Source organism: Rhodococcus sp. T2V, assembly GCF_029269925.1.
GTDB classification, from domain to species: domain Bacteria; phylum Actinomycetota; class Actinomycetes; order Mycobacteriales; family Mycobacteriaceae; genus Rhodococcus_F; species Rhodococcus_F koreensis.
The window spans coordinates 1-57,671 of the sequence record NZ_JARJBD010000018.1 but is presented as its reverse complement, the minus strand read 5'-3'; the positions used below and the strand labels follow the sequence as shown (position 1 = coordinate 57,671).

Here is a 57,671-nt window from a genome sequence, read left to right as displayed (position 1 = left end):
GGCTACCGCTGTCACATTCGTCTGGTTGGGGATGGTGCTGGCCATCTCCTTTCTCGAGGCGCCGTTGAAGTTCCGGGCCCCCGATGTCACGTTGCGGATCGGGCTGGGGATCGGCCGCCTCGTGTTCCGGGCTCTGAACATCGTCGAGTCGATGCTGGCAGTGATGCTGGTCATTGCGGTCGTTCTCGGTGAACCGCCCACCCGGATTGTGGTCGCGGCGGTCGTTGTTGTCGCAATCCTGAGCGTACAACTCGCGGCGGTACGACCTCGGCTTACGCGGCGCTCCGACCGCGTCCTTTCCGGCGAGGAAGCGCCACGGTCGCACGCGCACTACGCCTACATCGCGCTCGAGGTCGCAAAGGTCGGCGCGCTCGTGGTGACGGGAGTGTTACTGCTGACCGGATGACGCGGCCGGGGCAGTCGCAGTGTGTGGCCGAGCGAACCCACCACGACGGTCAGCTCAACCGGGGATTTGGTCTGTAGCCACGGAGAATTCGATCCAGGGTGGCCACGCCGTCCCCGATGTCGCGTTCCTCGATTCCGGCGTAGCCGAGTAGTAGGGCCGGTGGGAGTTCGGCTTCGACGCAGTGCGTGGAGAGGGGCCAGAGGTGCAGGCGCTGGCGCGCGGCACGCTCGGCGACCACCTGGTCGTCGTGCCCTTCCGGGAGCCAGCCGACCAGGTGCAGTCCCCCGTCGGGGTCCTCGATCCGCAGGCGACCCCCCAGCCGGCGCGTGGCCTCGGCCACCAGCAGTTGTTGCCGTTTGCCGCAGAGGACGCGCATTCTGCGCAGGTGTCTGGTGAAGTGGCCGGCCTCTATGAAGTCGGCCAGCACCGCCTGGTCGAGCAGGTGGGCGTGCATGTCGGTGCTCAGATGCGCGGCGGCGAAGCCGTCGACGAGCTCGGTCGGGGCGATCAGGTAACCCAGCCGGAGGCCGGGGAACATGATCTTGCTGAAGGTGCCGACGTAGATCACCCGGCGGTGTTTGTCGATGGCCTGCAGGGCGACGAGCGGTCGACCGCGGTAGCGGAATTCGCTGTCGTAGTCGTCTTCGACGATCCAAGCGCCGGCCTGGGCGGCCCAGTCGAGCAGTGCGAGTCGGCGCTCGAGGGCGAGGGTGACCCCGAGGGGGAATTGGTACGAGGGGGTCAGGACGGCCAGCTTCGCGCTCGGTTCGCGTGCGATGCCGGCGGCCACGTCGATGCCTTTGCGGTCGACGGGCACGGGCACCAAACGTGCACCGGCGGAGATCAGGGCGGCCTTCGCTCCGAGGTAGCAGGGGTCTTCGATCCAGGCCGGGTCGCCGGGGTCGAGCAGGATCCGGCCGCAGAACTCCAGGGCTTGTTGCGATCCGGAGACGATGACCACTTGGTCTGCGGTGCAGCGGATTCCGCGTGCCGGTCCGATGTAGGAGGCGATCGCCTCGCGCAGTGGGCGGTATCCGCGGGGGTCGCTGTAGCGCATCAGGTCGCGGGTCGACTGCCGCAACCGCGCTCCGTACATCCGCGCCCAGAGCTCGGCCGGGAAGCTGTCGAGGGCGGGCAGGCCGATCTGGAATGCGGTCGCCTCGGCGGGAACACCGGTGACCTCCGGAAGCGGCATTCTGCGGGTGCCGGCGATCGCCCGACCCCGGTGCGAAAGCCTGCCGGCGCCGTCGTCGGCCCCGGAACCGGTCCACGGGGCGTGATTGATGGTGAGCATCTGCTCGGGCAGGACGTCGGCGACGTAGGTGCCCGATCCGGGACGGCGATCGAGGTATCCCTCGGCGTCGAGCTGCTCGAACGCGGCCAGGACGGTGTTGCGGGAAACACCCACCTCGGCGGCGAGGCGGCGGCTGGCCGGCAGCGGCGATCCCGCCTTCAGTTGGCCGCTGAGGATGCCCGCCCGCAGCTGCTCGTACAGGCGGCGGTACGCGGGCGCGGGTGAATCCGGCCCGTCCGGGGTGTTACTGGCGGGTGACAAATCGGTACCTCTCATTCCCTCGGAATTGGATCTGTTGGACCGGACGGATCAGGTCAACTATAGGAACCACACACACGATCAATGTGAACACAGTCACAGAGTGACGTCAGTGCGAGTGCTGGAGTCGACGCCCATCTACCCGGGGCGCCCCGAGGACGCACTATATCCAGATAAGAGAGGTTTTGACCCCGTCATGGCTATCTACCTGAGCATGCAGCGCGTGCGGTTCTCCAGCCCGGACGCGTACGAGAAGTTCAAAGTGGTCTTCGCCGACACCCGGCACCACCTGATGAAGCTGCCGGGCTTTTTGCACCTGACCTGGTGGGAGCACCCGGACGACCGGATGTGGTTCAACGAGTGCAGTTTCTGGGCGAGCAAGGAAGCCCTTTACGACTGGCACACCGACACCTATCACAAGCACGCGAAGGCGTGGGCGGCGAACGGCGCGATCATGGAGGACATCATCACCAACTTCGAGTTGGTGGGAACCCGCCTGTTGCGTATCTGTCCGTGCTGCAACGAACTTCAGGACAAGGTTTACGACCTCGGGCAGGAGCAGGCGGTGCTGCGGGAGCAGTGCCCGAACTGCGGGTTCCACTTCCCGTACATGACCGAGCAGGAGTCGAGCTTCGGGGTCTTCAAGGACCTGGCCCCCGATTTTGTCTCCACCAACGGCAAGGAGCCGGCCGCCGCCCAGGCGAACGCCTGACCGACGCCGATCAGCTCTCAAGCAGACCGCCTGCTCCGAACGCTGACGGCGACATCTTCGCCTCTTCGATGTCTCTATCCCACCGAGCCCACCGGGGCACCACTGAAAGGGAATATGAAATGACTACACAAGAGACCACCACGGGCCGCGTCTACGGCGGCTCGGCCGACCCGGCCAAGCACGAGTGGGAGCCCTTCGAGTGGGAGGAGCCCGCACTCGGCAGGACCGACGTGCAGGGCGAGATCGCCGTCTTCCGCCCGGACGGGACGAGCGGTGACCTGCTCGCCGGTTTCTGGCGGTATCACGCCGGAGCACCGGGAGCAGGTTCCGACGGTTCCGGCTCGATCGTCTGGTCGTCTCCGCTGGGTGACGAGTGCGCGGTCGTCCTGGAGGGCTCCGCGACGATCACCGTCAAGGCGACGGGCAAGCAGTACGAGGTCGGGCCCGGGTCGATCATCTACGAGCCCAAGGGCCTCGAGCAGATCTGGGACATCCAGGGCCCCTACTTCAAGAAGTTCTGGGTCATCTTCGACGGCCCCAATCCGACGGACGCCGCCAGTGATGACCTGATCATCGCGAACGTCAACGACAACCCGGACACCTGGACCCCGTACGACTTCACCGAACCCCTCGAAGGGGATCTGACCAAGGGTGAGCTGGTCATCCTCCGCCCGGAGGGCAGCAGCGGCACCGTGCTCTCGGGGCTGTGGCGCTCGGGCAAGGGCATCGCCGGCAGCGAACCCGACGGGACGCTGGTCACGCCCTACACCGGAACCCTCGGTGACGAGACGATCCTGCTGCTCGAGGGCGAGGTGCACGTCCGCAACGACGAGACGGGCGAGGAATGGGACTTCACGGCGGGCGACCTGATCGCGCTGCCGTCCGGCGTGCATGTCACCTGGACCTCGAAGGGGCCGTTCGTGAAGAAGTTCTGGGTCATCACCAAAGCGGACCTGCCCGCGTAACCGCTGTAGCTGCGCGGATCTCAGACACACCACCCTTTTTGCAGAGAGTAGGGACATGACTTCCACCATCAACCCCACCGCGGGACTTTCCCCCACGGTGGCCGACTTCCTCAGCCGGCCGATCGAGCACCTGATCGGCGGATCCAACGTGTCTTCGGCCACGGGCGAGACGTTCGCCACGCTCAATCCGTCCACCGGCGCCGCGCTGACGCAGGTCACCCGGGGATCAGCGGAGGATGTGGACCGGGCCGTCGCCGCGGCACGGCAGGCTCTCGACGGGCCGTGGGGTCGGTTGACGGCGTCCGCGCGGAGCAAGATCCTCTGGCGGGTCGCCGATCTCATCGAGGACAAGCTCGAGGAGTTCGCGATCCTCGAGGCCATCGACAGTGGTAAGCCCGTCACCTACGCCCAGTTGGTCGACGTCCCGCTGGCCATCGATTGGTTCCGCTACTTCGCGGGCTGGCCCACCAAGTTGGAGGGCACCACGATCCCGGTGTCGGCGGTCGCGACGCCGGGCGACTACTTCGCCTACACCGTCCGCGAGCCCGTCGGTGTGGTCGGGGCGATCATCGCGTGGAACTTCCCGCTGCTGCTCGCCGCCTGGAAGCTGGCTCCGGCTCTGGCCGCCGGGAACACTGTCGTCCTCAAACCGGCGGAGCAGACCCCGCTGAGCGCGGCCCTGCTCGGTGATGTGCTGCGGGAGGCCGGTGTTCCCGAGGGGGTGGTGAACATCGTGCACGGTTACGGCGACCAGGTCGGGGCGGCACTGACCTCCCATCCCGGGGTCGACAAGATCTCGTTCACCGGATCCACCGAGGTCGGCCGGCAGATCATCGCCGCCTCTCGTGGGAACCTGAAGAAGGTCACTCTCGAGCTCGGCGGCAAGTCCCCGAACGTGATCTTCGCCGACGCGGACATCGACGCCGCGATCGCCGGGGCCGCGAATGCGATCTTCTTCAACCAGGGCGAAGCGTGTGAAGCCGGGTCGCGGCTGTTCGTGCAGTCGTCGGTGTACGACCGGGTGGTCACCGGTATCGCCGACGCCGCGACGCAGATCAAGGTCGGTGACAGCTTGGCCGCGGACACTCAACTCGGACCGTTGGTCTCGCAGCAGCAGCTCGACCGGGTGCTCGGATATCTCGACAGCGGCCGCGCCGAGGGGGCCACCGCTGTCGCCGGCGGTACCCGCAAGGGCGACACCGGCTACTTCGTCGAACCGACCGTGCTCGTCGACACCAAGCCCACCATGCGGGTGGTCAAGGAAGAGATCTTCGGACCCGTCGTCACCGTCGCACCGTTCGACGACGTCGACGAGTTGGTGCGTAGCGCCAACGACACCGAGTACGGTCTCGCCGCCGCGGTGTGGACCTCGGATGTGGCCAAGGCGCACAACCTGGCCGCGAAGTTCCGGGCCGGCACCGTGTGGATCAACGCCTACCACATCCTCGACCCGGCACTGCCGTTCGGCGGCTACAAGCAGTCCGGCTGGGGCCGCGAACACGGCTCATCCGCCCTCGACGGCTACACCGAAACCAAGACCGTGATCCTCAAGAAGGGATAGCAGTCCACCGCAGAGGCCGGGGCGAACCACGCCGCCCCGGCCTCTGCGCGCCCTGCACGACAACGACATGCACCGATCAGACACGAGCAGCCCTACCGTCCACGCGGTGCCGCAGCTGCCCCCTCGACCCCAGCCGCCAGGGGTGTCGATCTCTCGGGACGACGACCATATGCTAGTCAACCTCGCGGTCACCTGGCTCCCCTACGGGGGACCTCCGCCAGAGGAAATCTGGATTCGCTTCGGCCTGCACCCCGACCAGTACTGGAGCCGCCTCTGCTACCTTCTCGCGCTGGGTTCATGGCGTCGGCATCTCGGTACAGGAACGGGCGAACAGATCCGAACACTCGCCCTCGCGCATCTTCACCGCACGAGCCAGAGGACCCGCCCTACGCCGACGACGTGACAGCGCCGATCGGATACGCGCACGCTCGATCGGTGGGCGAGTGAGCGAACTTGAGTGAGCAGTCGATCCTGACTCTGATCTCGCACTGATGGAGTCCATGACGGTCGCTCGGCACGCGACACGGGTGCGACCAATCCTCCAGTCATCCAACGAAAGGGTGAAACCACTGTGGCGGCTACCGCATTCGCAGTTCTGCGTCCCCGAGACGAGGATGCCCTGCGCGGCGAGTTACGCACCGTCGCCGCACGCGGTGCTGCGCCCGTCGTCTTCGCCGGCGAGGTCCACGACGACATACTGCAGTTGAGCGAATTCATGGGAACCCGTACCGCCGGGTTGAAGGGATTGTCGATCCCGCCGCATTCGGGTCTCGGAGGACGCGCAGTCGCACACCGAGCCCCGATATCGGTGCACGACTACCGACGCTCATCCACCATCACCCACCACTACGATCGGCCCGTTCTCACCGAAGGCTTGCGTTCGGTCCTCGCGGTACCGGTGGTGGTCGGCGGTAAGGCGCGGGCCGTTCTCTACGCTGCGAGCCGTGAATGCGCGCCGATCGGTGATCGAACCGCCACCCTCGTCGTCGCAGCGTCCCGTCGGCTCAGCGCCGAGATCTCCATCCGCGACGAGGTCGATCGGAGACTTCAGATGCTTGCCACGATCGAATCGGCCGGCGCGGACGGCGCAACCACCGAGGAACTTCGAGACATCCACGCCGACCTGCGAGCGGTGGCACAACACGTCGCCGACACGGCCGTGCGGTCACGACTGCACGAGTTGTCCGATCGGATCGCTGCACTGCGCCAGCCGAGCAATGCCACTCGCCCCGGCCGCGAGATGCAGTTGACGCCACGTGAGATCGACGTGCTAGCGCACGTCGCGTTGGGCTGTACTAACAGCGAAATCGCCCAGAGGCTTTCCGTGGGACCCGAAACCGTGAAGAGCTATCTGCGCGCTGCGATGAACAAGCTCGGCGCGCGTTCGCGTCAGGAAGCTGTTGTCACTGCACGCAAGCTCAGGCTACTGCCATGACGCAACCGTTGTCGTCATCCGGCCGCGACCTACCCAGTGCGGGCAGAGAGTAGGTAGTGCGGGCAGGTGACCGCCTGTCGAGGCACGGGTATCGCCCGGCGATCGGTGTCGAGGTAGAGGCGATATACGAGCTGCCCGCGTCGATGGACGCCGGTGTCCGGGTCGACGGCGCCGAGAAAGTATCCGTGCGCGTGCTTTCCGAACACGGGTACCGCGTCGCCGCCTATACCGGCCGGACAGATGCCGCCGAGCGGGAGCAGCTGGAAGCGGATCTGCTGGACAATCGGGTCAAGGCGCTCGTCGCCACCTCCGCGCTCGGGATGGGCTTCGACAAACCCGATCTCGGATTCGTCGTCCATATGGGTGCGCCCGCGTCCCCGATCTCCTACTACCAGCACATCGGGCGCGCCGGCCGCGCTATGCCGCGAGCGGACGCCATCCTGTTGCCCGGTAGCGAAGACCGGGACATCTGGGACTACTTCGGGTCTCTCGCCTTTCCCCGCGAGGAGGTCGTCAGGCAAGTGCTCGACGCCCTCAGCGAGGATCGGGCGCAGAGGCTCAAGACGCTGTTGACCAAAGTCGATCTGCGACGCAATCGGCTGATGATGGTCCTCGGTGTCCTCGAAGTCGACGGTGTCGTCGCGCGGGTCCGCGACGGCTGGATTTTTACCGGTCTCCCCTGGAGCTACGACGCGCAGCGGTACGAGGGTCTCGAAGCCGCGCGAGAGGCCGAGCAGCAGGCCATGATCGACTACCAGCACACTCACGGCTGCCGCATGGAATTCCTGCGACGACAACTCGACGACCCTGACCTCGAGGACGGTCCGAACCGGTGCGGACGCTGCGACAACTGCGCCGAGGCGTGACTACCGAGTGCCGCCAGCCACAGCTGCGACCACAGGAATCGTCGACCGCCGGCCCCGGGGTCCAGCGCACCATCGACCGCAGACGGCTATGGTCTGGTCGAGGATCGGATATCTCCCTGTTGGGGCGAGCACCTCTGCTGCTGTTGGATGCGGCGAGGAGTGCCCCGCCCGGGGGTGGGGTGCATCAGCGGTGAAAACAAATGGAGGGTCGTGTGATCGAGGTCTATTTCAAGGACATGATCGAGTGTGTGGCTGATGCGCTCGACCGTATCAACGAGACGCCGGTCGGTGCGGATCCGGCGCCGACCGCCTGGCTGTCCTACGACGTCGACGGGGCGAAGGTCTCTCCGGCGGAGGGCGCCAGGATCGCTGGCCAACAAATCTGGGATTCGGTCAACGGGCACAACCCGACTTCCCGCCGACCGGTGCAAGCGCAGCTCGATGAGCTGGAGGATCTCCGGGAGCAACTGAACGCCGCGATCGACCATGCAGTGAAGGAACTTTCGGGTTGACGAAGTCAGCTGGGCAGGGTCACGGGCTTAATGGCGCAATCGGGTCGCCTCGGCCATCGGCTAAAGGAGGGATCGGCTACGCCGATGTTGGTGACTGACTTTGCCTCGAAGTGACCGGCTCGGGCACCTCCACCGGTTCGGTACACATCTGCACCCAGCGCATCGCGGCCCGGGCGTACGCGATTTCCCAGATTATCCGGCGGGGCGTGACCCCCCACTGGCCTCGGTGCAAGAGGCTGAGCACTGCGATCAGGGCGTGGAGGAAGAGCGTGGGCATGCGTGTCTCCTGCAGGTGACGTCGATGAGGGTGATGCGGTCGGGCCCAGGTAAGCGTCTGGGTGCCGCCAGTCGGTGGCGTGCTTGATCGAGCCACGACAAGGGGTCGGGTCTCGATTGGCTTCGATGGCGTGCGGTTGTGCCGGTCGCGTCCGGTGCGAGCTCGAAACTCGAACTCCACCGTGCTGATCCCGATGCCGGCGAGCTATCGCACATGGGAGCGATGCTTCATCGACGTGCGACTGTGCGGTCAGTGCCACGACCGTCGTTCGGTGGCAGAGAGCCCGCCCCAGATCCCGTGTGGCTCTGCTTTTTCGAATGCGTAGGTTCGGCATGCGTCGGCGACTGGGCAGCGCGCGCACAGCTGTTTGGCTTCGCGTTCGCGCTTTGACCGCTGGTGCGGAGATTCTCCGTCTTGTGGGAAGAACAATTCGGTTCCCATCCTGCGGCATCGGGAGTGTCGCTGCCATTCGAGTTCGTGGCCGAACAGGTCGTCGTTCATGCTGGCTGGGGGCGTACCTTCTGATGCGGCGACGATGTTCGCGGCCGCCGTGCTGAACTGCGACGGCCGCGGACACCCTTCATCGTTGTCGTGTTCTGCGGCTATTCGGACAGAAAGTCCGCGATCAGGCTGTTGAACCCGGCCGAGTGCTCGATCTGGACCCAGTGACCGCAGCGTCCGAAGACGTGCAGCTGTGAGCGGTCGATGAGTTCGAGCAGCCGCAGCGAGTTGGACAACGGTATGACCTGATCGTCGCGGCCGTGCACGATGAGAGTGTCGTTCGTCAGGCCGGCGATCAGTGTCTCGTCGACGGCCATCTCGTCGACACCTTGCTGGCGCGGTGCCGGGAACATCGCACTGAATGCCTCTTGAACACCGGGGCGGGTCGCGGCCGCGAGTCGAAGCTCGGCGAGCTCGTCGTTGACCAGCGAGCGGTCGTAGGCGAAGACATCCAACAGTTTGCGCATGGCCGGTAGGGAGGGCTCGAAACCCCAGACTGCGTCGAGACCGTCGGTGATCTCGAAGGGCACCCCGACGCTACCCATCAGCACGAGCCGGTCGACCCGCTCAGGGTGTTTGGTCGCGATGTTCAGGGCGAGTGATCCGCCGAAGCTGTTGCCCACGATGGAGACCCTGTCGAGGCCGAGGGCATCGAGCAGGCCCACGAGATGATGGGTCCAGGTGGTCGAATTGTATTCGACGCCGCCGGGGCGTTCGGTGTACCCGAACCCGAGGATGTCCGGTGCGATGACGCGGAACTTCTCGGCGAGGTGGGGGATGGTTGTGCGCCAGTTCGCCCACGCGGTGACCCCGGGGCCCGATCCGTGGATCAGGACGACGGGGGCACCTTCTCCCACATCGTGGTAGTTGGTAGCGACACCGTTGACGTCGATGGTCTTCGCGATTTCGGGCGATTGGTCGGTTGTGGTGGTCATTGGTTTACTCCGTGACGGTGCAATCGTGGTGGACTTCCGGTCGCGGGCGTTCGGCGTGGGGTGGCCGGTGCCTTAGGTGACGACGGTGAGGAAGTTCTGGTCCAGTTCCCGATGGGTGAAGTTGATGCCGCGGGCGGCCTGATCCATGGTCCAGGTGATGGTGCGGAAGTCCTTGCCGGTGCGGTATCCGCCGGAGAAGACTTCGTTGCGGTTGCCGGCGGGATCGAAGAAGTAGATCGTCTCGCCGCGGGTGATTCCGTGGCGGGCGGGACCGAAGTCGATCGGCACGTCCTCCATGGAGAAGACGTCTCCGGCATGGAGCAACGCCGACCAGTCCGCGATGTGATAGGCGAAGTGGTGCAGTTTGCCGTTCTCGCCTTGGACGAAGGCGATGTCGTGTGGCTGCTCGCCACAGAACATCCACGAGCCGACGAGTTCGTCGTTGTCCTCGCCACCGACGAGGCGTTCGGCGGCCTGGAAGTCGAGCGCCTCGGTGAAGAAGCGTTCCAGCAGTGTGGGGTCTTCGGTGGTGATGAGGGTGTGGTCGAGGCGCGGCACTCCGATGCCGCGGGTTCCGCCGCGCGGCCAGGGGTCCGGGTTCCACACCCCTGTTGCGGTGCCGACGTACTCGATGTCGCTGTAGAGCTCGAGGGTGTGTTCGGACGGCAGAGTCACGCGCAGGCCGTCGCCGACGGATTGATTGTCGCCCTTGCTCATCCGTTCGCAGGTGGCGCCGAACGCACGAACCCGGGTTTCGATCTCGGCGAGGGAGTCTTCGTCGGCGACCTTGTAGCCGAGTTTGATCAGTCCGACGCCGCCTTCGTTGAGGACGACGGAGTGGTGGTCTGCTTCGTCCCAGGACTTGAGGTAGACGGTGCCGTCCTCTTCGTGGACGGCGTCCATGCCGAGGGTGTTGATGTAGTGGTTCTTGGCCTCGGCGAGGTCGGTGACGTTGATGTGGACATAGCCCAGTCGCAGCACGGACATGGTGGGTACCTTCCTGTGGTGTGATGTGTATTCGCGGCCACGGTTCACGTGGAGCGTTGTCGGGACCGGCCGAACCCTGCGAGGACATCGACGAGACGGTCCCGTTCTCCGAGTTCGATGGTCACGTCTGATTGAGGAAAGGCCCGGCAGGGGAGGCACTTTTGCTGACCGGGCTCGCGGTCGGGGCCGTCCACGACCGATTCGCTCACTGGCGTGCGATAGACGACGTGACCGTCGACGAGTGTGGCTCGGCAGGCTCCGCACCCGCCTCGCCTGCATTTGTACCGGGACCGGTAGCCCTGCCGGCGCAGCGCATCGACGATCGATTCGTTCGTGCCGACACTGATGCGGATCCCGTCGGGAAGCACGGTGACCTGATACTCGCGCGGTGATGGAAGTGAATCGTGGGCGAGCGACGGGTCGGTCATTGTTCCTCCGCGCTTTTGCTGCGTGCACCGGGGGTGCAGTGCCCCGTGACCAGTACCTTCGCCTGTGGGACAGGTCGTCGGGCGGTCATGGAAGCGATGTCCATCGCTAGGACTGATGTGGGTTGGGGGGCGGACTTTCTCGGACGAGACCCAGCCCGGTCACCCGTTGAGAAAGTCCGCCGCCCGGCGACGCTCCGCTGTCGCCGGGCGTGTCTGTCGTTACTCGGCTGGTGTTACTTGCGACCGAAGTACGAGACGTCGTCGTTGCCGATGAGGTCCGGGACGGTCCAGCCGTCGAGGTCATATTCGCTCATGAACTGCTCTGCCAGACCCCGCATGCCCGACACCACTCCGGTGGCCTGCGCACCGAACAGCAACTCGGCCTTGACGTTTTCGTGGTTGCCGGAGTAGTTGCGCTCGTACAGTTCGTGGCGCCCACCGAACTCGGATCCGATCGAATCCCACAGCGCCTTCATCACCTTCACGCGGTCGACCGCGGTGATGCCGTCCGAGCCGCGCACGTACTTGTCGAGGTACGGGCGGATCTCTGTCGACTTGAAGTCCGACGCCGAGGACGGGAGATAGATCAGGCCGGACGCGACGTCCTGCTCGATGATCTCCTTGATCCGCGGGTAGCCCTGCATCATGAACATCCGGTAGGTCAGGCCGTACTCGAGCTTGGGGATGACGGTGTCGCCGATCCACTGCTCCGGGTCGCGCGCCATCGATTCGGTCAGCGACCAGAACAGGTTCCGCCAGCCGATGACCTCGCCGACGCGGGTCTGCACGCCGCGGAATCCGCCGGCGCCGGTGCAGTCGAGGGCCTTCATCAGCAGGCCGGCGATGAAGTCGAGTTTGACCGCGAGGCGGGTGCAGCCCTGGAGCATCGCGCGGGGGAGGAACCCGGACTGCGGGAAGAAGGTGTTGATCTTGTCGACGGCCCCGTACATGAAGACGTTCTCCCAGGGCACCAAGACCTTGTCGAAGACGAGGATGGCGTCGTTCTCGTCGAACCGGCTCGACAGCGGGTAGTCGAACGGTGTCCCGGTGATCGCCGCGTTCTGCGCGTAGGACGCACGGGAGATCAGCTTCACCCCGGGTGCCCCCATCGGGACCGTGCAGATCAGGGCGAATTCCTTCTTCTTGATCGGCAGCCCGTAGTGGGCGATGAAGTTGTAGTTGGTGATCGCCGAGCCGGTGGCGACGACCTTCGCGCCGGAGACGATCAGGCCCGAGTCGGTTTCCTTCTCCACCTTCATGAACACATCCCCGACCTCGTCGGGCGGGAGTTGGCGGTCGACGGGCGGGTTGATGATCGCGTGGTTCCAGTACAGGACCTTCTCCTGCGATTCGCGGTACCAGCGTTCGGCGTTGGCCTCGAACGGGGAGTACAGCTCCTTGTTGGCGTGCAGGGTGCCGAGGAACGAGGCCTTGTAGTCGGGGCTGCGGCCCATCCAGCCGTAGGTCATCCGCGCCCAGGTGGCGATCGCGTCGCGGTCGGCGAGCACGTCTTCGGTGGTTTTGGCGGTCCGGAAGAACGGCATCGTCACGCCGCCGTTGCCGGTGTCGGTTCTGGTGGTGAGGGTGTCGACGTGCTCGCCGGTGTGCAGACTGTCGTAGAGGCGGGCGATCATGCGAACGGAGTTGCGGAACGCGGGGTGGTTGGTGTGGTCCTTGACCCGCTCGCCGTGTAGCCAGATCTCACGGTCGTCGCTGATGGATTCGATGAATTCGTCACCGGTCATCGGTTTGGTGGCGTAGATCTGGGGCTGGTTGGCGGCGGCGTCGGCGGCCGGATTGACCTGCGTCGGTTCGGTTCCGGCCGTGTCGGTGGCGGGGTCGGTGACGGTCATCGGTAGTCCCTTCAAGGTGCGGTTGGTGATGGTGGTTCAGGGAATGGACAGGGGCGCCCTGGCGTGTAGTGGCGTGAAGGAGGTCGTCGCGTCGAACCATCCGCTGTGCGGATCGTCCATGCTGCCGCTCCATGCGGCGGCGGACGGTTCTGCGCCGATGTGATGGAACTTGCTGCGGTAGAACAACAGCGGTGCACTCTCGGTGACGTCGACGGTGACGTCGACGATCTCGCCGATGAAGATGAGGTGATCGCCGCCGTCGTATTCGGCCCACGGCGTGCACGACAGCGTCGCCGCCGATCCGCACAACAGGGGCGCGGTGGGGCCATCGGCCCATACCGGGCCGGGAACCTGCGGGCGACCGGCGAAGTGCATGGCCGTATCGGTCTGCTCGGCGCCGAGGATGTTCACGGCGAAGGGGGCGTCGCTCAGGTATTGGCATGCCTTCGACTTGCGGGTGAGTGTCACCTGGCACAGTGCGGGCTCGAGGGAGACGGCGGTGAACGCCGTCACCGTGGCGCCGTGGGGTGTCCCGTCGGTGTTCCGGCACGTGATGACTGTGACCCCACTTGCGAACTGTCCGAAAATGTCCCGTAGTTTGCGCGCGTCCATCGGTGGCCACCTTCGCTCTCGTTCGACCTGTTCGACCTGCCTGGTGAGTACGGGTCTCACGCTATGGCGGGTGTCACACGCCGTCGATCCACTCAGCGAAAGAGTGATCCGCTCGGCGCAACGAACATCGGGCAGGGACTGGGCGACACCGGCGGCATGATCCGCCCTGGTAGTCCCCACCGGTGGCCCCGGCGGCCGGTGGTTTAGTCGGGGGCGTGCGGTGGGGGTGACGTCGTCTCGCTCGAGGCTAGGACCGCACGCAGGAATGGTGCCGGAACCGCGGGCCAGCCGGCCTCCCAGTCCCGGCTCTCGTGCTGGTCCGCCAGTGTGGCGACGAGCTGGGTCAGATCCGGCCCCTCGTCGCACAGCGGCCGGATCAGCCCGAGGCGGGAACACTGTGCGACGAGGGGGACCAGGGCGGCCAGGGCATCGTGTTCTCCCCGCACGCGGCGGGTGGTGACGACGTGCAGCAGGCTCGCGCGGAGTGTGGCCCGTGGGCGGTGCAACGCGGTGGCCCTGGCCACGAGCTGCTCGGCCCGCCTGTGCGCGAGCGCGGCGTCGCCGGGATCTCCGCTTGCCAGGAGCCGGCGAATGGCGGAGTCTTCGTTGAGCTCCGCGGTCACCTCGGTGACACCGTTGACGGGATGCGATGGCGGCGCCGCGTCGTCGGGGAGGGCACTGGCCATCGTCATCGCGGGCGGATACTGGCCTGGGGTGATCCGCCACCGGGTGCGTTCGTTCTCGATCCGTGCCGCCAGCCTCGGCAGCGACAGCGCCGTGGCGATCTGGGTCCCCTCGTCCAAGCGGTGCGCTGCCGCCGCGAGATCGCCGCGCAGGGCCTTGATCCGGGATCCGGTGCCGAACGTGACCAGCATGAAATCGACCACCCCGCCCTCGGATCCGAGTTCGGAGCATTCGTCGAGAAGGCGTTCGGCGTCGTCGAGAAGGCCTTGCTCGTAGAGCGATTCGCCGAGCATCGTCCCGGCGAGCCGGGTTGTGTAGGAACGGTGCCCGCCCGACCGTCGGGCGAGATCGTAGGCCTTGCGGTAATAGTCTTCGGCCTCCTGCACATTCAGCAGTTCGCTCTCGGCGAGTCCGGACAAGCAGTATCCGTAGATCACGCTGAAGGGGCCGGACGTGCGCGCATGGAAGGGGGCGGCCCACTCTTGCCAGCGTTTGGCGGCCTCGAAGTCGAAGCGGTGAATGGCCTCGTAGGAGGCGACGTTGGCCGAGCCTGCCAACGCGAAGGGGCGGAGAGTCTTCTCTCGTGCCAGGCAGTCCGAGATCAACTCGGTCAGATTATCGATGCGGTCCCGGAACAGGTCCGCAGCTGCCTGGACAAGCGATGCTTCGGCGCGCAGGGCCGCGGTGGCATTTCCCGACTCGGGTAGAGCCGCCAGCCCGACACGAACGGAGTCGAGGGCGCTGGCGACGATGGTAGGTCGACGGTGGAGCAGGATGTGCGCCCAGGCCGCGGCGATCTGCAGATGTGGGCGGCGCTCGATCTGATCGGGGGGCAGTTTCCCGATCAGCCCGAGAACCGTCGCCATCTGGGAACGTTCGATCAGGGCGAATCCGCGAGAGTCGACGAGTTCGGCCGCGTGGTCCGGCTCCGCGGCCGCAAGTGACTGGTCGACGGCCTCACTGAGGAGTTCGTGCGCGGCGAACCAGCGTGCGGCGGTGCGATGAAGGTCAGCGATTCTGCTCGGCTGGTCGCGCTGGAGACGGCGGCGGAGGAAGTCCGCGAAGAGGTGGTGGTACCGGAACCACTCGCGGTCGTCGTCGAGGGCGCGCAGGAACAGATCGCGTTCCTCGATCTGCTCGAGCAGGCCCTGACCGTCGGCGACGCCGGCCAGGGTTTCGGCGAGGTCAGCGCACAGGCGTTCGGTGACCGACGTGGCCAGCATGAAGTCGAGGATCTCGGGCTCGAGCGCGCTCAGGACGTTCTCGGCGAGATACCCCGCGATCCCGCGGTGGCGGCCGGAGAGATGGGCGATGAACTCCGCCGGATCGTCACGCCCGCGCAACGACAGGGTGGCCAGTTGCAAAGCCGCGACCCAGCCCTCGGTGGAGTCCCGCAGAGCGCTGATCGCGTCCCGATCGAGGGCCAGCCCGCCGACGTCGACCAGGAATTGCCGCGATTCCTCCTCGTCGAAGCGGAGCGCGGTGGAGTCGATCTCGACCAGCTCGTCTCGCACCCGCATCCGGCCCAGTGGCAGGCCCGACTGGCTGCGGCTGGTGACCATCACCTGGAGGTGATGGCACCCGTTGTCGAGCAGAAAGCTCATCGCGGCGAGCGTGGCGGGATCGGTGACCAGGTGCCAGTCGTCGATGACGACGGTCAGGGGGTCTCTGCTGGTGTGGATCTCGTTGATCAGCGCGGTCAAGACGAACCGGTCGGATTCGTCGCCGTGATCGTCGAGAATCTGACCGAGTTCGGCCGCGAGGTCGGGTCGGACGACACGAATCGACTCGATGAGGTGGGACAGGAACCACACGACATTGTTGTCGTCGGCGTCGATGCTCAGCCAGGCCACCGCGACACCGTCGTCGGCCAGGGTGCGCCGCCACTGCGCCGCCAGGGTGCTCTTGCCGAAACCCGCGGGGGCGTGAATCAAGATCAGCCGGCGGCGGGCGGCATCGTGAAGACGCTCGGCGAGCCGGCCGCGCTCGACGAGGGCCCGGGCCGGAGTCGGTGGCCGATACTTAGTGGAGGCGCTGGGCGGCTGCCGCGGCGGCTCGTCCACGTCAGCGCGCTGACCGAGTTCGGTGGGGGCGTAGTCGACGGTTCCGGTGTCGTGTCGTGGCGAAGGATCCGGTGCCGCCGGGTGCGAGTCCTGCGGCAGCGCCATCTCGTCCGCGGTCAAGCCGTGACTGGCTTCGATCGTGCGGAGCTGATCTCCGAACTCGGCGGCGGTTGCCGGTCGCCGGCCGGGATCGCGGGCCATCGCGGATTCGACCGCGGCCCGGACATCGGCGGGGATACCGGCCGCGGGCAACCGCGGAGCCGACTCCGCGGCGATCCGCAAGAATTGGGCGACGATCTGCTCACCGGAGCGGCGTTCGAAGGCAGCGTGCCCGGTGAGCAGACAGAACAACGTGGCTCCGAGCCCGTAGACGTCGGAGGCCAGGGTCGGGGGATCGCCGGACAGCACCTCCGGTGCCGTGAAGGCCGGCGACCCGGTGATGGTGCCGGTGTCGGTTTCGAATCCGCCTGCGATCCGCGCGATCCCGAAGTCCGACAGCTGCGGTTCGCCGTAACTGGTCAGCAGAACGTTGCCCGGTTTGATATCACGATGAAGGATCCCCGCACGATGCGCAGTTTCGAGGGCGCCGGCGAGCTTCACCCCGATTCGGACAGCGGCGTTCCACTCGAGCGGGCCACGGCTCCGCAGCACCGCATCCAGGGAGCCGCGCGCGTGGTACTGCATGACGAGGAACTGCCGACCACTCGCGGTAGCCCCGATGCGCAACACATTGACGATGTTCGGATGGCCCGAGAGCTGCCCCATGGCACGTTGCTCGCGGAGGAACCGGGCGTAACCGTCCTCATCGAAGGTCGAGTTCAGCACCTTGACGGCCACGGTCCGGTCCAAGGACGGCTCTCGGCACCGGAAGACCACCCCGAAACCTCCGTGCCCGATCTCGCTGACCTCCGCGAAACCCTCGGCTTCGAGTTCCGCCTGGAGCGCAGGAACAAGTCCGCGACCAGGCCCGGGACCGTCCTCGTTCGTCATGGATACCACGCCCTCCTCGGGCGAGGAACCTCGTGCATCCGGTCCATCCTGCGCCGCCACGATCCTTGCCCAGCCCGCTCATCACCCGCCGCTGTGCGGCGACGGACACCCGAGCCGGTCGTGTCTCGACTCTCCCTCCGATGAGCCTACGCGCCGGAAATACCAGGTGGACCGAAGTTCGAACCGGGAAACATCGTGCCGTCGCCTTCACGGAAGCGCCGTGATCAGGGTGTCCACCTCCACCCGCGGGCCGGTGAAGAACGGCACCTCCTCGCGGACGTGCAGCCGGGCCTCGGTGGCGCGCAGGTCGCGCATGAGGTCGACGATCCGGTACAGCTCCGGTGCCTCGAACGCGAGAATCCACTCGTAGTCGCCGAGCGCGAACGCCGGCACGGTGTTGGCGCGCACATCCTTGTAGGTGCGGGCCGCCATGCCGTGGTCGGCGAGCATCTTCCGGCGCTCGTCGACGGGCAGCAGGTACCACTGGTAGGAGCGGACGAACGGGTACACGCAGATGTAGTTGCCCGGATCCTCGCCTGCCAGGAACGCCGGGATGTGGCTCTTGTTGAAGACGGCCGGACGGTGGCACGCGACGTTGCTCCACACGGGCTTGCTCGCGCGGCCCAGGGCGGTGGTGCGGCGGAAGTCGGCGTACGTGGCCTGGAGGGCCTCGATGCTCGCCGAGTGCGTCCAGATCATGAAGTCGGCGTCGGCGCGCAAGCCGGCCACGTCGTAGAGCCCGCGCACCACGACACCCTTCTCGGCCTGAGCTTCGAAGAAGATCCGCGCCTGTGTGATCACAGCTTCCCGGTCGCCTGCGAGTACGCCGGGTTCCACCTGGAAGACCGAGAACATGAGGTAGCGGATCTGGAAGTTGAGCGCGTCGAAGTCAGGGCGCGGCAGAAGACTCATGGCCCTCCGGTCTGGGGGATGGGGCGCCGCCACGGTCGATTGCGACCGAGCGGTGCGAGGAGATCGGTATCAGCATCCGTCCCTCCGAGGGAACGGGAGATCGATCAGCTCGCCACCGACAGCATGGCGATCATGCGTAGTGCCGTCACCGGATGGGTCAGCAGGCCCTTCACGACCAGCTTGTGAGTCACAATGTCGCGAAGAACGCCGAGTCCACGCCGGGTGAAGAAGCCGACAGGCAGCAATCCGCCTGCCTTCATCTCCAGTTGGGAGACATCGAGGATCTGCCCGACGGTGGCCGAGACGACGACGGCGGGATTGTTCACGATGTCATTGCAGACGGTGGCGTGGTCGTCTCGAAAGATGATGGTCGCGGCGGCGTTGGTGTCCGTGCTGAACACCGCGACCGGCCGACCGAATGTGCGGGCCAGGGCGACGCGTTCGGGATGATTCTGAAGGTTCTGTGCCAACAGGGTCGACAGGATGCTCGCGACGCCGTTCGCGTCGTCGCCGTCGTAGAGGGACAGGGTGTACGTGGTGGGGTGAACCGTGGTCATCGTGGGCCTTCCAAGGCGCTGCTAACGATAGGGTGCCCGCGCAGGCCGATGGAGCGCCGTCGACCCGCGCGGGCTGGAGGGGTGGTGTCAGACTGCCCACTCGGTCGGTACCCGACCCCAGGACAGCAGGAAGTTGTTGAGAGCTCCGGCGTTTTCGATCGCGGCGGTCATCGGGCCCTTGACGAACTTGAGTTCTCCTGCCATGAGCAGTTTTCCAGCTTCCTCGTCACCGTCGGCGGCGCGCTGCCACGCTTCGAGCCCCCCGTTGAGGACGATCCACAGATCGTCTTCGTCGAACTTGCGGGGTGTCCAGGAGATGACCTCACCCTGGTTCCATTCGAGGTGAACGGTCAGGTCTTCGCGGCCGGTGACGGCGAGTTCCATCCTGTTGGTGAACGACGACGGGTCCTTGAACCCGCGGTAGACCGCCTCGTTTGCGTTGACAGCATCGCGGGCGGCGTCACACCATTCCGGTGAGAAGAACTTCAACTTGTCAGTCATGAAAACGTGATCTCCTTCGAATTGTCCTGTGCTGTGCAATCTTGGTCTGTTTTCGTTGTCGGTGGTGCCGTGTCCACCCGACCATGGACACGGCACCTCTCCGGACCCACCGAACGGCCACCTGCACCCGGTCCGAGAGACCTCAGGGCTTCGCTTGCCCCGGCGAACACGATGAGGTGTCGCGGCAAACCGGTCGGCGATAGTGCGGTGACGCCGCCATGATTCGGTGGGAGTCTTGTTGGGTGGTGGCTTCGGTTCGGCTGATCAGACGCCTTGCAGGGTCCGTTCGCGGGGCGTGGTGCGGCTTTCGGCCTGCCGCGTCGCGGGAATTCCGAGGCCGCCGAGCACGATCAGAGCAACCCCGGGAACGATGAGCCACCAGGTGAGCGTTGTCGTCGGTTGTGTCGCGGTGGGGATACTGGCCGCCGCCTGAAAGTTGTCGACGTTCTGTTCCATGCCCGCCACCAGGGCCTGGAACCGCGGGAGGATCTCGTTGAGCTGGCCCATGCCGGCGGCAACTGCGGGGAAGTTCTGGCCCATGAAACTCTGGAACTGGGCGGGGTCCATCTTCAGTGCGTCGGCGAGCGCGGGGGCGGTCTCGGCCTGAAGTTGGTCGGACATCTTCTGGATGACGTCCATGTCCGAGCGCACCGCGGCGACACCGTCGTCGGTGAAGATCGGGCCGAACGCCGCAGTGAGGTCGTCGACGGCCTGGGTTTTCGCCGGTACCGACAGGATCAGTGGTGCGATGACGAAGACCACTCCGGTGGCGACGGTGACCAGCAGGGCGACTCGGGAGAGTCCGCTCCGCGCGGGGTTGCGTCCGAGGACCAGTGCGCCGCCGGCCAGAATGAACAGGACGGCTCCGGGGACCAGGAAGAGATAGGGCACGGTGGTGCTCGGCAGGAAATTGGTCGGGATCTGATCGGCGCTGCGGAAGTTCGGGGCTTGGGTCTCGAGCCCGGTCACCAGGCCCTGGAACTTCGGGAGGATGGTGTCGAGTTGTCCGATCCCGCTTGCCACATCAGGAAAATTCTCGCTCATGAAGCCCTGGAACTGCTCTGGTGGCATTCCGAGCGCGTTCGGGAGGGCGGGCAGGGTTTCCGCCTGCAGTTGGTCGGCCATCGCCTGCACGGTGTTCATATCCGTTCGCGTCTGGATCAGTGCGTCCGGTTCGAAGCTGCCACGAAGATCACCGGTCAGGGTGTCCACGCTCTGCGCCTTGCTGAGCATTCCCGTCACGAGTGGGAAGAGGAACAGTACTGCGCCTATCACTGCCACACTGGAGAGTGCGAAGGTCCTTCTTGCCGGCATTCCCGGCCTCCTTGGGGTTGGGGAAATCGCTGTATGCCGGGAGATCCGGCGTCGATAGTGGTGACGGCTGCGGCGACCGCGGAGTGCGGGCACTGTCACCGGTTGTGAGGGCCCGTCGAGCCGAGTCTCGCGCGCTGACCGGTGCATGGGTCGAGAATGCGAAGGCATCAGGGCAACCCACCGACGGGAATCCGGGCTCTGTGGCCCGGGGCGATTCAGCTGAGTGTCGCGGCGAAGTGCACGATCTGCACGCCACCGGTCGCGAAGTTGGGTACGTCGGCCACCGCCGCCGCTCCCTCGGGGGAGGACAGCGCGGCCGCCATGGCGTCGGCAGAGTCGAAGTCCGCCTCGAAGACGGCGACGAAGGGTGACTCACCCTCCGCCGCAGCAACGTTGATGCTGTGGCGGGTCGCCCGCACGCCGGGCAGTTTCCGGGCGATCGGCAGATGGGTGTGCTGGTAGTATTCCCGGAACTTTTCCGGATCGGTGGGCTGGCCATAGAGAACCATCAGGGTGTGCATCGGTGGGTCCTTCCGGGGGATACGTTGGTGCGGGTCATGGTTCGACGGCGTCGAGGACGAAGCTGTAGGTGGCGCGGACCGTGCCCTCGGGGCCGGTGGTGACGTCGAGGACGAGTTCGGGGTCGATCCTGTCGCTGACCGCATCGGAGGCCGCGCCAGTGTCGAAGTAGAGTTGTGTGGTCACGGGGAAGTACCCGAGCTTGGTGACGGTGGCATGGATGGTCGCCGGTCGCCAGGGGTTCCATTTCGCCTTCGTGAACAGGGTGCCGAGGGCTCCGTCCGCCGGTATGCGGTAGGGCTTGGGCAGGATGGTTGCGATTTCGAAGCGCCCGTGGTCGTCGGTTGTCACGACACCGCGGAGGTTGTCTGCCGGGATCCCGGGCGTGAAACCCGAGTAGTGGCCGCTGTCATCGGTCTGCCACATGTCGAGGTTCGCGTAGGCGATGGGGGAGCCGTCTGCGGCGGTCACGCATCCGGTGAGTATCAACGACGTCCCCGGTTCTTCCGCGCGCATCGGCAGCATGCACGGCGAACTCAGCTGCGGTTGTCCCGGAATGTAGTAGGGCCCTTCGGTGCTGCTCGGGGTCGCGCTGTGGTCTGCGTTCGCGCGTGCTGTGATGGTGCGCTCGACAAACAGGTCCAGGAGCAGTGGCCACTCTCCGTCGTCGCCCACCGAGATCAGCCAGGACTTGAGGGCGTGGAGTTCGGCATCGGTGACGTCGTGCCGACGAAGAACGCCGGCAATGGCGTCGGCGGCGGCTCGGGCGAGTTCGGAGATGCGCGCCGGTGATGGATTCGCACGGATGGCGCGGAGGGCGCGCTCTCGAACGAGCTGTGTTGCCGTGTAGCTCGGGGTGTCCAAGGTGGTTGCGGTGCTCGTGTGAGCAGTCATTCCGGTTCTCACTGACAGGCGATGGGTGATGGCGGCGGGTGGTGCCGTGGGGGGTGGGTGCGACCCACACGGCACCACCTGCCGTCGTGTCACTGTCTGGTTGGGCTATCGGGACTGGTACCAGGGTGGGGGTAGTGGGAAACTACGGTCGGTCCTCGGGGAGCGGGTTCTGGCTCGCGTCCCACTCGACACGGACATGGTCGGGACCGCGGAAGGAAGTATTCGGTGAATACGTCCATTCCTGGTCCTCCACCAGGCGCAGGTGCGGCAGACGCTTGGTGGTCTCCTCCAGCATCACCCGCATCTCCATGCGGGCCAGGCCCTGGCCGAGGCATAGGTGCACACCCCACCCGAAAGCCAGGTGCTCATCGGCGTTCTCACGGGTGATGTCGAAGGTTTCCCCGTCCTCGAACTTCGCGTCGTCGTGGTTGGCGGATCCGGTCAGCATCATCACCCGTGAACCGGCCGGCAGGTCATAGTCGCCGAGCCGGACCGGCTTCGTCGTGATCCGCCGCCACGTCGGCACGGACGACTGGTAGCGCAGGATCTCGTGCACCGCGCCGGGGATCAGCGACGGGTCCGCGCAAATCGCTTCCCACTGATCGCGGTTCTCGAGCAGTGACTTGAATCCGCTCGCCGCCGCGTTGGTGGTCGTCTCGTGCGAGGCGTAGAGGTGACTCTGCATGATCGACGCGAGGTAGGTCTTGTCCCACACCTCGTCGTTGCCGTCCTTCTGCCAGGCCTTGATGACATTGGACATGTAGTCCTCGCCCGGATTCTCGGCCAGCTTGTCGACGTGTTCACGCGCGTACTGAAGGTACGCGGCGTAGTCGCCGGCGAGGGCGACCTGCTGCTCGTCGGTGGGGCGACCCCACAGCCACAGCGCGAACCGGGCCGCATACCCTCGGACGCGCTCGACCTCGGCCTCCGGCACACCCATCAGGATGAACGCCGTCAGCGCCGGCACCGAGAAGGTCATGTCGCCGACCATGTCGGCCCGGCCGTTCTTGACGATCGCGTCCAGGCACTGGGAGACGAACCGGCGGGTGTAGGGCTCGAGTTCGGCGACCTTGTTGTCGTTGAGGCCTTTGCGGAAGACCCTGCGCCGCTTGGGGTGCAGGGGAGCGTCCTCGTCGACGAGCATGGTCGAGGGGACGAAGTTGGCCTCGACCAGCACATCCATCGCCGCCGGGCACGGCGGGGTGATCATCACCCCGGCCTCGCTCGCGCTGTAGGACTCGGTGTCCTTAAAGATCTCGATGATGTCCTCGTAGCGACTGACGATCCAGTAGTCGATCTCGGGGCTGTAGAAGACCGGTTCCTGTTCGCGGACGGACTTGAAGACGGGGTACGGGTCCTGCTGGTAGTCCTCGTCGAACGGGTTGAACTCGGCCGCGAAGTGGCTGACCGGGCACTTGCCCGCGACGATATCTTCGGCATTCGGTGCCGGAGTGGTTTCGGTCATCGTGGATCCTCCTGGACGTTGGGTAGCGGCAGATCGGGCTGAACGCCGCGCGATGTCGGGCAATGGGTCGGATGGCTACATGTCGAGGACGATCCGTGGTGAGCGTGCCCGCGAGCAGCAGATCATCATCACCTCGTTCTCCGCCTTCTCGTCGTCGTCGAGCACCGCGTCGCGGTGGTCGACCTCGCCCTCGAGTACGGTTGTCTCGCAGGAGCCGCACACTCCCTCGCCGCAACTGTTCGCGGCCTTGATCCCGCACTCGAGCAGGGCATCGAGAATTGTCTGGTCCGGACCGACGGTGAGGGTTTTCCCGGAGCGGGACAGCTCCACTTCGAACGCGGTCTCCACGTTCGGATCGAGCTCGACGACAGTGCCGGAGAAGTGCTCCACGTGCAGCCGCGCGGACACCCCGACGTCGGCACACCGCGCGGCGAGTGCGTCGAGGAGCCGTTCGGGGCCGCAGCTGTAGATGTGCACGTTCGGGCCGAGTTCGTCGCCGATCAACGTGTCGAGGTCCAGGCGTGTTCCCTCGTCGGAGATGCACATCTGCACGCGGCTGTCGTCGGAAAGCTGTTCGAAGAACGCCATCTTCGGGCGAGAGCGGCCGGCATACACCACGCGGTAGGCGATGTGGTTGTCCGCGGCGGCCTGCATCATCGGCAGCAGGGGCGTGATGCCGATCCCGCCGGCGACGAAGAGATACTCCTCTGCCGGCTTGAGTGGGAAGTTGTTGCGCGGCAATGACGCTGTGAGCGTGGCGCCCTTCTTCACCTCGTCGTGGATGTGCTGTGACCCGCCGCGGCTGTTGGGATCTCGAAGGACGGCGACCTCGTAGCGGGAACTGTCGCTGGGCGTGTTGTGCAGCGAGTACTGCCGCACCATGCCGTTCGCCAGGTGCAGATCGATGTGTGCGCCGGCCTCCCAGGTCGGGAGGGTACTTCCGGTGCCGTCGATCAAGCTCAGCGTGAGCACGTCGTCGCATTCCTTGCGGACTTCGTCCACCACCAGTTTGAGGGTGGTGTTCGGATCAGGGTTCTCGGGGGACATAACAGCCTCCATGGGGCGGGGAAGCGGGCGATCATCGGTCGATGAAGACACGGTTGGTCTATCGGATCGCAACCGCCGGCCGTGAACATGCTGGCGGAGTGCGATCTCACAAACAAAGCTATGGTGTGGCCGAGCTCATAGCTATCCAGGACGCGTCTCGTCCTATCCGCTTTTCGACACGCCGCCTCGGTGGCGGATTGCACGAGTGTCGGGTCGCGAAAGATTCAGCAGTGCAGTGGTGTTCGAGTCGTCTGCGTCTGCCCCAGGCGGCTCGAAGACCCTGGGAGTCATGTTTGGGGTCCCCGATGTGCCGGTCTTCCTTGACAAATATCTAGTGATGGGGCTCACAATGGCGTTTACGATCTGGGCCCGCCCGGGAGGTTCTTCGGGCGACAGGCGCAAGACAGCGAGAGGTTTGTACACCCCGATGGGCACACACAGCACCACCCGATTCACCGACTGGCACGAAGTGCACGAGGCTGTCGCCGCAGCCTATTTTCCGCACGAGATGAGGCCGCTGACGACCGGAGCTGCGTCTCGATCGGCCCTGAAGTCGGCGACCATCGGATCGTGCCGGATCACCAGCATGCGGCTCGGCGCCGAGGTATCCGTCGCGACCGACCACCCCGGAGCCTACGGCGTCAACATCCCGGTCTCGGGACGGTTCGAGTCGGTAGTCGGGAAGACCGCGGTCCTGTCGCTGCCCGGCCAGGCGACCATCTGTCCCCCGGACACCCGCACCGTCATCCCGCACTGGAGTCCCTCATGCCGGCTCATCGGGTTCAAGGTCGAGAAGAGCTATCTGCAACACGAAATGGACCGCGTGCTCGATCGCCCGGGAAAACTGCCGACGCAGATCGATCTCCGCAGCGGCCGGGGGGCGAGCTGGCTCAAGTTCGTCCACACCGTCTTCCATCAGGTCGCCGACGACGCCGGCCTCTGGCGTGACAGCCTCGTGCTGACCCAGCTCGCGGGCACCCTCACCACTGCATTCGTCCTCGCGGCTACACCGGACGACGAGGGCAGTCACCGCGGCGCGCGCCCCCGCATCGTCAAAAGGGTCATCGACGCAATACATGCCGATCCGGCCCGTGCCTGGACACCCGGGGAGATGGCGGAACTGGCGGGAGTCAGTGTGCGCCGACTGCAGCAAGGCTTCCGGGAGTGCATGAATCAGACACCATTCGAATACTTGTTCGAGGTCCGGCTGGAGCGCGCGCACGCCGAACTCGTATCGGCCGGTCCGCCGGCCACCGTCGCAGACATCGCCTTTCGGTGCGGGATCACCCACACCGGCAGGTTCGCCGCGGCATACCGCGACCGGTACGGCTGCACCCCGTCGGAGACATTGAAGCGCTGAGATCGGCCCCGGCACAACCTGCTCGGGACTCGTCCGTGCGCGAGCGCCCCCGGGGGCGCGGTCGGGTGGCCCCTGTCTAGCGCGGCACCCATTTGGCATAATATGTGATGTGAGTCATACTGCGCACTCGGTGAGTGCGCGGCGCAGTGCCGGAAAGGTGAACAGACTTACGTGGCTGACCACTGGATGGGGCCGGAGAAGACCGCGTCGTCCGCGGCGGGACGCGGCGCCCCTCCGTGTACCTCGATCAACCTGCACAGCGAAGACGTCGAAGAAGCCGTCGCCGGTGTCGGCGAGGTCTTTCACCCCCACGAACTCACCCGGGTCGGTGCCGGCTCCGGATTTCACGCCGACCTGAAGGCGGTGGTTGCGGGATCCATGGTCTCGGGGCAGCTGCGATACAACAACAACACGGACCTCTACTGCCCGTCCATTGACGGCTATCACGTGAACATCCCGATGTCGGGTCGGCTGCTCTCGGAATCGGGGGGCGAGCAGACCGCAGTCGAGCAGGGCAACGCGGTTGTTTACTCCACAGGCTCCGACGCTCGCATCCTCACCCCGCGAACCAGCCAATTGCACGTCTTCGCGATGAAACTCGATCGCTCGACCATGCAGACCGCTATTCAGGACCTGCTCGATCGGCCCGTCTCGCGACCGGTTCAACTCCACGGCGGGCTGGATCTCACCACTGGCAACGGGCGTGCCTGGCGCCACCTCGTGCTCGATACCTACCGCAGCCAAATCGAAGGGACGTTCATGGCGAATCCCCTTCTCGCGGCGCCGTTGACCTATTCGATCGCGGTGGGATTGCTCAGTCTCACCGAACACCAGTACGCCGAGGAACTATCCAGGCCGGCGATGCGTACCGCCCCGGCTCCGATCAACGAAGCCGTCGAGTACATCACCGCACACGCCGCGATGCCGTTGTCTCCTGAACTGATTGCCCGAGAAGTAGGTGTGGGCGTCCGCGCGCTGCAGCGCGGTTTTCGCGAGTACCTGGACACCACCCCGATCGAGTTCATCCGGAACGCCCGGATGAAGCGAGCCCACGAGGACCTCATGACGGCCGACGCGGAAACCGACACCGTGTCCGGCATTGCCAGTCGCTGGGGCTTCTACCACTACGGCCGGTTCTCCCAGGAGTACCGGCGAATCTATGGCGTGAGCCCGTCCCAAACCCTGCGCTCAGCCTGACATCAGTCGAGCGGAGTGTTCCGTCGGAAAGCCGCCGAACATCGGCGAGGCATTCACTCGCCCGTATCCGGACACCGAACTCACCGAGCGTGACAGTCCGCGATGCTCCTCGCTCCGAAACCGGTGCTGTCGCAATATGTATAGCGCGTGTCGCACACTGGATAGTGGCGCAGATCATATGCGCGTAAATTTGCAGACACCTCGCAGGATCTCCCCGGCCGGGAGCTCACCCGCGGTGCGAGGTGTGATCTTTCTGCCGAGTCAGGCGATTCGGCCTCTACGTGCGACGCACACCCTATTCGACCGAGTAGCAAGCAGGTCAGCTGATGAATCTACCCGTGGCGCACAGCGCCTCGTCGTTAGAGCCGTTAGAGCAAGTTCAGCAACCGAACTGGGTGCAGCAGTGCCGCATGGACAGCGAGCACCTCAAACGGCTGCAAGTTCTGACCTCGGATGAGTGCTGGATAGTCGACTTCGCGATCCGGTGGGCGCCCTTCGGCGGATCCGGTCCGGGTGAATTGATGGTCAACCACGGTGTCACCCGGGATCGTTTCATCGTCCTGTTGCAGGCAGCGCTGGCACCGAAGCCGCGGGATCTGGCCATGATCAGGGCACACAAGCGCAGGCTGAGCGCTGTCCTCGTCGAAGCGTGGCGACCGGAGCGGCGCGAGGGTGGGTACCGTCCGCTGGGCCGGCCGCACGCCGCACGCCGGACGTCGGATGCCCTCCCCACGGCAGATGTGGGATGACCGACACCTGAATGGCGCCGTCAACAGATGATGACTACCACGGTGCCAATGGGCGGCGAGTGACACCGTGAACCCACGAGCAGCCACCTGCGGTCCACCGCCGGTGCTCGGTGCCACGAATCTTCTCGAACAGCGATGTAGCGACCCACTCAGGAGGCCGATCCGCGGTCGGCGTTGCGCCTGCCCACCACCATGCGTCCGGTCGTGGCGGCGAGGCCAGTTCGGACGCAGTTGGTTCGCACCTCGGCGCTCATCGGCATTCTTTCGCTGTCCGAACCCACCCGATCCGAGAGGCACCCGATGAGTCGCACACCCGCCGCTGTCGGCGGCTTCCGGCGACCCCGTTGGCCGTGGTCGGCGCGGGGTGTTGCAGGCTGGCCACTGCGCTGGAAGATGGCGGTCGTACTGACCGTTCCCCTCACGGTCGCGGCAGGACTGGGGTTTCTTCGCGTACAACAAAGCCTCACGGCGGCAGCGGACTTCACCACGGTGTCCGAGAGGGCGCAGATCCTCCCGCTTCTCGTCGAGCTGGACGGGCACGCGGCCGTTGTGATGGGAACGTTGGCGCTACGCACCATTTCGACGTCGATGATCGACAAACCTCGACGCCTCAATTGTGGACGTGGAAAACGCGAACACCGCAGACACGCTCGACGAGGGCGCAGCATCCGACGTTGCGGCAGCACTCTCCGGTGCGCGTGCCTTGAGCGCACAGGCCAAGCAGGGACCGACCTCAACAGAGGCACTCACCGCGCAGCTCGCGTCCATCAGATCTGCCCTGTCCAGCGCGGTGGGCGCGATCACCGCCCCGATCGCCGACCCCGAGGTGGTCGTCGAGACCGTGCGCCTCGAGGGTTTGTGGGCGGCCCAGAAGTTGGTCTCGGCCCAGGGCCTGTCAGTTGTCGCCTCGACGGCAATTCTCACCGGCGAATCCGGTGCGAATCTCGAAGCCGAGTCCGTCAACCTTCTGGCCAACCTCCGAACCGAGTCCGCACTGCTCGACCAGGTCGAACAGCGGTACCCGCCCGGTGACCCCACCATGACGACGCTCCGAAACGGGGTGAATGACCGCACCGCATTGCTGCCGGATGTCGCACACCGCGAGAGCGCCGACCGGGCACTGACCGAGCTCAAGAACTCGCTGATCGCGAGCGTCGACGACTATTCCACCGCAATCGCCACCGCCTCCGCCGATCTGAAGGATGCAGTGGTAGCGAAGTCGGCCGCGTTGCGGACCCAGGCGTGGCGGGATACGGGGGTGGTCACGGCGTTGCTGCTCGCCGCGATTCTGCTCGCCGTAGTGGTGGCACGATCCCTGCTGCAACCCCTGCGGAGACTGCGGCGCGGCGCTCTCCGAGTGGCTCACGCCGACCTGCCGGCCGCGGTCGGACGACTCAAGTCCGGTGCGGACGCCTCCACCCTCGAATTCGATCCCATCGACGTGCACACCCACGAAGAGATCGGCCAACTTGCCCGTGCCATCGATGACATTCACACCCAGGCCCTGCTGCTCGCCGGTGAGCAGGCACAGCTGAGGCTGCAGATGAACAACGTCTTCGAAACCCTCGCCCGGCGCAGCAGATCGCTGATCGATCTGCAACTGGAGATGATCGAACAACTCGAGTTCGAAGAACGCGACCCCAAGCGCCTCGACAACCTCTTCCGCCTCGACCACCTCGCCACCCGGATGCGCCGAAACGGCGACAACCTGCTGATCCTGGCGGGCAACGACAATCGGCGCGGGCGCCCGGCGCCCATCCTGCTCGGGGACGCCGTGCGCGCGGCTATTTCCGAGGTCGAAGACTATCAGCGCGTTCGGGTCGCCGCGATGCCGCCGGTGACCTTGACCGGCACCGCGGGGAGGGATCTCGTGCATGTTCTGGCCGAACTGCTCGACAACTCCCTGCACTTCTCGCCGCCGGACAGTACTGTGACCACCACCTGCGCGCGTACCATCGACGGCGGTGTCGTCATCGAGATCGCAGACCGAGGAATCGGAATGGCGCCGTCCGACCTCCACGAACTCAACGACCGAGTCGCCTCGACACCCGAGGTCACCCCAGACACCGCGCGCCGCATGGGTCTGTTCGTCGTCAGCGAACTCAGCAAACGGCACAACATCACCGTCACCCTCCGTCCGACGCTCGACCAGCCGCGCAACGCGGGAATTACCGTGTCGGTCCACATCTGCGGTGATGTGCTCACCTCTGCACCCGAGGGTGTCCAGGCCGGCTCCGGCGGCCGACCCCAGACTGCTGGGCACTATGCCGATCTCACCGCACCGGGTTCCACCGCCACAATTCCCAAGGAGGGGGTGGTCGCCATCCAGAGGCAACACCCAGGTCAGATACCGGTATCTCCCGAAGGCGTTGGTGCCGGGAGATCCTCCGTCGGTGCTCTGCCCCAGCGCCGACCGGGGGCAACCGGGATCGCCACCGCTGCTCGACCCCGATCCGTAGCACCCCAGACCAACAGTGACGGTGCTTCAGGACCCGCGCCGCGACATCGCTTGGAATCCTCACGGACAGCGTCATTCTTCGAGCCGCGGGTCGTTGCCGACGAGACCGCACAGACCCCGATCTTCGCCAGTATCGCTCCACTGTGGTTGACCGACCCCACCACGGTCGACAACGACGTTCCGCAGGAGTGGGTGACGCGAGCGGATACCGGTTGGTCGGCAGCGCGCCGAGCCGCGCAGCACACGCCCGAGCGGACAACCCTCAACGGCCTGCCGCAACGGATCCCCGGGCAACGCCTCGTCCCCGGCGGTGTCGACGAGTCGGACCACATGTCCAGACACACCCGCACCCCCGAGGCGGTCCGCGCAAATCTCACACGACACCAGAGCGGTGTCCGCGCCGGACGGATGGACACACCGCGCAATCCCGGACCAGTAGACCCATGGCAACAGGAGGAACCTTCGTGACAAGTGGCGGCACTCTCAACTGGTTGGTGTCCAACTTCGCCCGCGACGTCCCCCGGGTGACGCACGCCGCGCTGGTCTCGGCTGATGGTCTCCTGATGGCCGCGAGCGCGCACCTTCCGCTCGATCGAGCCGAACAACTCGCGGCAGTGACTTCAGGTCTGGCCAGTCTCTCCGCCGGTGTGTCGTCGCTGTTCGACGGCGGCGGTGTCCTGCAGTCAGTGGTGGAGATGCATCACGGCTACCTGTTGCTGATGAGCGTCGGGGACGGTTCGCAGCTTGCTGCCCTGACCACGGCCGAGTGCGACATCGGACAGGTCGGGTACGAAATGGCGGTTCTGGTCGAGCGCGTGGGGTCCGAAATCGACGCCGTGCCTCGTTCGGCAGTTCGGTCATGATTCCGTCAGCAACTCCGGCCGGCACTCGAGGGTCGCTAAATCCTTTGCCAGACCGGGTCACCTCCGCCAAGATCGTCATCGCCGGAGGTTTCGGTGTCGGGAAGACGACCATGGTCGGTGCGGTGTCCGAGATTGTTCCGTTGCGGACCGAGGCGATGGTCACCGACGCGAGTACCGGGGTCGACAGCGTCACGGCAACCCCGCAGAAGGTGACCACCACCGTTGCGATGGACTTCGGGCGACTCACGCTGGCAGACGATCTGATCCTCTACCTCTTCGGCACACCGGGACAGCACCGGTTCTGGTTCATGTGGGACGATCTCGTGCGCGGGGCCATCGGTGCGATAGTTCTGATTGACACCCGCCGTCTCGACGACAGCTTCGCGGCTATCGACTTCTTCGAATCCCGAGGTCTTCCATTCCTCGTGGCCGTAAACGAGTTCGACAATGCACCCCGGTACCCACTCAACGACATCCGGGCCGCACTAGCGATTGCCCCCAACGTCCCGATCATCGCTGCCGATGCACGAAACCGTGCGTCGGTCAAGAACGCCCTCCTCGACATCGCGGCATATGCGCTCGACGCGGCGGACACCGCAGCAGCCCATTGACAACATTGCCAGGACGACTGTTTCCACCATCTCGCCGCGACACGGTGACAGCGTCCAGGGATGTTCTTGTAGATCGCTGCCGAAAGTGCTCGATGACGCGGAAACAGCCGCCCGCGCCCGCCATGCTGGGTCGCGCCCCGCCGCCGGGATATACGCTTTAGTTGCTGCTATTGCATCCTGGCGCAGGCGGCGCCGGTTGGGTGCGCCCAACCTTCCGAGCCGCGGGCTGCTTCTGGATTCGAGTTGGTCGGCGAACAGGTGCTCGGCGGCAGTGCCGCAACTACCCCGCTCGCTCCGGCGGGCTCGGTGCTGGTCCACCCGGACCCAATTGGGGCGAAAGCCTCTGTGCACCAACAGTGCAATTGGATTCCGCACGTATCCGTTCGACCGAACGGACTATGCCGAGCGTTGCTCAGGTTCCTCGACGCACAAGCGGGCCCACCGCGCCTGCGCGCGGGCGACTGAAAGATCCCGCACGATGTGGTGGGGGATCCGTGACAGGCGGCGGGGACGAACGAAACTGAGTGCCGCGACGAACGCGTCAATAAACAGGGTCGGCATAGTGGAAGTCCTACGATGAGGGAAGTAGTGCGGACATGTCATGGGGTGGCTCGGACGACGTGAAGTCGACCAGTATCCGTTGTGGGGCGCTTCGATGTCGTCGGAGCTGACGCGACGAACAGAACGTGAGGATCAGATCCTTCACTTCGGGAGGATATCTGCGAATGCGATTGCTGCAGGCGAGATCGTAAAGGCGATCTTCGTATTCGCGCTTGGAGATTCCGAAGTTGACCATGATGTCTTCCGAGGGTCCTCCGCCGAACGCGGACCAACGTCGGAAGAATTGCACCATGAAGTCATCGTCACGAGTGTTCGCTTGATGTTCTTCTGGCCTGTTCGTCATTTTCTGCCCCTCCTACGACAACTCGCAGCGCCATGTGTCGAGCTGTATCTGAGCGCGGTCTCCGTCGGAGTGCCGGCTTGGACAGACGATAGGACTGCGGACAATGTGAACGCATTACTCATGGGGATAAGTCGGAGGCGCAGTTCACTCCATGAGGGATGAGGATTGCGCCACAGGGAGTGTCACTGCTTGCCGGCGGCCACCCATGCTGCGATTTGGGTACGTGAAGTGAAGCCCAGTTTCGTGAGGATGTGCTCCACGTGTCCCTGTGCGGTGCGGTTGGAGATGACCAGCCTGGTGGCGATCGCTCTGTTGGTCAGGCCTTCGGCTACGAGTTCGGCGACTTGGTGCTCGCGTTTGGTCAGGTGACACTTCTCGGTGTCGGGGTGCGCCGGGGGTACCGGTGAATCTTCGTCGAGCGCGAAGGCGACGGCCTCGGCCAGCGTCATGCGCCGGCCGGCGTGAAAGGCGTGGTAGAAGCGTTTGCGGCTCAGCGTGTCCTGCGCCCGGCGTGCGCATTCGTCGTGATGAATGTGGAGGCCGGGAATGTGCACCGGTGTGCTGCCGACGCTCTCCCAGAGTCCTTCGGCCGCGCCCATCATTTGCGCGGCGTGTTCGGCCCGGTCCGATTTTGCAGCGATCCATGCGAGCGCTTCCAAGCACCAGGCGGCGCTGAGCGGGTCGTCGACCACCCGTGCCATTCGCAGCCCCTGACAGAGGAGCCCGGTCGCTCGGTCGAGGTTGCCGAGTTGCCACACCTGCAGGCCGAGGACCCAGAAGGAGCGGGCCCGGTAGACCGATTCGCCCAGGTCGGCGCTGAGGGTGATGGCCTCTTCGTTGCGGGCGATCGCCTGGTCGGTGTCACCGAGGAGTCCGCTGGCGAGTCCGAGTCCTTGGAGTGTGGAGATCCGCAGGAACGGTGTGGGGCGGGTACGGAGTGTGGCGAGAGCGGCGGAAAACGATGTCGCAGCTCGTTGAATGTTGCCGGAGTACAGCGCATGCATTCCTTCGGCGTGGTGCAGATGGGCCTGGGCGACCTCGTCGTCGATGTGATCGCTCGCGGTGCGGGCCGCGGATAATAGTTGCGCCCCGGCGGGGAGGTCGCCCTGCCGACCGGCGAGCACGCTCTGAGCACACAGCGCCCGCACTGTGTCGACCCGATGTCGACCGTTGTCGGTGGACAATGCGCTCTCGAGCCATCGTCGACCCTCTCGGAGAAGTCCTCGGGAGAACCAGAACGGATAGAGAGACGTGGCGAAATCGATCGAATCGGGATTCTGTTGGGAAATGCGGAACTGGAGTGCGTCCCGAAGGTTCGGGTGCTCGCGATCCAATCGAAGGATCCACGTCAGTTGGTTCGCGCTGATCCACTCGGCTTCTGCCTCGCGGGCCAGCTGCCGATAGCAGTCGCTGTGGCGGCGCCGCAGCGTCATCAGCTCCTCTGTGGCGCTGAGTTGCTCGCGGCCGTAGTCGCGCAACGTGTCGAGCATGCGGTAGCGGACGGTGAGGCCGTCCTCTTCTCTGACCAAGATCGACTTGTCGACCAACGACGCGATGATGTCCAGGACGTTCTGGACATCATCGCCATCGGTACAGATGGCTTCGGCCGCATCCAGTTCGAAGCTGCCGGCGAACACCGACAGTCGCGACCAGAGCGTACGTTCCTGTGGTGTGCAGAGATCGTGGCTCCAGTCGATGCACAGCCGCAGTGATTGCTGGCGTGCCGGCGCACATCGCCGACCGCGTGAGAGAAGCCGGTATCGGTCGGAAAGTTTGTCGTGGATCTGGTCGATCGAGATCGCGCGAAGGCGAACCGCGGCCAGTTCGATCGCGAGCGGAAGCCCGTCGAGTTGTTCGCAGACGCGGGCGACTTGCTTCCAATTCTCCTCTGTGAGTTCGAATTCAGGGAGGGCGGCGGTAGCACGTTCGAGGAACAACCGCACGGCGTCGTACTGCCCGATCGCCTGCATCGACCGAATTCCCGAGTCTGGGGTGGACAGCGGTTGTACCCGCTGAAGTGACTCACCGCCCAGACCCAGTGGTTCGCGGCTGGTAGCCAGAATTCGCAGCTCGGGACAGGACTGGAGGAGAGCTTCAGCGAGGGCGGCGGTGGCGTCGATGAGGTGCTCACAGTTGTCGAGGACGAGTAGGCAACGGCGCGACCGGAGGTACTCGATGAGACCGGGGAGCCGGTGCTGGTCGGGTTGTTCCTGAATCCTGAGCGCGGACACCACGGTGTCGACGAGGAAGTCCCCTTCGGTCAGCTCGCCGAGTTCCACCAGCCATACCCCGTCGGCGAATGTGCGATGGGTTTCGGCGGCCACCTTGGACGCGAGCCGGGTCTTTCCGACTCCTCCGGTCCCGATCAGGGTCACCAGGCGTGATTGGGCGAGTAACTTCTTCGTGGTGGCCACCTCATGTCGGCGTCCGACGAATGTGGTCAGGTCTGCGGGCAGATTCCCGCGTGAACCGGGGGAGGGGCTCGAGGCGTGCTCCCCCACGGCCGGCGCGACGGTCAGAGCCGGTGCCGGTTGAGACGCAATGGTTTCGGGGCATAGCGAATCGGTGGTCGGGTGAGGCTCACAGGTCGTGACCAGAGCCATCTCGTCTACCTGGCGCCCGTTGAGCAGTTGCACCCGGCGAAGACGGTTTCCGAACTCTGCGGCGGTGGAGGGGCGGTCCTCGGGATTCGGTGCCATGGCTCGTTCAATCTCGACGCAGACGTCGTCGGGGACGCCGACCTTCCGGAGGTCGGGAATCGGTTGGGTCGTGACTCGGAGGAATTGGGCGACGATCGGTTCGCCGGCGTGTCGCTCGTACGCGGCGTGGCCGGTCATAGCGCAGAACCTCGTCGAGGCGAGCGCGTAGACATCTGCGGCGGGCGTTGGGCCCGCGCCGTGGAGGACCTCCGGGGCGGTGTAGGCGAGCGTGCCGGTGACGGCGTGGTCGGCGGTCTCGAAGCCGCCGGCGACGTGAGCGACACCGAAGTCTGCGAGCTGCGGTTCGCCGTAGTCGGTGAGCAAGATGTTTGCGGGTTTGACGTCGCGATGAAGGATGCCGGCATTGTGTGCGGCGGCCAGGGCACCGGCGAGACGCACTCCGAGACGCAGTGCATCGTTCCAGCTCAGCGGTCCGTGTCGGTGAATCCGCTGTTCGATCGACCCCCGGGGATGGAGCTGCATCACCAGGTACGGCGAGCCGGATGTGGTGCTTCCGCACTGGAAGACGCTGACGATGTTCGGGTGGCCGGAGAGTCGGCCCATCGCGCGCTGTTCGCGCACGAAACGTCCGAGGTTCGTCGGATCGAGCTGCGAGGTCATGACCTTGACCGCGACGGCCCGCTCCAGGGCCGCCTGCTGACAGCGGTACACCACTCCGAAACCACCACGTCCGATCTCCTCAGCATTGTCGAAGCCGGCGTTCGCCAGTTCATCGTGAAGGGGGAGCGGTGCGAGTTGCTGCCCCGCGGCCGCGGGAGCCGCGCGCTGCGGTGTTTCGCGACGGCGGGTGCTGTCGGTGTGGTGACGGGGAGGACCAGCCGACAGAACAACTGGGGTGACTGCGATACAGGTTTTCATGCGCGTGACCAGCTTCTGGATCGTCGAAGAATCGAGCGATTTACCAGCCACAATGCTCCCGTTCCCGGTGAGCGGCTACTCCTCGTCGGATAGAACGACGCCATGGTTTGCTCCCCCAAAGATGACGCCCTCATCACGCCCCGGCAGTAGAACTGTGATCACCGCCCCACCTCGCAGGCAAGAACACCGCGCCTGGGCCCGCTCGCGAGACCGGCACCGGGGCGTATACGCCCACTCGCGTGGCACCTCGTAGACGCAGCCTCACAACCGGTGAATCTGCGCACCCGAAGGAGATGAATGTTGTCTACCGAAGCAACCGTCCTCGCTCTCCCGACAGAATTCGCGATGACGATCAACGGGCAGTCCGCGACCGCGCAAGACACGGCCCCGGTGTACAACCCGGCGACCACCGAGGTGATTGCCCACGTTCCCGTTGCGAGCTCCGATCACCTCGACGAGGCCGTCGCCGCCGCTCAGGCCGCGTTTGTCGGCTGGTCGGCGACCCCGCTCGCCGAACGTCAGGCCATCGTCTCGGCGATCGGTGATCGGCTCGAAGCCCACGCCGAAGAATTCCTGGCACTGCTGACCGCCGAGCAGGGCAAGCCACGACCGATGGCCGAATGGGAGGTGTACGGGTCGGTCGCGTGGTTCCGGGAGATCGCCAAGCAGTCCCTGCCCGAGGAGGTCCTCGAGGACACTGCCGAACGTCGGGTGATCAGCCGGCACACCCCGCTCGGCGTGGTCGGTGCCATCGTGCCGTGGAACTTTCCGATCCTGCTGGCGGTCTGGAAGATCGCGCCTGCCCTGGTGGCCGGCAACACCATCATCGTCAAGCCGTCCCCGTTCACCCCGCTGTGCGACCTCAAGCTGGTCGAGCTGGTGCAGGATCTGCTTCCCGCCGGCGTCTTGAGCGCGGTCAGTGGTGACGACGAGCTCGGCAAATGGATCACGGCACACCCGGGCATCGCGAAGATCGCGTTCACCGGCAGCACCGAAACGGGCAAGCACGTGATGCGGTCCGCGGCCGGCACCCTCAAGCGGGTCACCCTCGAACTCGGCGGAAACGACCCGGCGATCGTTCTCCCGGACGTCGATCCGGCGAAGGTCGCCCCGCAGATCTTCTGGGCTGCGTTCCAGAACAACGCCCAGTTCTGCAACGCCGCCAAGCGCATCTACATCCACGATGACGTCTACGACGCCGTGCGGGACGAGCTGGTCGCGTATGCCCGGACCGTGGTGGTCGGCAACGGCGCTGCTGCCGAGACTCAGTTGGGCCCGATCCAGAACCTGCCCCAGCTGCAGAAGGTGCAGGAGTACTTCGACGACTGCGCGGCCAACGGCTACACCTTCGCCCTCGGCGGACAGATCGACCCGAACGCCGGAGGCTGGTTCGTCCCGGTCACCCTCGTCGACAGCCCGCCGGAGGACTCTCGCCTGGTCGCCGAGGAACCCTTCGGCCCGATCCTGCCGCTGCTGCGCTGGAACGACGAGAGCGATGTCATCGCCCGGGCCAACAACACCGTCTGGGGCCTGGGCGCCACCGTCTGGGGTGAGGATCTCGAGGCGATCGAGCGGATCGGCCGCCGGCTCGAGGCCGGAACCGTGTGGCTCAACGAGGTGCACCAGTACTCGCCGCATCAGGTGTTCGGCGGACACAAGCAGTCCGGCATCGGCGCCGAGAACTCCCTGCACGGACTCGCCGAATACACCAACCACCAGACCATCACGTTGAACAAGGTCCCCGACGCGGTCTCGTAAGACCCTCCCGCGCTCGACCGTTTTTCGAAGAGGAAAGTGACTATGAAGACCACAGCAGCCGTCCTGCGTGCGGCGCAGGAGCCGTTGTCGCTCGAGGAACTCGACATCGACGAGCTACGCCCCCGCGAGGTCTTGGTACGGATCGTCGGATCCGGTATCTGCCACACCGACCTCGGGATGATCGCGACCGCGGAAACCGACGCCGCCCCGATCGTGCTCGGTCACGAGGGATCGGGAATCGTCGCCGCGGTCGGACCGGAGGTCGACAGCATCGAGCCCGGCGATCACGTGGTGCTCTCGTACAACTTCTGCGCCGAGTGTGACAACTGCGCGCGCGCACTTCCGATGCACTGCCGAAACTTCGTCCCTCTCAACCTGGTCGGTGCACGCCTGGACGGCTCGAGTGTCCTCAGCTCCGGAGGAGAGCAGATGCGCGGACACTTCTTCGGGCAATCCTCGTGGGCGACCTACGCGGTGGCCAACGAGCAGAACTGTGTCCGCGTCGCCCGCAACCTGCCGCTCGAGTTGCTCGCCCCCCTCGGGTGCGGCATCCAAACCGGTGCCGGGGCGGTGCTGAACACGCTCGATCCGGAGGAGGGGTCGTCGATCGCGATCTTCGGGACCGGATCGGTCGGGCTCGCTGCCCTGTTGGGGGCGGTGGTCGCCGGTTGCGGCACCATCATCGCCGTCGACATCCAGCCCGCACGCCTGGCGAAGGCCGCCGAGCTCGGTGCCACCCACACCATCAACTCCGCCGAGGAAGACGTGGTCGAGCGGATCCGTGAGATCACCGGCGGAGCCGGAGCGCGCTATTCGGTGGACTGCATCGGCTTGGCGGACGTCGTGCGCAGCGCACTCGAATGTCTGCAGTCGCCGGGGGTCTGTGCCACCGTCGGATTCCAGGGCATCCCGAACGAGATCTCCTTCGACCAGGGTCATCTGCTGTTCGGGCGCAGTCTGATCGGCGTCATCGAGGGCGATGCCATCCCGCAGGAATTCGTCACCCGCATGATCGAGCTCTACCAGGCCGGCAAGTTCCCCTTCACCAAGCTGATCGACACCTTCGAGTTCGATCAGATCAACGAGGCGATCGACGCCGTCCACCATGGGAAGGTCACCAAAGCGGTCCTGACCTTCGGTGACCGCGGCGCCCACGGGGAATCCGGTGAGTAGTCGCGTCGCTGCGTCCCAGCCGTCGGTGGGGCCGGGCGAGATCCTGCCCTACGCCGCCGCACGGCATCCGGACAAGATCGCCCTCGTCGTCGGCGATACCTGCTTGACGTACCTGGAACTCGACCGCCTGTCGGACGCGGTCGCGGCTTCACTGCGCACGCGGGGGATCGGCGCGAGAGACGTGTGCTCGCTCTACGCACAGAACTGCTGGGAATGGATCGTCGCGTATCACGGCATCCTCAAATCCGGTGCGATCGTCAATCCGGTCAATGTCATGCTCACCGGCCCGGAGCTGGCGTTCGTCCTCTCTGACTGCGAGGCCGAAGCCCTCTTCTACGGGGCATCCCAAGCCGATACCGTCGCGAGCGTTCTGGGGCAGATGTCCGCCGTCGAACTGGTGTGCCAGCTCGACGGCGACGTCGGCGACGTAATCGGTGCGGTGACGTTCACCGAGCTGCTCACCGCGCCGGTCGTCGGTGCTCCGGCCGCGCCCCCGGCCCCCGGGCCCGCCGACCTGTGCAGCATCGGCTACACCTCGGGAACGACGGGGCACCCGAAGGGGGCGATGCAGTCCCAGCAATCCGTGCTCCTCAACTGCGCGCTGACCGCCACCATGCACGGCCGCACAACGAACGACATCGTGGTCACCGCCCTGCCGGGCGCACACGTCTACGGCAACGTCGCCATCAACAGCACCTTCTTGGCCGGCGGCACGGTGATCCTGATGGAACGCTTCACCCCGGGCGAGGCATTGCGTCTGATCGAGAGCGAACACGCGACCCTGTTCGAGGGCGTACCCGCGATGTACTCGATGATGCTCGCGGACCCCGGGTTCGAGACCGCGGACCTGTCCACCCTGCGAGCCACCACCATCGGCGGCCAGACGTTCGCGCCGGAACTCCTCGCACGGTGGCAGAACCGGGCGCCGGGTCCGGTCCTCGAATTGTGGGGGATGACCGAGCTGTCCGGACTCGGCACGACTCACGCGGTCCACGCACCCCCGGTGCCCGGGTCGATCGGAGTGGCCCTACCCGGCCTGGAAGTCAGGATCGGCCCGATCGACGGCACCAGTGGTGAGGTTCCCACGGGTGAGCACGGCGAGCTTCTCGTTCGCGGCCCGCTGGTGATGCTCGGCTACTACGGTCGCCCGGACGCCACTACGGAGGCGCTCACCGACGACGGGTGGCTACGCACCGGCGATGTCGCCTACGTCGACGACACCGGGCACTTCTTCATCGTCGACCGGCTCAAGGACATGATCGTCACCGCCGGATACAACGTGTATCCGGCCGAGATCGAACGTGTCATCGGAGCCCATCCGGACGTTGCGCTGGTCGCTGTCGGTGGCCGGCCCGATCCGGTGAAGGGCGAAGTCGCCGTCGCATACGTGGTTCCCGCACCGGAGGCCCGCCTGCTCCCGGAAGACATCATCGAGCACTGCCGGGGTGAGCTGGCCGCCTACAAGCGCCCCCGCGAGGTCGTCTTCGTCGATGCGCTGCCGACCACCTCGTCCGGCAAGCTCATGCGCCGCAAGCTCGCGGAAATCGACGGTGACCGAAGCATTGTCCACGCGAGATAATGGCCACACGGAACGCTATCCGCGGCGCCCATGCGGTGGTCACAGACCAGCGGGCATTGTGATTAGCGCAACATAGTAAGTCAGATGTGGTCGAGGACACCTTCCTCGATTCGATCAAAGGAGTACCAATGCAGGTTGTAGCCGAAGGGTTCAACGCCTTCGAGACGCAGAAGAGCCCGAAGGGTGAGGTCAAGTTCCTGGGCTCGCCCAAGGACGTGATCGAGGTCGTGCGGTCCGGAAAGTTGCAGGACTACATCCTGCTCGTTCGCGGCGGCACGACGACCTTCCTGACTCCGGCGTTGAGCATGGGTGCTTCCGGCGTCATCACGATGTCCGGCGCTCCCGAGTCACACCTCGGCATCCTCTCCCGTGAGTTCCAGATTCCCTGTGTGATGACCGCGTACCTGACCGACAGCGAGTCGCGCTACGTCGTGGGCAACACCGACGATGCGCACTTCGAGGAGATCGCCGACACCCTGATCGGCAAAACCGTCCAGCTGCACTGTGACGACGCGGAGGTCGGGCGCGTCAGCATCATCAGCTGACCGTCTTCCCGAACCACACACCCATGGGCAGAGAGGAACAACCCCACATGAGTCTCGAAATGACACCCGGTCTCCGCTCGACGTACAAGCAGCGCTACGAACCGGACGATGACGGCCTGCGGTTCCAGGATCTGGTCTTCGAAGGCAACTTCGTCGGCCAGGAACCGATGCGCGACGGCATCCTCGGCGACAAGGTGCAGAAGCAGCGCGCCAAGAGCAAGGTCCTCGAGAAGGTCAGCAAGGAGGACGTCCTGGCCGACCAGTTCACCCTGGACGAGCTCAACGACCTCAACAACTACCTGGCCTGGAACATCTGGGACGTGCTCGTCATGCGTGCCACCGAAGGCGTCTCGGGCATGATCCCCCGCCAGGAATACGAGATCCTCGCGTTCATGCACGAGTTCTACCGCTGGCCGGAGATCCTGCGCATGACCACCGACGAGGTCGGCGCCCAGGGCATCTTGGACATCGGGGCCTCGGCGCGGCGGGAAATCGGCACCAAGATCAACGCGGTGCACGACTGGTCGATCGGGGCCGTCGGCTTCGGCATGGGCCGCTGCGGTCTGCTCGCACTCGAAGCGATCGGACCCGACGACTACATCGAGGAGAGCAACGAGCTCCTCAAGTTCATGCAGCGGATCGAGTTCGGCAAGCGCCAGGACGGGTACATCCTCAACTCGCAGGACCGGTACCGCTGCCAGATCCACGAGCCGGACTTCCTCTCGGGCATCGTCAACCAGCTCGAGACGCTCGAGCCGGGAAGCCCCAAGCACGAATCGTTCACCCGGTTCAACGCGGCCGCCGAACTGCTCTCGTTCCTCGATCACATGGATTGCCGGCTCGGTCTCGGTGATACCGGACCGTACGAGCTGCCCAACGGCAACATCCTCATTCTCCGGGACCTGTTCGTCAACGAACCCGTCTTCCACTGGTCCGATGTGTGCGACGACGCCGGCCTGCCGCACGCCTACACCGTCGCGCTCGAGATCGACCCGGAAATTTTGGGACTGCAGGAAATTCGCGTCAACGACATCTCCACCACCTTCACCCGGCCGAAGAACTACATTCCCGCCATCGTCGGTGGCGCCGTCTTCGCCCGCGAGCAGTGGGACACCCCGATGGCGGACGTGCGCACCATCAAGATCGACGACCTGGGCGGCGAGCTGCCGAAGATCCAGGACGCCACGCTCAAGATGTACGGAAAGATCTCGCGGATGTGCCGCCGCGACCTGATCTGGGCCGGCCAGTACGTCTACTACGTCGACATGATCCTGCCGTACCTGCGTAAGGCCGGAACATACGAGAAGGCATGCGACGAATACCAGCTCTGGGAAATCGACCAGCGCGTGTCGAACTACTACTACGACATCGGCAAGCGTGGCTTCGCGCAGGAAGTCGTTCCGCAGAAGATCTTCTCCGGCCAGGGCTACCTGCCCTTCGGCGAGGGTGCAGATCTGCGCCGGTCGAAGTACCGCTGGATGTAGAACCCGTTCACCAGACACGGGGGCGGCGGGACCGGGAGGCACCTGCCACCGGCCGCCCCCGTTCGATCGTTGGGAAACAACATGACTCAAACCCTGCTCGACAAACGTCTCTACGACGTTCTCAACGCCGTGGCGCTCAAGAAGATGGCGACCGCGGCCGCTGTGGCGGAGATCGTCAACCTCAGCACCGACGAGGTGCGAGGGATCTTCACCGAACTCGAAGACGGCGATCTGGTCGCGCTCATGGGTGAGACGGCCCTGCCCACCGACGCCTCGGGCCCGGTGCTGGTCGATTCCGCCGCCACCATCTACGGACCCCTTCGCGACGATCCCTCGGTGCTGCAGGTGGCCGACAAGTTCGAGGAGGTCAATTCCCGTTTCCTGCGCACCATGTCCTCCTGGCAGCAGATCGAGGTCGGCGGACGCAAACTCGCCAACGATCACAGCGATTCCGCCTACGACGCGAAGGTGATCTCCACCATCGAGCGCCTGGTGTCCCGGCTCGAGGGGCTGCTCGAAGCCCTCGCCGAAAAGGACGCGCGCTTCCGCACGTACGTCGGCCGCTTCGAGCGTTCCCTGGAAAAGGTCGACGCCGGCGACATCGCGTTCGTCTCCGACCCGACCAAGGACTCGGTGCACAACGTGTGGTTCGAATTCCACGAAGACTTGCTGCGCACCCTCGGTCGCGCACGTAAGGAGTGAACAAGGTGAGCTCTGTGACTGTTACGACTGGACTGACACGCGCGTTCAGCGAACCAGGTGAAATTGACCGGAATATTCTGGGCGGCAAGGGCTACGGCCTGGTCGAAATGACCCAGGAAGGGCTGAACGTGCCCGGCGGGTACGTCATTTCCACGTCGGCCTGTCACGACTACCTCGAGCACGGTTCCATGACCGAGGACCTGATCGAGGAAATCCACGGCCGCCTGAGCGAGCTCGAACAGGCGACAGGCAAGACCTTCGGCGGCGGCCCCTTCCCGCTGCTGCTGTCGGTGCGTTCGGGAGCACCGGTGTCCATGCCGGGGATGATGGACACCGTCCTCAACCTCGGCCTCGGCCGGGATGCGGCGGTCGCGCTGGCCGACGTCACCGGCGACACCCGCTTCATGGCGGACGTGCTGTTCCGGTTCCACGGCATGTACGCCGAAACGGTGATGGGGGCGCTCGAGACGCCCGACCGCGACGATCTCACTGCGTTGATCGACGGCGTGGAGGCCGACAGCGAGCCCGGCTCCGTCTACGACCGGGTGTGGGAGCATTGCCAGGCCTTGCTGCGCGACGAACTCGACGACGAGGTGCCCAGTGACCCCCGCGCGCAGCTGGTCGGCGCCGTGGAGGCCGTCTTCCGGTCCTGGAACACCCGGCGCGCCGTGAAATACCGTGAGGTGCACAAGATCCCGAACGACCTCGGTACCGCGGTCGTCGTGCAGTCGATGGTCTTCGGCAACCTCGACCAGGACTCCGGCTCCGGTGTGGTGTTCACCCGCAACCCCGTCACCGGCGAGCCGGGGCTGTTCGGTGAGTTCCTGGCCGCCAGCCAGGGGGAGGACGTCGTCGCCGGCATCCGCACCCCGGACCCGGTCACCGCGCTACGCGATCGACTTCCGCACGTGTACACCGAGTTGGAAACCACGTGCGCCGAACTCGAACGCCGTCGTGGCGACGTCCTCGACATCGAGTTCACCGTCGAGCGCGGCATCTTGTACATGTTGCAGGTCCGCAGCGCCAAGCGCACCGCGCAGGCCGCGATCCGGATTGCGGCCGACCTGCTCGCCGAGCAGGTCGTGACCACCTCGGGTGCCCTGTCGACGCTGACCCTCGAACAGATCCGCCAGGTGCAGCGCCCGGGCTTCGACCCCGATGCCTACGCCCGCGCCCGCGAGGACGGGCGGCTGCTGGCCACCGGTGTCGGCGCGGCCCCCGGGCACGTGGTCGGCGAGCTGTACTTCGACTCCGACGCCGCGCAGCAGGCGGTCAAGGAGGGCAAGACGGTCATCCTGGCGCGGCCGGTGACCAGCCCGACCGATCTGCACGGCATGATCGCCGCGGACGGCATCCTCACCGCCACGGGCGGGTCGACCAGCCACGCCGCCGTGGTGGCGCGCGCCCTGGGCACCACCTGCGTCGTCGGTTGCGGAGCACTGGATATCGACCCCGCCGCGGGCACCATGCGGGTAGCCGGCAAGACCCTGACCATCGGCGATGTCGTCTCCCTCGACGGTTCGTCGGGTGAGGTGATCGCCGGTGAGATCGAGCTCAGTGAACCGGCGGCCGAAGACGACCGTCTCTCGGGTCTGCTCGAACTGGCACGCGAACGCGCCGGCGCACAGGTGTTCGCCCGGGCGACAACCCCCGATCAGGCACGTCAGGCGCTCGCCCGCGGCGCGACCGGGCTGGTGGCGGGAATCGACGATGTCCTGGCCACCACCGGGCACCTCGACGGAATCATTTCCACGCTGCGCGAGGGCGAGATCAGCGATGCCAGTGCAGCCCTCGAGGCTGCGGTGGCCACCGAGTTCTCGAAGCTGTTCGCCGACGCCGGCGTGCCCGAGTTCGGGGTGCGGGCGATCGACTTCCACGCCGACGAATCCAGCGAACTGCTGCGCACGGCCGAGTTGTTCATCGCGCATCCGGAATTGGCGTTGCCGCTCGGGTCCGAGGAAATCCTGTCCGCACAGCTGCGTGGCATCGCCACGGCCCTGCAGAACGCGGACTCCGAGCTGCGCGTGCACTTCACCGTCCGCAAGATCGCAGACGGCGGTGAGATCGCCGCGTTGAACGCGCTACGCGACAGCCTGCCCGAAGCCGGCCGGGTGGAGATCGGCGGGTATCTCACCAGCCCGCGCGGTATCGCCTCCATCGACGCCATCACCGAGCACAGTGATGTCGTGTGGATCGAACTGCGGGTGCTGCAGGCGGCCGTGGCCGGTATCTCGGCGCGGCATCTGCTGACCAGCGAGCCGCTCGATTCGTATCTACGGCGAGGACTGATTGCGGTCGATCCGCGCGTCGAGATCGACGATCAGGTCGGCGCGCTGGTGGACACCGTCGCCGCGGTCCTTGCCCGCGACCCCGGGCGCCGGGTGGGAATCCGGTTGAGCGGACCGGTCTCGGCGGAACTGGTGCAGTCCCTGCGACAGCGCGGATTCACCCGCTTCGGCGTCGACGGCGACGAGGTACGCCCCTCGATCCTGGCCCTGGGCCAACGAGAGGGCCAGAACTAGCCCGGCGGCCGTTCTGAGGGTGGTACGCGGTGACCGATCACAGGTCACCGCGCACCACCCTCCTGCGTTGCACGCCGGGCAGGCCGGGGGCGGCGCGGGGGCTGTGCAATTCGAGAAACACAGTGCGAGCGCAGATCCAACCGGCGACGGGTGGTGTGTGGTGAAAACCCGGGTCGGGGTCACCACACACCACTCTCAGCTGTCCGGGGGCGGCGGTGGCGAATCCAGTTCGCTGACCGCCTCGGTGACCTGCAGCAGGCGCAGCGCCAGGTCGGCGCGCATCCGATCCGAGTGTTGCGACAGATCCAGGTTGGTGAGTTTGCGGATCAGCTCGAGCCGGTAGGCGAGGGTCTTGGGGTGGACGAAGAGCCGCTCGGCGGCATCCTTTTGTGAGCAGTTGGCATCGAAGAAGGTGCGGAGGGTCTTGAGGAGGGACCCGTCGGACTGCTGGTCGTACTGGAGCAGCGGCTCGGTCACCTCTTTGATGAACCCCTGCAGGTCGGGATTATCGCTGCTGCCCAACAGCAGTCGAACGATCCCGAGTTCGTCGTACAACGACACCGTCCCCAGCCGACGGGAGGCGGCGTGCGCGGTCTTCGCTTCACCGAATGCCGCCGGATAGTCTCCCGGATCACTGCGTGCGGAACTGACCCCCCAGGTGATGCGCAGGTCCGGATGGCACTGTGCAGTGACCTTGTTCAATTCGTCCAGGAGGGCGCGGGCGCGTTCGCGGTCCTTGATCGGGGCGAGGGCCACGATCCAGTTGCCGCGCACACTGGCGAGTGTCAGCGGCGCGGGGCTGGTGCAGCCGCGCACTCCGTGGAGAACGTTGCGCCGTAGGGTGTCCGCGACGGAGGTGGTCCACCCCTCCTGGGCGGCGATGGTGTCGGTGTTCTCGAGCACCCCGTAGACGACCCGGTGAAAACCCTTCAGCCGGATCCCCATTTGGTGGGTGCGGCTGCGGGCGGCGGAGCGTTGTTCCGTGGTTCCTTCCATCAGGTCCCAGAGCAGCTGGTCGAGCGCCTCGGCGCGCGCGGCGCTGGCCGCGCGCTGCTGGAGCTGGGTGAGCGAACAGACCATGGCGGCCTGCCCGCACGCGACCTCCATGATCTCGGCGTCCTCGGTTCCTCCGATCAAACATACGGCGCCGTATTGATTTTCGGCGGCGATGACCGGGTGGGCCCAGATGGTGCGACCATCACGGGCGACGAGCTTGGTCGCCCGTTGCGGGAGGACACCGTTTCGGTCGGCCACGTCGTCGAGCAGATCGGCGGTGTCGAACGTGCGAGGAAAGGTGGCCTCGATTTCGCCGGTGTCGGAGATGATGGCAACTTCGCAGCCCAGTTCGGTTCCGACGGTGCGGGCGACGGAGCTGGTGACGGCGGAATTGGCGAGCACGATCTCGATGAGGGAATGCTGCAGGGTGGACGAGCGGTTGAGCAGACGGAGTTGTCGTTCCAGGGAAATGCGGGTGTTGTCGAGTTCGTCGACGGTGGCCCGCTGGGTGTCGTAGAGGCGGCCGTTCTCGATGGCGATGGTGGCGAGGTCTGCCAGCGCCACCAACCGGCGAACGTCACGCTCGGTGAACGAGGAGTAGCGGCGCCGCCACACCTCCAGGACACCGATCATGTCTCCGTGCACGATCAGGGGCACCGCCAGCGCCGACCGGGTCGCCTCCTGTTCGGCGAGGGACATGAAGTCGGTGCTGATCGTCGAATCCTGAAGGTAGCTATCGATCTTGGCGACCTTCCCGGTTTCGAAGACGAGTCCGGCCACGCCTTGACCCTTCTTCATACGCAAACGGGCGGTGTCGACCACCCGGTGGCCGACACAGCTGCGCATCCGCAGCTCGTCGCCCTCCCGCAGAAACACGCCACAAATGTCCGATTCGGACATCCGCAAGGTCTGGGTGGTGATGTTGAGCAGCACCTGGTCGAGGTCCTGGGCGCTGAGGATCTGGTGCGCCACGGTGCGCATGACCTCGGCCTCGTCGTCGAGGGCTGCAAACTCCTCGGTGGAAGCATGGGCCTGAGCGGACAAGTCGATCCAGACACACAGCTGGGCCAGCAGGATGCGGTGTGCCGCGACCACCTCGTCCGGGACGGCCGGGCCGAGGACGACGGCGACGGTCCCGACGGTGGCCGCGCGCGACATGAGCGGGCCGGCGGCGCATTCGAGCGCGGTCAACTGGGTCTGGTCGGCGTGGGACTCCACCCCGGCGAGGACGGACCAGTCGAGGTCGTGGCGGTGGAAGACGGTAACCGGGATGCCGCTACCGAACGTGGTCACGACCGCTTCGGCGGCCTCGACAGCAGTGTCGGGCAAGGTCGCCAGGAGTTCCCGAAGTCGCTCGACGGGAAACACCCCGTTCAGCACCGTGCCGAACGGGGTGGCCTCGCGGGACCGCTGAGAGCTGCTGGGGTCGTCCATTTCCGCCTCGCCGGTTCGTGTGTCTAGGACACGTCGATGACTGCCTTCAGCGTACGGCGCTCGGTCATCGCGTCGTACGCGGCGGGCGCGTCGTCCAGGCCGACGCGCAGGTCGATGATGACGGTCGGGTCGATCGCCCCGGAGGCCACCAAACCAGCCAGCTGGTCACGGTCGCGGATCGCGTTTCCGATCGCAAAGCGCAGTGTCAGCTCGTCGGCGAACGCCCGGGCCACCGGCAGCGGCCAGGTCGATTGCTGATGCACCCCGACCGAGACGACGGTGCCGCGGCGGCGCACCAACCCGAACGCGGTGTCGAGCCCGCGGGGGCCGCCGACGGCCTCGATGACGGCGTCCGCACCGCGCCCGTCGGTCAGGGCGTCGAGGAGGGGGCGAGCCTCCTGCGGGGTCGCAACCAGCGCGCCGTGTTTTTGGGCGATCGCTCGCCGCTCCGCGACCGGCTCGACCAACACGACCGGCCCGGCGGCGCAGGCCTGCGCGGCGAGGCTGGTCAGTTGCCCGACCGGCCCGCCACCGATGACCGCGACGGTGTCCCCGGGTGCGATGTCGCAGCGTTGGACCGCCGCATACCCGGTGGCCAGCACGTCCCCGAAGAACAACGTGGCCTCGTCGGAGACTCCGTCGGCGATGGGATGCAGCACGACATCGGCGTGCGGCACGCGGACGATCTCGGCCTGGGCTCCGGCCAGCGCGGGGCCGAACGCCTCTCCGGTGCCGAAGAACTGGCGCTGACCGCATTCCCAGTGATTGCCGTGTCGGCACCACCAGCAGTGCCCGCACGCGGTGAAGTCGGCGCCGCTGACCCGGTCACCGGTGGCGAAGGTGCGCACCGCCGATCCGACCGCCACCACGGTGCCGGTGAACTCGTGTCCGAGTATCGCGCCGCGGGACATGCCGTCGGGGTGGCTGATCGTGTGCAGATCAGTTCCGCAGATCGCTGCCCGATGCACCTTGACCAGCGCGTCGGTCGGGTCGATCAGGACCGGGTCGGGGACGTTCGAGACCTCGACGGCACCGACTCCGGCGAACACCACCGCTCTCATGACGCGGCCGTCACTCGCTCGAGGTCGGCCACCCGCTCGGAAATCTTGGTGGCGGCCGTGCGCACCGCGGTCAGCTCGTCCGGCGTCAGTGGCAGCTCGACGATCTCGCGTAGGCCGTGACGACCCAACCTGGCCGGAAGCCCGACGTACCCGTCCGTGATGCCGTACTGGCCTCGGACACGCACGGTGGCCGCGAGGATCTCGTCGGAATCGGTGGCCATCGCCAACACCATGCGGGCGGCGGAGGCGCCGGGAGCGAAGAACGCGCTCCCGGACTTGAGGAGCCCGACGATCTCGGCGCCGGAGTTGCGTGCCCGGTCGACCAGTGCGGTGACCTGCGTGTTCGGCAGCGCCTGGGCGATCGCCGAGCCCGCCACTCGGGCCTGCGAGAGCGGGATGACCATCTCATCGCCGTGGCTGCCCAGAGCGAGCGCCTTCACCGCCGACGCGGGGGAGTCGGCGGCCAACCCGGCCAAGGCCTGAAAGCGTGAGCTGTCGAGGACCCCGGCCATGCCGATCACCCGGTCGGCGGGCAGCCCGGAGGCCTGCCATGCGTGGTGGGTCATCTCGTCGAGCGGATTGGTCACCACCAGCAACACCGTCTGGGGTGAGATCGCGGCCGCCTCGCGGGCGAGTGCACCGACGATGCCGGCATTCACCTCCACGAGATCGGTCCGGCTCATCCCGGGCTGGCGAGCCCGCCCGGCGGTGATGACCACGTAGTCGGCGGGTCCGGCGTCGGCGAGACTGGTGACGCCGCGGATCTTGGTGTCGAAGCCGAGCAGCGCGGTCGAATGGGTCAGATCCAATGCGATCCCCGCCGCCAGTCCTTCGGCGATGTCGACGAGGACGACTTCCTCGATGACATTCGCCTCGGCGAGCTTCATCGCGGTGATCATCCCGACGTGCCCGGCGCCGACCACGACCACCCGTCCGACCGATTTCGCCGGACCGGTCAACTGGGGGCGCCGGGTGCGGGGCTGCTGCAGGGCGGCGGGGGTGACAGCGGGATGCAGCGGCGCCCCGCGCCGGTACAGCGCCGGGGCCGGCGGCTTGAGCGGCGGCGGGGGAGTGCGCGATCCGTTGGAGGTGGGCGGGGTGAACACCGGGGTCACCGGGGCCGGGGACGGGAGGGTCGAGCCGTTCGCGTTCGCCGGTGCGGCTGGGGGAGTGGCCGCGTGGGCGGTAGCGACAATGATTGTCACACCGCGTTCGCGGGCCAATTCCCGTGCGAGCGGAGTGACGATGTCCTTCGCGCCGACCACCAGCTCGCCGGTCCCGGCGGACTGGACCGCGTCGACACCGAAGACGGTCATCGCCGAGCCTCCTCGGTCCCTTCGAGTGATTCGAGCGCGGCGACCGCGGCATCGCGGGCGGTGGCGACCTCGCTTTCACTTCCGGCCAGGAACAGTCGACCGACGCATCGACCACGGTGATCACGCAGGTGGCGGTGCCGAGGTCGATGCCGGTGCGCAGATCACCCTTGTGATCCGTTCGGGCGGAACGGATGCGCTGATGCGCCTGCTCGAGTGTCTGCGCGACCTTGTCGAAGGACATCAGTCGAACACTCCACGCCACGGCCGGGCCTCGTGCGCGATGCGCTTGATGTTCACCAGGTGCAGCGGGGTGACGTTGTCCGAGCAGATCGACCCGCTCCACGTCCCGGTGCCGATCTGGAAGGACGGATCGACATTCGTCGAGTACCCCATCCCACCGAAGAGGGCGGGCGTGTTGACGACGATGCGGCCGGCCGGCAGCTCACCGAACTTGGCCACCACCGTCGGGTCGGCGCTGTGCACGGCCACGGTATGGCCTTCGCCGCCCAGTGCCAGGATCTCCCGGCACCGCCGCCACCCGGCCTGGTAGTCCGGCTCCCGGTAAATGGTCAGGACCGGGCCGAGAATCTCGCGGGAGAGCAGTACGTGGTCACCGACCTCGGTCATCTCGGCGGCCAGCACCTTCGTCGTCGCCGGGACGGTGAACCCGGACAGCTCGGCCAGCCGGATCGCGGACTGGCCCACCGCGTTCGCGCGCAGTCCGCCGCGTTCGTCGAACAGGGTCCTGGTCAAGGCGGCCTGCTGATCGGGGGTCAGCCAGGCGGCGCCGGCGCGGGAGAGTTCGGCGACGAATCGGTCGGCGACAGGTTCGGCGACCACGACGGATTGCTCGGCGACGCAGGCGGTGCCGTTGTCGAAGGATTTCGAGGTCACGATCATCGTCGCCGTCTCGGCGAGGTCGGTGACCGTCGAGTCGACGTAGGCGGGGACATTGCCGGCACCGACCGCAATCGTCGGTTTGCCGCTCGAGTACGCGGCCGCGACCATCGCGGGACCACCGGTGGCGAGAACCAGACGGATGTCGCCGTGCCGCATCAGTTCCCGGGTCGCCTCGAGGGTGGGCTGCTGCAGGCAGGAAACCAGACTTTCCGGGGCGCCGGCTCGCACCGCGGCCTCCGCCATGATCTCCGCCGCTCGGACCGAGCAGCGCGCCGCCCTCGGGTGTGGGGCGTGGACCACGGCGTTTCCGGCCTTGACCGCCGCCAGCGACTTGAACAACACCGTGGCGGTGGGATTGGTGACGGGGATGATCGCCGCGATCACACCCATCGGAGACCCGACCGCGGTGACCTTGTTCTCCTCGTCGGCCCAGAGCACGCCGACTGCGCGCCGCTCGAGCATCCAGTCGGCCACGAAGCCGGTGTTGAAGCGGTTCTTGATGATCTTGTTCTCGTATACGCCGTACCCGGTCTCGTCGACCGCCATCCGGGCGAGTTCCTCGGAGGCGGCGTAACCCGCCTTCGCCATCGCCCGAACGATGTTGTCGAGCCACTGCTGGTCGGCCCCTTCGATGGCATCGAAGGCCTTCTTCGTGGCGGAAACCTGCGCGCGGACGTCAACCAGCGCCGCTAGGTCCGCATCAAGCGTTGCTGTCACGGTCTTTCACCTTCCCTGGCTCGGTCCGGGGCGCAGACGACTCTGTGTGTGCTGCGCCCCGATCGCGGTCGACTCTCACGCGCCCTTGGGGCGAGCCAGGTGCGACAGCACACCCTCGGTCTCGTCGTGCGGACGCGGAATGACGTGCACGGAGACGACCTCTCCTGCCTTGCCGGCAGCGACCGCGCCGGCGTCGGTTGCGGCCTTGACCGCGCCGACATCGCCGCGGACCATCACGGTGACCAAACCGCCGCCGATCTCCCGGTGACCGAGGAGCTGCACGTTGGCCGCCTTGACCATCGCGTCCGCGGCCTCGATCGCCCCGACGAGACCCTTGGTCTCGATCAGGCCGAGGGCTCCGGCGCCACGAGCGGGCAGGGTGGTCTGAGTGGTTGCCATGGTCTTTCCTCCATTTGCGTTCTTGCTGGGTAGATCAACGGGTGCCTTGCGCACTGCGTCAGTTCGTGTGGTCATTTCGAGTAGGTCACCTCACCGTGAGTGACGATCGTGTCCGCGATCGCGACGATCGCCTGGTCCACCGGGACACCGGTGGTGGCCGGGTCCACTCGGGCCGCGCTGCCGGACACGACGAGAACGATTTCTTCCTGCCCGGCCCCGACGAGGTCGACGGCCGCATACGACCGCCTGTCCTCGCTGCCGGAATCGGTGCCGATATCCTCGACGACCAGAATCGTGGTTCCGGACAATTCGGAAACCTTGGCGGTGGACACCACCTGGCCGACAACACGTGCAAGTCTCACCGACAGGACCGCCTTCTTTTCTGGTCACCGAAAACGAACGGGATCGATGCACTCCCGCTCACCCCAGTGACCCGGGAGTGCATCGAGGAGGACGCTACGGCGGCACACCCCACCAGGGCGTTATCCCTGAGCGACAGCTCTGAGCCGGGCAGTTATCCCGCAAGGATGTGGCGGGGGTATCTCGGGTTCGGCAAGGTGTGCGGTGACGAGGACCGCGCCGGGTAATCAGACCGTGCGGCAACCGCCAGAGCCTAGGAGAGTCAGATGATCGAAGACATCGACGCCGATTTCCACACCCCCACCAGCGACGATCCCACATGGACGGAGACGAACTTCTTCGGCTTCTACATCCCGGAAGCCACCCTGAACGTCGGCGTCTATGCGCTGTTCCGCCCGAACGCGGGCGTCGCGATCTCCACGATCGCCATGAACTCGAAGTTCGTGGAGGCGCCCTGGCAGGCCGAGTACTGGGACGCCCAGCACCACCTGCCCATCCCGGAGCCGCGCAACCTGCGCGACTACCGGTTGAACAACGGCCTGCACGTGGTCTGCCGCGAACCCAACCGGGTGTGGGACGTCGAGTTCGACAACGGTGACGACGTCTCGCTGGCCTTCCGCTACACCGCGATCGCCGACGCCTTCGACATCCATGACCCCAAGCAGGACCCGATCGTCGCCAAGCAGGCCGACGACGGCGTGTTCGCGTGGGGCGAGGCCTACGCCGGCCACTTCGACCAATCCGGTCATTTCGAGGGCGAGGTGAACCTGCGCGGCAAGAAGTACGCCGTCGACTGCGTCTCGACGATGGACCACAGCTGGGGTCTGCGCTCGGAGCACCAGGGCCACACCATGAGCTGGCTGCACGCGCACTTCTCCAAGGACTTCGCCATCCACGGCATCTTCGACTTCGACCCCACCGGCGGCCCCGACGCCGCCACCGAACTCACCCTCGAGCACGGCTACGTCGTCGACAAGGGCGAGCTGTACGGGTTGGCCGCCGGCCGCGGCCGCACCATCCGGGAAGGGTTCTTCGCGAAATCGGTCGAACTCGAACTCACCGACAGCGAGGGCCGGGAGTACGAACTCCAGGGCTTCGGACGGACGAGCTTCCCCTGGCAGGCCGGACCCGGCACGGTCGGATACAACGTACTCGCCGAATGGCGTTCCGGATCGCACCGCGGGTGGGGCGAGATCCAGGACTTCATCGGCCCCCAGCAGCTGTGCAAGATCTACAGCGCCTCCGACGCGACCGGCCGCTGACCATGTGCCGACCGGAGCCGCCGCAGGCGGTGATCTTCGACCTCGACGGCACCCTCGTGCAGACCCGCGAGGCATCCTGGCGAGTCTTCGAAAAGGTCAGTGCCGCACACCGTCTCGGGATCGCAACACCCGAGCAGTTCTACGAGATGTTCGCCGACAACTTCTTCGTCTCCCTGCGCGGTCTCTGCCGCGACGCCGAGCACGCGCGGGTCGTCGAGGAAGATTTCATGCGCAGCCTCGGCGCCGACTACGCCCCCCTGATGATCCCCGGCATGGTCGACGTCGTGAAAGCGCTGGTGCCGCATGCGACACTGGCCGTTCTGTCATCGAACTCCACCGAAGTGATCCGCAGAATCCTGCGGAAGAATACGCTCGAGTACTGCTTCGGGCACGTGTTCGGCGGTGACGTCGAACCCGACAAGGCCAAGGGAATCCAGCGGTTCCTCGGCGACGCCGCGCAAGGCTCCGGTCGGCGTTGCCAGGCGTTCTACGACGAATCGGCGGCCGGCGGCGCGGTCCCCGCGGGGGGGACCGCCATCATCACCGACACCGTCGGTGACGTCGAAGCGGCAGTGAAAGCCGGAATCCGGGCGGTCGGGGTCGCCTGGGGCATGCACACCGAAGAGCAACTGCTCGCTGCAGGCGCGGAATTCGTCGCGATCTGGCCGCAGGAAATCTTGGCGCACCTGTTCTCCAGCGCGACCGAGGCGTCGGCCTGTGCGTGCCCGGCGCCACAGACCGTCGCGGCGTCCTCGTCGCAGACACCTTCCGCGACGGTGCCGCCGCGGGTGCAACGCCGAGTCGCCGGAGCGAAGGCACTACAGGCACGGATCACTCCACACCAGCCGCAGGCCGCGCAGGCGCACACCACCGTGCTCCCCGTGCCCGAGGGAGCGCCATCAGTGAACGGCGCCAAATTCGGCGCGGACAACGAATTGCTGCTCGCGGTGAGATTGGCGATGCCATGACGCAACGACCACACGTGCTGGTCACCAACGACGATGGGATCGACGCCCCAGGTCTGCTTGCCCTCGCGCACACCGCATGTGACCAGGGGTACGACGTCACGGTCGCCGCTCCCCATCGTCAGGCCAGCGGCAGCGCCGGTGGTCTGACGATGTTCCTGGTCGACGAGCGCATCGAGGTACGCCATCGACGGCTACCGGGTCTCCCGGGGGTCGAGGCCTACTCCGTGGCGGCGCATCCGGGCATGATCGCACTCGCGGCGGTGCTCGGCCGGTTCGGCCCGGTGCCCGACCTGGTCCTGTCCGGGATCAATGAGGGCTCGAACCTTGGTTCAGCGGTGCTGCATTCGGGCACCGCCGGCGCGGCAGTGGTCGCCGGCGCGCACGGCGTGACTGCGCTGGCGGCATCGCTGCACCTGGACTTCGAAATCGACCAACCGATGGAGCACGGACCTGCCCGGCACTGGACCACCGCCGCCGCGGTGGTCGGCGACATCTTGCCGAACATCATGACCGCGGACGCCGGATCCGTATTCAACCTCAACGTGCCCAACCTACCCAGTGAGGAAGTGCGACCTCTGGTCGCCGCGTCGTGGACCCTCGCTGGCACCGCGCCGACCCTGCTGCCGTTCATCGCCGACTTCGATCGGCGCGCCGATGCGCTGCCGGTGGCGGAGTTGCTCGAACCCACAATCGACATCGTCGAAGGCTCCGACATCGAAATGGTGCGCCGGGGGCATCCCACACTGTCGCTGCTGCACCTGAACGGAGACTCGTCCATCGACTGGATCAGTCAGGTCCGCCCGTGACACGAACATGGACCGCAATGCAGACGACGCGAGTCGACTCGGTCCCTGTTCCCGGCGAAACAGCGTCGCAACTGCCATCTTCAAGTCCCGTTGGCAAGGAAAGCGGCACAGGCACATCTGATGAATATGGAGGTTAGACAATGAGTTCCGGTGCAGTTGGATTGATCGAAACGGTGGGCTTGGTCGGAGCCATCGAGGCTGCCGACACCATGGTCAAAGCGGCCAACGTCGACCTCGTCGGCTACAGGACTCTGCGCAACGGACAGGTGACGGTAATGGTCCGCGCTGATGTCGGCGCGGTCCAGGCCGCGGTCGACGCCGGGGTGGCGGCGGCACGGCATACAGGAGAGATGGCGACATCACACGTGATCGCACGCCCCCACGACGAAACCGAGGATGTGTTGGCCGCAGCAATTCCCACAATCGGGTAGCGCCCCAGATCGCGGACCGGTCCCGGCACCACGAGTACCGGTGTGCACGACACCGGCCAGAGTGCGCGTCGCGATGGTCCGTCGTTCCTGGGGTGTACACGTCCGTGAGCGCGCAGCCGCGCGGGGTAGCACGCTAAACATACCGTCTGGACTGTTATGTTGATTGAGTGGGTGGTCGGGAAGTTCCAGGACGAATGCTTGTCGGCGCCCTGTTGGTGGTGGTCGCCGCGCCGATGGGTCTGATGGTGGGTCGCACGTTCGGCAGTGTGGTGTGGGGGTGCGTGACGGTGGCCGGGCTCGGGGCGGCGCTCGCTGTGGCGGTATGGGCGATCCGGTCGTGACGACGGGTGGCCCGCGAGGCTGGATGCTGGGTGCTGTATCGGCACAGCGGATGGATGGTGTCGACTGTTCCGTCGATGCGGTGATTGCGGAAACGTTGTGGTGGTGGCGCGGAGATGTCTTCGCCAATTTCGCGTTGGTGCTGATCCTGCAGCGCGCGGTAGCGCCGAGTGTCAATGGTTGGGGTGGCGAGATCGATGCGGGCATCGACGCCACTCAGGTCACTCGAATGCTCAACAGGGCAGTACGGCATTCGCATGTGCGTGTGGAGTTGGTCGAGTGGTGTCGGCTCGTCGGGGTATGTCGTGGTGGGCGGGCAGATCGGGATCCACGGTTATGGTTGGCCGATATCGTCGAGTACCTCACCGAATCTCTTGACACCCCGCACACCACGTACGCGAAGCTCGACGAGTTGCGGGAGGTAATCACTACCGTCGATGCTGCGTTGGCTGCCGCTCGCCCGTTACCGGAGATGAGGTATCCCGACACAGAGTTGCTCGTCCTGATTGATCGATACGCGTTTTGCCCGGGCTCGGGTTCTGCGGTATTAATGATCTTTCGGTAATTGAGTGAGCTCAGATCACAAGGAAAGCCCAGCGTGATCGAGGAAGCCATGACACAGGTCGTAGCTCGAGCCGATCCGGGTCAGTC

48 protein-coding genes and 2 pseudogenes (1 of these 50 running past the window's edge) are annotated in these 57,671 nt (G+C 65.9%); 26 read left to right on the top strand and 24 right to left on the bottom strand.

What is annotated here, in order from left to right; all coding sequences use genetic code 11:
• Positions 1–406, top strand: the 3' portion of a protein-coding gene (locus P3H15_RS17245; RefSeq protein ID WP_276138366.1) for a hypothetical protein. It extends 20 nt beyond the left edge of the window; the window shows 406 of its 426 coding nt (coding positions 21–426); its start codon lies off the left edge, out of view; its stop codon occupies positions 404–406.
• Between the two features lie 49 nt (positions 407–455).
• On the opposite strand, the gene P3H15_RS17240 is transcribed toward P3H15_RS17245, so the two are convergent.
• A complete protein-coding gene (locus tag P3H15_RS17240) occupies positions 456–1,961 on the bottom strand; it encodes a PLP-dependent aminotransferase family protein (RefSeq protein ID WP_276138365.1) in 1,506 nt (501 codons plus the stop codon).
• A gap of 193 nt (positions 1,962–2,154) precedes the next feature.
• On the opposite strand from P3H15_RS17240, the gene P3H15_RS17235 reads away from it, so the two are divergent.
• The 4 genes from P3H15_RS17235 (at position 2,155) to P3H15_RS17220 (ending at position 6,631) form a co-directional block, all read left to right on the top strand.
• On the top strand, positions 2,155–2,670 hold the full coding sequence (locus P3H15_RS17235; RefSeq protein ID WP_276138364.1) for an antibiotic biosynthesis monooxygenase: 516 nt from the start codon (positions 2,155–2,157) through the stop codon (positions 2,668–2,670).
• A gap of 119 nt (positions 2,671–2,789) precedes the next feature.
• Entirely contained in the window at positions 2,790–3,635 is an 846-nt protein-coding gene (locus P3H15_RS17230) for a cupin domain-containing protein (RefSeq protein ID WP_276138363.1), read from the top strand.
• Positions 3,636–3,690: 55 nt separating this feature from the next.
• A complete protein-coding gene (locus tag P3H15_RS17225) occupies positions 3,691–5,196 on the top strand; it encodes an aldehyde dehydrogenase family protein (RefSeq protein ID WP_276138362.1) in 1,506 nt (501 codons plus the stop codon).
• Positions 5,197–5,767: 571 nt separating this feature from the next.
• A complete protein-coding gene (locus tag P3H15_RS17220; protein WP_276138361.1) occupies positions 5,768–6,631 on the top strand; it encodes a LuxR C-terminal-related transcriptional regulator in 864 nt (287 codons plus the stop codon).
• Between the two features lie 29 nt (positions 6,632–6,660).
• Here the strand turns inward: P3H15_RS17220 and P3H15_RS17215 are convergent.
• Positions 6,661–6,822 (bottom strand): annotated as a pseudogene (locus tag P3H15_RS17215) (N-formylglutamate amidohydrolase); the annotation flags it as partial.
• Between P3H15_RS17215 and P3H15_RS17210 the strand changes: the two are divergent.
• Positions 6,823–7,485, top strand: a pseudogene (locus tag P3H15_RS17210) (helicase-related protein); the annotation flags it as partial.
• A gap of 224 nt (positions 7,486–7,709) precedes the next feature.
• A complete protein-coding gene (locus P3H15_RS17205; protein ID WP_276138360.1) occupies positions 7,710–8,009 on the top strand; it encodes a hypothetical protein in 300 nt (99 codons plus the stop codon).
• A 526-nt stretch (positions 8,010–8,535) separates the two neighbouring features.
• Here P3H15_RS17205 and P3H15_RS17200 read toward each other — a convergent pair.
• The 15 genes from P3H15_RS17200 to P3H15_RS17130 all read right to left on the bottom strand — a co-directional run bounded on the left by P3H15_RS17200 (position 8,536) and on the right by P3H15_RS17130 (position 24,548).
• Positions 8,536–8,787 carry a WhiB family transcriptional regulator gene (locus P3H15_RS17200; protein WP_276138359.1) on the bottom strand — a complete coding sequence of 84 codons (252 nt, stop codon included), beginning with the start codon at positions 8,785–8,787 and terminating at the stop codon, positions 8,536–8,538.
• A gap of 101 nt (positions 8,788–8,888) precedes the next feature.
• Positions 8,889–9,722, bottom strand: coding sequence for an alpha/beta fold hydrolase (locus P3H15_RS17195; protein WP_276138358.1), 834 nt, complete (start codon positions 9,720–9,722; stop codon positions 8,889–8,891).
• Positions 9,723–9,794: 72 nt separating this feature from the next.
• The gene (locus tag P3H15_RS17190) at positions 9,795–10,709 is read right to left on the bottom strand and encodes a catechol 2,3-dioxygenase (RefSeq protein WP_276138357.1); all 915 of its coding nucleotides are present in this window, start codon (positions 10,707–10,709) and stop codon (positions 9,795–9,797) included.
• Positions 10,710–10,753: 44 nt separating this feature from the next.
• Positions 10,754–11,137 (bottom strand): 2Fe-2S iron-sulfur cluster-binding protein, encoded by a 384-nt coding sequence (locus P3H15_RS17185; protein ID WP_276138356.1) that lies wholly within the window; start codon positions 11,135–11,137, stop codon positions 10,754–10,756.
• 233 nt (positions 11,138–11,370) lie between these two features.
• The gene (locus tag P3H15_RS17180; protein ID WP_276138355.1) at positions 11,371–12,990 is read right to left on the bottom strand and encodes a 4-hydroxyphenylacetate 3-hydroxylase family protein; all 1,620 of its coding nucleotides are present in this window, start codon (positions 12,988–12,990) and stop codon (positions 11,371–11,373) included.
• Positions 12,991–13,026: 36 nt separating this feature from the next.
• Positions 13,027–13,602: a flavin reductase family protein gene (locus P3H15_RS17175; protein WP_276138354.1), complete on the bottom strand. Its 576-nt coding sequence runs from the start codon at positions 13,600–13,602 to the stop codon at positions 13,027–13,029.
• A 203-nt stretch (positions 13,603–13,805) separates the two neighbouring features.
• Complete coding sequence (locus P3H15_RS17170) at positions 13,806–17,339, bottom strand: serine/threonine-protein kinase (RefSeq protein ID WP_276138353.1); 3,534 nt, start codon at positions 17,337–17,339, stop codon at positions 13,806–13,808.
• A 207-nt stretch (positions 17,340–17,546) separates the two neighbouring features.
• Positions 17,547–18,242, bottom strand: a complete 696-nt coding sequence (gene hemQ / locus P3H15_RS17165) for a hydrogen peroxide-dependent heme synthase (RefSeq protein ID WP_276138431.1) — start codon at positions 18,240–18,242, stop codon at positions 17,547–17,549.
• A gap of 113 nt (positions 18,243–18,355) precedes the next feature.
• Positions 18,356–18,808, bottom strand: coding sequence for a hypothetical protein (locus P3H15_RS17160; RefSeq protein WP_276138352.1), 453 nt, complete (start codon positions 18,806–18,808; stop codon positions 18,356–18,358).
• 87 nt (positions 18,809–18,895) lie between these two features.
• Positions 18,896–19,309 carry an SCP2 sterol-binding domain-containing protein gene (locus P3H15_RS17155; RefSeq protein WP_276138351.1) on the bottom strand — a complete coding sequence of 138 codons (414 nt, stop codon included), beginning with the start codon at positions 19,307–19,309 and terminating at the stop codon, positions 18,896–18,898.
• 264 nt (positions 19,310–19,573) lie between these two features.
• Positions 19,574–20,584 (bottom strand): hypothetical protein, encoded by a 1,011-nt coding sequence (locus tag P3H15_RS17150; protein WP_276138350.1) that lies wholly within the window; start codon positions 20,582–20,584, stop codon positions 19,574–19,576.
• A 254-nt stretch (positions 20,585–20,838) separates the two neighbouring features.
• Positions 20,839–21,144 carry an EthD family reductase gene (locus P3H15_RS17145; protein WP_276138349.1) on the bottom strand — a complete coding sequence of 102 codons (306 nt, stop codon included), beginning with the start codon at positions 21,142–21,144 and terminating at the stop codon, positions 20,839–20,841.
• A gap of 34 nt (positions 21,145–21,178) precedes the next feature.
• A complete protein-coding gene (locus P3H15_RS17140; protein WP_276138348.1) occupies positions 21,179–22,036 on the bottom strand; it encodes a dioxygenase in 858 nt (285 codons plus the stop codon).
• Between the two features lie 142 nt (positions 22,037–22,178).
• Positions 22,179–23,501 (bottom strand): cytochrome P450, encoded by a 1,323-nt coding sequence (locus tag P3H15_RS17135; RefSeq protein WP_276138347.1) that lies wholly within the window; start codon positions 23,499–23,501, stop codon positions 22,179–22,181.
• Between the two features lie 75 nt (positions 23,502–23,576).
• Positions 23,577–24,548 carry a PDR/VanB family oxidoreductase gene (locus tag P3H15_RS17130; protein ID WP_276138346.1) on the bottom strand — a complete coding sequence of 324 codons (972 nt, stop codon included), beginning with the start codon at positions 24,546–24,548 and terminating at the stop codon, positions 23,577–23,579.
• A 427-nt stretch (positions 24,549–24,975) separates the two neighbouring features.
• On the opposite strand from P3H15_RS17130, the gene P3H15_RS17125 reads away from it, so the two are divergent.
• From P3H15_RS17125 to P3H15_RS17100, 6 genes are all read left to right on the top strand, one after another.
• On the top strand, positions 24,976–25,908 hold the full coding sequence (locus P3H15_RS17125) for an AraC family transcriptional regulator (RefSeq protein WP_276138345.1): 933 nt from the start codon (positions 24,976–24,978) through the stop codon (positions 25,906–25,908).
• A gap of 171 nt (positions 25,909–26,079) precedes the next feature.
• The gene (locus P3H15_RS17120; RefSeq protein WP_276138344.1) at positions 26,080–27,105 is read left to right on the top strand and encodes an AraC family transcriptional regulator; all 1,026 of its coding nucleotides are present in this window, start codon (positions 26,080–26,082) and stop codon (positions 27,103–27,105) included.
• 410 nt (positions 27,106–27,515) lie between these two features.
• Complete coding sequence (locus P3H15_RS17115) at positions 27,516–27,854, top strand: hypothetical protein (RefSeq protein WP_276138343.1); 339 nt, start codon at positions 27,516–27,518, stop codon at positions 27,852–27,854.
• Positions 27,855–28,476: 622 nt separating this feature from the next.
• A complete protein-coding gene (locus P3H15_RS17110; RefSeq protein ID WP_276138342.1) occupies positions 28,477–30,780 on the top strand; it encodes a sensor histidine kinase KdpD in 2,304 nt (767 codons plus the stop codon).
• Entirely contained in the window at positions 30,777–31,175 is a 399-nt protein-coding gene (locus P3H15_RS17105) for a roadblock/LC7 domain-containing protein (RefSeq protein WP_276138341.1), read from the top strand. The genes P3H15_RS17110 and P3H15_RS17105 overlap by 4 nt, the downstream gene beginning before the upstream one ends.
• A 44-nt stretch (positions 31,176–31,219) precedes the next feature.
• Positions 31,220–31,786 (top strand): ATP/GTP-binding protein, encoded by a 567-nt coding sequence (locus P3H15_RS17100; protein WP_276138340.1) that lies wholly within the window; start codon positions 31,220–31,222, stop codon positions 31,784–31,786.
• 1,086 nt (positions 31,787–32,872) lie between these two features.
• Here the strand turns inward: P3H15_RS17100 and P3H15_RS17095 are convergent.
• Entirely contained in the window at positions 32,873–36,268 is a 3,396-nt protein-coding gene (locus tag P3H15_RS17095) for a protein kinase (RefSeq protein WP_276138339.1), read from the bottom strand.
• Positions 36,269–36,565: 297 nt separating this feature from the next.
• Here P3H15_RS17095 and P3H15_RS17090 point away from each other — a divergent pair, with 297 nt between their 5' ends.
• From P3H15_RS17090 to P3H15_RS17060, 7 genes are all read left to right on the top strand, one after another.
• Entirely contained in the window at positions 36,566–38,026 is a 1,461-nt protein-coding gene (locus P3H15_RS17090; protein WP_276138338.1) for an aldehyde dehydrogenase family protein, read from the top strand.
• A 42-nt stretch (positions 38,027–38,068) separates the two neighbouring features.
• The gene (locus P3H15_RS17085; RefSeq protein WP_276138337.1) at positions 38,069–39,199 is read left to right on the top strand and encodes an NAD(P)-dependent alcohol dehydrogenase; all 1,131 of its coding nucleotides are present in this window, start codon (positions 38,069–38,071) and stop codon (positions 39,197–39,199) included.
• Entirely contained in the window at positions 39,192–40,778 is a 1,587-nt protein-coding gene (locus P3H15_RS17080) for a class I adenylate-forming enzyme family protein (RefSeq protein ID WP_276138336.1), read from the top strand. Before P3H15_RS17085 ends, P3H15_RS17080 begins: the two co-directional genes overlap by 8 nt.
• Before the next feature lie 128 nt (positions 40,779–40,906).
• Positions 40,907–41,323: a PEP-utilizing enzyme gene (locus tag P3H15_RS17075; protein ID WP_276138335.1), complete on the top strand. Its 417-nt coding sequence runs from the start codon at positions 40,907–40,909 to the stop codon at positions 41,321–41,323.
• A 47-nt stretch (positions 41,324–41,370) separates the two neighbouring features.
• Positions 41,371–42,807 carry a hypothetical protein gene (locus P3H15_RS17070; protein ID WP_276138333.1) on the top strand — a complete coding sequence of 479 codons (1,437 nt, stop codon included), beginning with the start codon at positions 41,371–41,373 and terminating at the stop codon, positions 42,805–42,807.
• An 81-nt stretch (positions 42,808–42,888) separates the two neighbouring features.
• Positions 42,889–43,509: a hypothetical protein gene (locus P3H15_RS17065; RefSeq protein ID WP_276138332.1), complete on the top strand. Its 621-nt coding sequence runs from the start codon at positions 42,889–42,891 to the stop codon at positions 43,507–43,509.
• 14 nt (positions 43,510–43,523) lie between these two features.
• A complete protein-coding gene (locus P3H15_RS17060) occupies positions 43,524–46,031 on the top strand; it encodes a pyruvate, phosphate dikinase (protein ID WP_276138331.1) in 2,508 nt (835 codons plus the stop codon).
• A gap of 195 nt (positions 46,032–46,226) precedes the next feature.
• Here P3H15_RS17060 and P3H15_RS17055 read toward each other — a convergent pair whose 3' ends face one another.
• The 6 genes from P3H15_RS17055 to P3H15_RS17030 all read right to left on the bottom strand — a co-directional run bounded on the left by P3H15_RS17055 (position 46,227) and on the right by P3H15_RS17030 (position 53,216).
• Positions 46,227–48,461: a helix-turn-helix domain-containing protein gene (locus P3H15_RS17055; protein ID WP_276138330.1), complete on the bottom strand. Its 2,235-nt coding sequence runs from the start codon at positions 48,459–48,461 to the stop codon at positions 46,227–46,229.
• A 23-nt stretch (positions 48,462–48,484) separates the two neighbouring features.
• Complete coding sequence (locus P3H15_RS17050; RefSeq protein WP_276138329.1) at positions 48,485–49,522, bottom strand: alcohol dehydrogenase catalytic domain-containing protein; 1,038 nt, start codon at positions 49,520–49,522, stop codon at positions 48,485–48,487.
• Entirely contained in the window at positions 49,519–50,838 is a 1,320-nt protein-coding gene (locus P3H15_RS17045; RefSeq protein ID WP_276138328.1) for a malate dehydrogenase, read from the bottom strand. Before P3H15_RS17045 ends, P3H15_RS17050 begins: the two co-directional genes overlap by 4 nt.
• Positions 50,839–51,078: 240 nt before the next feature.
• On the bottom strand, positions 51,079–52,455 hold the full coding sequence (locus tag P3H15_RS17040) for an aldehyde dehydrogenase family protein (protein WP_276138327.1): 1,377 nt from the start codon (positions 52,453–52,455) through the stop codon (positions 51,079–51,081).
• 75 nt (positions 52,456–52,530) lie between these two features.
• On the bottom strand, positions 52,531–52,854 hold the full coding sequence (locus P3H15_RS17035; RefSeq protein ID WP_276138326.1) for a BMC domain-containing protein: 324 nt from the start codon (positions 52,852–52,854) through the stop codon (positions 52,531–52,533).
• 71 nt (positions 52,855–52,925) lie between these two features.
• Positions 52,926–53,216: a EutN/CcmL family microcompartment protein gene (locus tag P3H15_RS17030; protein ID WP_276138325.1), complete on the bottom strand. Its 291-nt coding sequence runs from the start codon at positions 53,214–53,216 to the stop codon at positions 52,926–52,928.
• A 264-nt stretch (positions 53,217–53,480) separates the two neighbouring features.
• Between P3H15_RS17030 and P3H15_RS17025 the strand changes: the two genes are divergently transcribed.
• The 6 genes from P3H15_RS17025 to P3H15_RS17000 all read left to right on the top strand — a co-directional run bounded on the left by P3H15_RS17025 (position 53,481) and on the right by P3H15_RS17000 (position 57,585).
• Positions 53,481–54,476 carry a hypothetical protein gene (locus tag P3H15_RS17025; RefSeq protein ID WP_219469124.1) on the top strand — a complete coding sequence of 332 codons (996 nt, stop codon included), beginning with the start codon at positions 53,481–53,483 and terminating at the stop codon, positions 54,474–54,476.
• A gap of 2 nt (positions 54,477–54,478) precedes the next feature.
• Entirely contained in the window at positions 54,479–55,444 is a 966-nt protein-coding gene (locus P3H15_RS17020; RefSeq protein WP_276138324.1) for an HAD family hydrolase, read from the top strand.
• On the top strand, positions 55,441–56,250 hold the full coding sequence (gene surE, locus P3H15_RS17015) for a 5'/3'-nucleotidase SurE (RefSeq protein WP_276138323.1): 810 nt from the start codon (positions 55,441–55,443) through the stop codon (positions 56,248–56,250). The genes P3H15_RS17020 and surE overlap by 4 nt, the downstream gene beginning before the upstream one ends.
• Before the next feature lie 140 nt (positions 56,251–56,390).
• Positions 56,391–56,681 carry a BMC domain-containing protein gene (locus P3H15_RS17010; RefSeq protein ID WP_276138322.1) on the top strand — a complete coding sequence of 97 codons (291 nt, stop codon included), beginning with the start codon at positions 56,391–56,393 and terminating at the stop codon, positions 56,679–56,681.
• 194 nt (positions 56,682–56,875) lie between these two features.
• Positions 56,876–57,022: a hypothetical protein gene (locus tag P3H15_RS17005; protein ID WP_276138321.1), complete on the top strand. Its 147-nt coding sequence runs from the start codon at positions 56,876–56,878 to the stop codon at positions 57,020–57,022.
• Entirely contained in the window at positions 57,004–57,585 is a 582-nt protein-coding gene (locus P3H15_RS17000; protein WP_276138320.1) for a hypothetical protein, read from the top strand. The genes P3H15_RS17005 and P3H15_RS17000 overlap by 19 nt, the downstream gene beginning before the upstream one ends.
• Positions 57,586–57,671: the final 86 nt, after the last annotated feature.

Coding starts and splice junctions, on each gene's coding strand:
- P3H15_RS17145 (WP_276138349.1), bottom strand. CDS start 21,144: ATGCACACCCTGATGGTTCTCTATGGCCAGCCCACCGATCCGGAAAAG.
- P3H15_RS17055 (WP_276138330.1), bottom strand. CDS start 48,461: ATGGACGACCCCAGCAGCTCTCAGCGGTCCCGCGAGGCCACCCCGTTC.
- P3H15_RS17005 (WP_276138321.1), top strand. CDS start 56,876: ATGCTTGTCGGCGCCCTGTTGGTGGTGGTCGCCGCGCCGATGGGTCTG.
- P3H15_RS17200 (WP_276138359.1), bottom strand. CDS start 8,787: ATGAACGACGACCTGTTCGGCCACGAACTCGAATGGCAGCGACACTCC.
- P3H15_RS17235 (WP_276138364.1), top strand. CDS start 2,155: ATGGCTATCTACCTGAGCATGCAGCGCGTGCGGTTCTCCAGCCCGGAC.
- P3H15_RS17045 (WP_276138328.1), bottom strand. CDS start 50,838: ATGACCGTCTTCGGTGTCGACGCGGTCCAGTCCGCCGGGACCGGCGAG.
- surE (WP_276138323.1), top strand. CDS start 55,441: ATGACGCAACGACCACACGTGCTGGTCACCAACGACGATGGGATCGAC.
- P3H15_RS17225 (WP_276138362.1), top strand. CDS start 3,691: ATGACTTCCACCATCAACCCCACCGCGGGACTTTCCCCCACGGTGGCC.
- P3H15_RS17185 (WP_276138356.1), bottom strand. CDS start 11,137: ATGACCGACCCGTCGCTCGCCCACGATTCACTTCCATCACCGCGCGAG.
- P3H15_RS17095 (WP_276138339.1), bottom strand. CDS start 36,268: ATGAAAACCTGTATCGCAGTCACCCCAGTTGTTCTGTCGGCTGGTCCT.
- P3H15_RS17230 (WP_276138363.1), top strand. CDS start 2,790: ATGACTACACAAGAGACCACCACGGGCCGCGTCTACGGCGGCTCGGCC.
- P3H15_RS17125 (WP_276138345.1), top strand. CDS start 24,976: ATGGGCACACACAGCACCACCCGATTCACCGACTGGCACGAAGTGCAC.
- P3H15_RS17000 (WP_276138320.1), top strand. CDS start 57,004: ATGGGCGATCCGGTCGTGACGACGGGTGGCCCGCGAGGCTGGATGCTG.
- P3H15_RS17010 (WP_276138322.1), top strand. CDS start 56,391: ATGAGTTCCGGTGCAGTTGGATTGATCGAAACGGTGGGCTTGGTCGGA.
- P3H15_RS17175 (WP_276138354.1), bottom strand. CDS start 13,602: ATGGACGCGCGCAAACTACGGGACATTTTCGGACAGTTCGCAAGTGGG.
- P3H15_RS17025 (WP_219469124.1), top strand. CDS start 53,481: ATGATCGAAGACATCGACGCCGATTTCCACACCCCCACCAGCGACGAT.
- P3H15_RS17140 (WP_276138348.1), bottom strand. CDS start 22,036: ATGACTGCTCACACGAGCACCGCAACCACCTTGGACACCCCGAGCTAC.
- P3H15_RS17130 (WP_276138346.1), bottom strand. CDS start 24,548: ATGTCCCCCGAGAACCCTGATCCGAACACCACCCTCAAACTGGTGGTG.
- P3H15_RS17160 (WP_276138352.1), bottom strand. CDS start 18,808: ATGACCACGGTTCACCCCACCACGTACACCCTGTCCCTCTACGACGGC.
- P3H15_RS17075 (WP_276138335.1), top strand. CDS start 40,907: ATGCAGGTTGTAGCCGAAGGGTTCAACGCCTTCGAGACGCAGAAGAGC.
- P3H15_RS17020 (WP_276138324.1), top strand. CDS start 54,479: ATGTGCCGACCGGAGCCGCCGCAGGCGGTGATCTTCGACCTCGACGGC.
- P3H15_RS17195 (WP_276138358.1), bottom strand. CDS start 9,722: ATGACCACCACAACCGACCAATCGCCCGAAATCGCGAAGACCATCGAC.
- P3H15_RS17085 (WP_276138337.1), top strand. CDS start 38,069: ATGAAGACCACAGCAGCCGTCCTGCGTGCGGCGCAGGAGCCGTTGTCG.
- P3H15_RS17115 (WP_276138343.1), top strand. CDS start 27,516: ATGGACAGCGAGCACCTCAAACGGCTGCAAGTTCTGACCTCGGATGAG.
- P3H15_RS17135 (WP_276138347.1), bottom strand. CDS start 23,501: ATGACCGAAACCACTCCGGCACCGAATGCCGAAGATATCGTCGCGGGC.
- P3H15_RS17065 (WP_276138332.1), top strand. CDS start 42,889: ATGACTCAAACCCTGCTCGACAAACGTCTCTACGACGTTCTCAACGCC.
- P3H15_RS17190 (WP_276138357.1), bottom strand. CDS start 10,709: ATGTCCGTGCTGCGACTGGGCTATGTCCACATCAACGTCACCGACCTC.
- P3H15_RS17090 (WP_276138338.1), top strand. CDS start 36,566: ATGTTGTCTACCGAAGCAACCGTCCTCGCTCTCCCGACAGAATTCGCG.
- P3H15_RS17170 (WP_276138353.1), bottom strand. CDS start 17,339: ATGACGAACGAGGACGGTCCCGGGCCTGGTCGCGGACTTGTTCCTGCG.
- P3H15_RS17180 (WP_276138355.1), bottom strand. CDS start 12,990: ATGACCGTCACCGACCCCGCCACCGACACGGCCGGAACCGAACCGACG.
- P3H15_RS17035 (WP_276138326.1), bottom strand. CDS start 52,854: ATGGCAACCACTCAGACCACCCTGCCCGCTCGTGGCGCCGGAGCCCTC.
- P3H15_RS17070 (WP_276138333.1), top strand. CDS start 41,371: ATGAGTCTCGAAATGACACCCGGTCTCCGCTCGACGTACAAGCAGCGC.
- P3H15_RS17155 (WP_276138351.1), bottom strand. CDS start 19,309: ATGACTGACAAGTTGAAGTTCTTCTCACCGGAATGGTGTGACGCCGCC.
- P3H15_RS17050 (WP_276138329.1), bottom strand. CDS start 49,522: ATGAGAGCGGTGGTGTTCGCCGGAGTCGGTGCCGTCGAGGTCTCGAAC.